The sequence below is a fragment of the Bradyrhizobium sp. genome, from assembly GCF_016213215.1.
In the GTDB taxonomy this organism is placed as follows: Bacteria; Pseudomonadota; Alphaproteobacteria; order Rhizobiales; family Xanthobacteraceae; genus Bradyrhizobium.
In genome coordinates, this window is record NZ_JACRAW010000129.1 from 1 (window position 1) to 43,348 (window position 43,348).

Consider the following 43,348-nt stretch of genomic DNA (forward strand, 5'->3'; position numbering starts at 1 on the left):
CCATCGCGCAGCCGGCGTACGGGGCGATGTACTGCAGGGGGGCGGGATCTTCGGCCGAGGCCGCGATGACGATGGTGTAGTCCATCGCGCCGTGCCGCTGCAGCGTCTCGACGACCGCGACGACGCTGGAGAGCTTCTGGCCGATCGCGACATTGACGCAATACAGCTTGATCTTCTCGTCAGGCTGCGCGTTGAGCGGCTTCTGGTTCAGGATGGTGTCGAGCGCGAGCGCGGTCTTGCCGGTCTGGCGGTCGCCGATGATCAATTCGCGCTGGCCGCGGCCGATCGGGATCAGGGCGTCGATCGCCTTCAGGCCCGTCGCCATCGGCTCGTGCACCGACTTGCGCGGAATGATGCCTGGCGCCTTGACGTCGACGCGGCGACGCTCGCTCGCCTGGATCGGCCCCTTGCCGTCGATCGGGTTGCCCAGCGCGTCAACCACGCGGCCGAGCAGTCCCTTGCCGACGGGGGTGTCGACGATGGCGCGGGTGCGCTTGACGGTCTGGCCTTCCTTGATCTCGCGGTCCGCGCCGAAGATGACGATGCCGACGTTGTCGGTTTCGAGGTTCAGCGCCATGCCGCGCGTACCGTTCTCGAACTCGACCATCTCGCCGGCCTGGACGTTGTCGAGGCCGTAGACGCGGGCGATACCGTCGCCGACGGACAGCACCTGTCCAACTTCGGAGACCTCAGCTTCCTGACCGAAATTCTTGATCTGTTCCTTGAGGATCGCGGAAATTTCCGCGGCGCGGATGTCCATCAGCCTGCCTCTTTCATCGCGTGCTTGATCGAATTGAGTTTGGTGCGAAGCGAACTATCCACCATCCGGCTGCCGAGCTTGACCACAAGGCCGCCGATGATCGAGGGATCGACTTTCACGTTGAGTGCGACGTCCTTGCCGGTCACCGACTGCAGTGCAGCCTTCAAGGAGTCGAGAGTCTTGTCGCTGAGCGGCTCCGCCACTGTCACGTCCGCGGATGCCTCGCCCTTGAACCTGGCGACCAGCGCGCGATAGGCGCGGATCACGTCGGTGACGGCAAACAGCCGGCGGTTGGCCGTCAGCACCATCAGCAGATTGGCAGAGGTGCCGGCAATGCCTGCCTTCTCGAGCACCGCCGCCAGGGCCTTCGCTTGAGCATCCGCGGAGAATACCGGGCTGCGCACCAGGCGCTTGAGATCGGCGCTCTCATTGAGCAGAGCATCGAATTTGTCGAGATCGGACTTGACCGCGTCGACCGCCTTCTGGTCGCGGGCCAGTTCAAACAAGGCCGTAGCATAACGGCCGGATACACCTGAGACAGAAGGATCTTCAGCAGCCACAGACGCGCTCTTTATAGCTGTCAAACTCGCAAGGGAAAAACCGTCGCCACAGAGCGGCGCCTAGCGATCCAAGCCCTTGGAATTCAAGCGGGACTTCGATTTTCGACCGGCAAGAGATTGCCGAGATCGTTAAAATCGCGGCTTTGCTAACATAGCAGGCGCGCAGGTGCAACATGACGGCAACGCTAAAGGCTGCGGCGTCTTGCGTTCACGGATGCGCACACACCGGCGGCCCCACCCAACCACATGCCGCAGTCTTGCCGGATTGGGAACCGGAGCCGATTGGCTCCGACGTGCCTTGTGGGAATTCATCCTGCGCCCAGCGCATAGGGCCCATGAACGCGGCTCGGCATTGCGGGAACCCGCGATGAAAGATTTTACCGATCGTTTACTTGCGCAAACCTCCCCGCCTACTGGCGACGACTTGTATTTACAGTATTGACAAGTATCGATTTGGTTAAAAATCCGTTAAATGGCAAGATTACGGAATATCAAGCGATTACCCGATGCGGTAACAAGATATTTCAGCCTGAGATAAACCAGATTTACTGCCCAATTCACGCCGCATTGCGACGTGAAACGGCACCTGGCTCGCAATGGATGGGAGCTCCACTGGCCACGAATGTGGCAATACTACCTAGAGGATGATTGAATGCTAATTTCGAAGACGCTGGGGAATATGACGCGGTCGCGTACGGCGCTCGCTGTGGCCGCCGCAACTCTCCTCATCGGCGGGACAACCACTGAGGTTTCGGCCAAGTCCAAACATCACCATCACCGGCATCACCACGCCTCCAAGAGCGCCGGCGCCACCGAAGGCTCGTGGCGGAACGCCAATGCGGCGGTCACCTCGTCGTTTGGAACCGGTGGGCGCACCTTCTCGGGCATGGCCTCCTACTATGGCAATGAGTCCGGGAGCCGGACCGCCTCCGGTCAGCGCTTCAACCAGAACGCCTTGACCGCAGCCCACCGCTCGCTGCCGTTTGGCACCCAGCTCCGGGTGACCCATGGCGGACGCAGCGTCATTGTCACGATCAACGACCGTGGCCCGTTCATCCGCGGCCGCGTCCTCGACCTCTCCACGGGCGCGGCGCGCGCCATCGGCCTGACCGGGGTCGGCGTGGGCCGCGTTACGGCCGAGGTCGTTTCCTAAGGCGTCGAAGACGCTTTTCAGCTCAGGAACAGCTCAGCACCTTTTCCGTCCAAGTTCAGGACGCGGGAACCTGCTGCATGCAAAACAGCCCGCCGTCGCCGATGACGGCGGGCTTTCTTGCGCGTGATCAAAAAAAGCTCTGCGGGTCGACATCGACCTCGAGCTTGAGATTGCCCTTGGGCCTGGGAGCAGCGGCGAGCCACTGCCGCAGATATTCCGAAAGGTCGAAGCCACGCGCCGATTTCACCAGCAGGCGGAAACGATACCGGCCCTTGATGACGGCGAGCGGCGCCTCGGCAGGCCCCAGCACCTGCACCCGCTCGTCGCGCGGCGCCAGGCCGACCAGCCTGCGGGCGAAACCTTCCGCGCTCGATCGATCCCCCGCAGAGACAATCAGGCTCGCGAGCCGGCCGAACGGCGGATATAGCGTGCGTTCGCGCGCCTCGATCTCGCTGGCATAGAAGGCCTCTCGGTCGCAGGCGACGAGCGCCTTCATGACAGGATGTTCGGGCTGGTGCGTCTGCAGGTAGCCGACGCCGCGGCCCTGGTCGCGCCCGGCGCGCCCGATCACCTGGTTGAGTAATTGCCAGGTTCGTTCGGCCGCCCGTGGATCACCGTTGCTCAAGCCGAGATCGGCATCCACAACGCCGACCAGGTTGAGGCGCGGGAAGTTGTGGCCTTTGGCCACGAGCTGCGTGCCGATGATGATGTCGACCCGGCCCTCGGCAATTTCGTTGAGCTCACTGCGCATGGTGTCGATCGAGGTGATGAGGTCGCTCGACAGCACCATGGTCCGCGCCTCGGGAAACAGGGCGGCGGCCTCTTCCTGCAGCCGCTCGACGCCCGGCCCGACCGCCACCAGCGATTCCTCCGCCGCGCAGTTCGGGCAGACGTGCGGCCGCGGCATCGAGAAGCCGCAGTGGTGGCAGACCAGCCGCTGGCGAAACCGGTGATCGACCAGCCAGGCGTCGCAGATGGTGCAGGCAAAGCGATGGCCACAGGCGCGGCACAGTGTGAGCGGCGCATAGCCACGGCGGTTGAGGAACAGCAACGCCTGTTCGCGCCGCTCGATCGCGCTTCTGATCTCGCCTGCAAGCCGCGGCGAGATGAAGCGGCCGCGCGGCGGCACCTCGCGGCGCAGGTCGATCGCCTCGATATGCGGCATGTGCTGGCCGCCGAAACGCGAGGACAGCTCGATACGCTGGTAGCGGCCCTTGCGGGCGTTGACCTCTGTCTCGATGGACGGCGTCGCAGAGGCCAGAACGATCGGAATCCTGGCGATGTGCGCCCGCACCACGGCCATGTCGCGGGCGTGATAGCGCACGCCGTCTTCCTGCTTGTAGGCCTGATCGTGCTCTTCATCGACCACGATCAGGCCGAGCTTCGCATAGGGCAGAAACAACGCCGAGCGCGCGCCGACCACCACGGGCGCTTCGCCGGCCGCAATCGCCGCCCAATTCCGTGCGCGCGTGCGCGGAGTCAGCTCCGAATGCCACTCGATCGGCCGCACGCCGAAACGCTGCGCGAAACGGTCGAGGAACTGGCCGGTGAGCGCGATCTCCGGCATCAGGATCAGGGACTGCTTGCCGCGGCGCATCGTCTCGGCGACCGCCTCGAAATAGACCTCGGTCTTGCCGGACCCGGTGACGCCGTCGAGGAGGGCAACATGAAAGGTGCCGTTGGCGGCGAGCGCGCGCATGCCATCGACCGCCGCACGCTGCTGGCGCGTGAACTCCGGCTGCGCATAGGCCGGATCCGGCGCGGGCGGCGGCGGTGCCGGCGGCATCGGTTCTGTCGCCAGCGTACCCTCATCGACAAGCCCGTCGATCACGCTGGTCGAGACGCCGGCCGCCTTCGCCGCTTCTGACTTGCCATGCAGCAGATGGTCCGAAAGCACATCGATCACACGGCGGCGCGCCGGTGTCAGCCGCCGCGGCGGATCGCCGACCAGCCGCACGCCGACCCGCACCCGCTCCGGGCCGAGATCTTCGCCCATGCGCAGGCACATGCGCAGGACCATGCCGCGGGGGCTGAGCGTATAGTTGGCGACCCAGTCGACCATCGCGCGCAATTCGGCTTTCAGCGGCGGAATGTCGAGCTTTTCGCCGACGTCCTTCAGGCGGTTGTGCAGACGCGGATCGGGATTGGGATTCTTCGCCCACACCACGCCAAGTACTTCGCGCGGACCGAGCGGCACGCCGATGAGATCGCCCGCCTCCAGTTCCATTCCGCGCGGCACGCGATAGGAATAGGTCTGGTCAAGCGCGACCGGCACCAGCACGTCGACGACGCGCGCTGATGCAGTTGCGGAAATACCGGTACGCGTGGAAGGGTCCATTGGCGGGAATCGGGTTGCGGTGCCGGCGAAGCTAGCCCCGCCGGGCGGAGTTAGCGAACGTTAAACGAAGAAGGTGCGATATAATCGCATAGATCACCGAGTCCCAAGGGTCCATGGCCAAAGCGGCTCCCGTGCAAGCGATCGCCCTCGAATGCGCCGATGAGAGTCTGGCGCTTCAGATGATGCGATGGCTGTCGCACCTGCGTGCGGAACGACGGCTGTCGCCGAAGACGCTGGAGGCCTACACCCGGGATCTCAGGCAATGTCTCGAATTCCTTTGCGAGCACTGGGGCGCACCCGTCACGCTGAAGCGCTTCGCCGCGCTCGAGGCTACCGACGTCAGGGCCTTCATGGCGATGCGACGGAGCGACGACATCTCAGGTCGTTCGCTGATGCGCGCCCTCGCCGGCCTGCGCTCATTCGGCCGCTTCCTGGAGCGCGAAGGCAAGGGCAGGGTCGGCGCGCTCTCGGCAATCCGCGCGCCCAAGATCGCAAAGAGTTTGCCGAAGCCGATCCAGATGGCGGCCGCAAAGAGGCTTGCCGACGCCGACGAGCGCGCCGGCGAATCGCGCGAGACCTGGATCCTGGCGCGCGATGCGGCGGTGATGGCGCTCCTGTACGGCTCGGGGCTGCGCATTTCCGAGGCCCTTGGCCTGAAGCGCCGCGACGTGCCCCTGCCCGGCCAGGGGGACGTGCTGATCGTCACCGGCAAAGGCAACAAGACCCGGATGGTGCCGGTGCTGCAGAACGTGCTGGCGCTGATCCAGGATTATGTCGCGATCTGCCCTTACCCACTGCCGGCGGAGGGGCCGATCTTCGTCGGCGCGCGCGGCGGGCCCCTGAGTCCCCGCATCATCCAGCTCGCGATGGAACGGCTACGCGGCGCGTTGGGGTTGCCGGAGAGCGCAACCCCACACGCCCTGCGCCATTCCTTCGCCACGCACCTTCTGTCCCGCGGCGGGGATTTGCGCGCCATACAGGAATTGCTCGGGCATTCCTCGCTCTCGACCACGCAGATCTATACCGGCATCGACACCGAGCGCCTCCTCGAAGTTTACGCGAGCGCTCATCCGCGCCGCTGATGCCACCCCGGCCTTGCCTAAGGGCTGACACGGGTTCGTCATAAACAGCTTGCCTCTTGCGCTCTCCTCGCGGTTCGGTCATTCGTGCAGCCGTCCGAGGCAGGAGGGAATCATGGGCGCACACGAGAGCATGGAGCATGCCGAACACGCCGAGCACGCTTCGAGCGAGAACAGGAAAATTGCACTTCTGATCGCGGTGCTCGCGCTCTTTCTGGCGATCTCGGAGACCCTGGGCAAGGGCGCACAGACCGAATCCATCAGCAAGAACGTCGAGGCCGCCAATCTGTGGGCGTTCTTCCAGGCCAAGAGCATCCGCCGTACCGTGGTGCAGACGGCGGCCGAACAATCAAAGCTGAGTCTCGCCGCACCGGCCGACGACGCCACCAAGGCCGCCGTGCAGAAGCAGATCGAAGACTGGCAGAAGAGCGCGGCACGCTACCGCTCCGAGCCGGAGACCGGCGAAGGATCGGAGCAGCTCGCCGCGCGAGCCAAGCACGCCGAGGAGGAGCGCAATCTTGCCACGGCTAAATACCATCACTTTGAGCTGGCCTCGGCCGCGTTCCAGATCGGGATCGTGCTGGCTTCGGCCACCATCATCACCGGCATGCTGGCGCTGTCCTGGATTTCCGGCGTGCTGACGCTTGCAGGCCTCTTCATGACCGCGCTCGGCCTGTGGTGGCCGCAGCTGTTGCATCTGCATTGAGACCCCACGCGAATTCTTTGAAGTCGCGTTGGGCAAGCCCGGCATGACGTCCAGAATGTGACTTGATCGGGCCGAGATCGTCATTGCGAGCGAAGCTTCGCCGCTTCGCTCCTCGCAATGACGCCAGGGTTCACGGCACTAGCGCGCTTCGTGCACGCTCTTGCGGAAGCGCTGGATCAAGCGCAGCGTACGCGAAGCCCAACCCTCGCCGTTTCCGCTGATGATGTCCCTGATACGCTGCTTGATCGGGTTGACCAGAGCCGCCGCCTTGGCGCGCAGCATCATCACGAATTCGTAGAGCTTTTCGAACCACGCCATCTCGAGAAGCTTCTCACGCGTCACGTCGAAGACGAACGCCGTCACGCCGAGGCCCAGGAATTTTGCGATCACGATCGTGAAGGCGGCGCTCATCCAGTATTCGTGGGCGAGCAGCCAGATGCCGACCAGCTTCAGCGGAAACAGCAGAATGATCGGCACGATGAACACAATGAGCGTCATCGCCGGCGACAGCGCGTCGACGCGTTCGGCGAGCCACTGCTTGCATTCCGCGAGCGGAATCGCCGCCACGACTCGCGCCACGACCGGTTCGAGATGGTCCCATAGCCAGGCTTCGATCAGGAAGATGATCGCCAGCAGGACCCAGAGAGGTTGAAGTAGGCGGCGCAGCATGGAAGGTTCTTAGCCGGAGCGTGGCCTACATATGGATGGCGCGTTTGCCGACTGCAAGCGCCGCTTCCTTGATCGCTTCCGAGCGGGTCGGATGAGCGTGACAGGTGCGCGCGAGATCTTCCGCACTGCCACCAAACTCCATCAAAACCGCCGCCTCGTGGATCATTTCACCGGCTTCGCGGCCGATGATGTGCACGCCGAGCACACGATCCGTCTTCGCATCTGCGAGAACCTTCACGAATCCGTCCGTGGTCTGGTTGACCTTGGAGCGGCCGTTGGCGGTAAAGGGAAACTTGCCGACGGTATAGGCGACGCCGGCCTGCTTCAGCTCGTCCTCGGTCTTGCCGACGGAAGCGACTTCCGGCGTCGTATACACTACACCGGGAATGACGTCGTAATTCACATGGCCCGCCTGGCCGGCGAGGATCTCCGCGATCGCGACGCCCTCATCCTCGGCCTTATGCGCGAGCATCGGGCCTGCGACCACGTCGCCGATCGCATAGATCCCTTTCACGGTGGTCGCAAAATGCGAATCGATCTGCACGCGGCCGCGGCTGTCGAGCGCCACGCCGGCTTCCTTCAAGCCGAGCCCTTCGGTGTAGGGAACGCGACCGATGCAGACCAGCACCACGTCCGGCTCCAGCGTCTCCGCCGGACCGCCGGCCGCCGGTTCGAGGGTGGCCTTCAGCGCCTTGCCTGACGTGTCGACGGCCGTGACCTTGGTGCCGAGCTTGAACGCGAAACCCTGCTTTTCCAGCATGCGCTGGAATTGCCGCGCGACCTCGCCATCCATGCCAGGCAGGATGCGATCGAGGAATTCAACGACCACCACTTCGGCTCCCAGCCGGCGCCACACCGAGCCGAGCTCCAGTCCGATCACGCCGGCGCCGACGACGAGCAGCTTGCCGGGCACTCTGTCCAGCGACAGCGCTCCGGTGGACGAAACGATTCGCTTTTCGTCGATCTCTATCCCTTTCAGCCGCGCGATATCGGAGCCGGTGGCGATCACGATGTTCATCGTCTCGACCGGCTGCGCCTTGCCGTCAGAGCCGGTGACCTCCACCTTGCCCGTGCCGAGAATCTTGCCGCGGCCATGGATCACGTCGATCTTGTTCTTCTTCATGAGGAACTCGACGCCCTTGACGTTGCCGTCGATGCCCTGCTGCTTGAAATTCATCATCGCCGGGAGATCGAGCTTCGGCGCAGAGACGCCGACGCCCATCTTGGCGAACGAATGCGCGGCTTCCTCGAACATCTCGGAGGCATGCAGCAGCGCCTTCGACGGCATGCAGCCGGTATTGAGACAGGTACCGCCGAGGCTGGCACTCTTCTCCACCACGGCGACTTTCATGCCGAGCTGCGCCGCGCGCACGGCGCAGACATATCCGCCTGGACCGGTGCCGATGACAACGAGATCGTAGGTAGCCATAAGAGGAAGTCCTGTAGGTAAGCGTTGCGCTAGAGCGGGATGGGCTCACCATCGCGCTCTAGTTTTTCGATTGAGCATGGCCCATTTTGGAAAACCGGTGCCCACTGTTCCGCACCATGCTCTAGCGTCCACCCGACACGTCAAGAATGGCGCTGGTGACGTAGGAAGCATCTTCCGACATAAGCCAGACGATGGCCTTGGCGATTTCTTCGGCGTTGCCGACGCGCTTCATCGGCACCATATGCGCGAGCCGATGGGCACGGTCCGGCTCGCCGCCTGAAGCGTGGATTTCGGTGTCGATCAGCCCCGGGCGGATGGCAGCGACACGAATGCCTTCGCCGGCGACCTCATAGCCGAGGCCGACGGTGAAAGAATCGATCGCGCCCTTCGAAGCGGCATAGTCAACATAAGTATTGGGCGAACCAAGCCTCGAGGCGACCGAAGACAGATTGACGATGACGCCGCCTCTGCCGCCGTGGCGCGTCGACATCCGCTTCACCGCCTCGCGCGCGCAAAGAATGCTGCCGGTGACGTTGACCGCCATGATGCGCCGGATGCGGTCGGCGGACATTTCATCGACGCGGGAGGTCGGACCGACGACGCCGGCGTTGTTCACCAGCGCGCCCAGAGTGCCGAACTTGTCCGCCGCCTTGAACAGCGCGAGGATGTCGCTCTCCTCGCCTACGTCGCATTTTACGGCGATCGCCTTGCCATTGGTGGCCTCGATCGTCGAGACCACTTTGTGGGCGGCGGCCTCGTTGCTGGCATAGCCGATGCATACGCGAAAGCCACGCTCCGCCGCCGCAATCGCGGTGGCGCGGCCGATGCCGCGACTGCCGCCCGTGATGATCGCAACCCTATCCGTCACGTCCACCTCCTTCATCCGCCGCGTACGACCACGCTTGTGCGCGCAAATGGCAGTTTAGCGCACCGATCCAGATCAGAGGTCCAACACCATCCGCGCCGGATCTTCCAGGCCTTCCTTGACTCGCACCAGGAAAGTGACCGCTTCCTTGCCGTCGATCACGCGGTGATCGTAGGACAGCGCCAGATACATCATCGGGCGGATCTCGACCTTGCCGCCGATCACCATCGGGCGTTCCTGGATCTTGTGCATGCCCAGAATACCGGACTGCGGTGCGTTGAGGATCGGCGTCGACATCAGCGAGCCGTAGATGCCGCCATTGGTGATGGTGAAGGTGCCGCCCTGCATCTCCTCGATCTTGAGCTGGCCGTCGCGGGCCCTGCGGCCGTAGTCGCCGATCGACTTCTCGATTTCGGCGATCGACCTGTAATCGCAGTCGCGCACCACGGGCACCACCAGGCCGCGGTCGGTGCCGACGGCGATACCGACGTGATAATAGTTCTTGTAGATGATATCGGTGCCGTCGATCTCGGCATTGACCGCCGGTATGTCTTTCAGGGCCTGCACGCAGGCCTTGGTGAAGAAGCCCATGAAGCCGAGCTTCACGCCGTGCTTCTTCTCGAACACGTCCTTGTACTGAGCACGCAGTGCCATGACGTTGGTCATGTCGACCTCGTTGAAGGTCGTGAGCATGGCGGCGTTGTTCTGCACATCCTTCAGGCGCCGCGCGATCGTCTGGCGCAGCCGTGTCATCTTCACGCGCTCTTCGCGCGCGGCATCGTCGGCCGGCGACGGCGCGCGCACCTGCACCGAGGCAGCGGGTTGATTGACCGGAGTCGGCGCCGATGCCGCCCGTTCGATTGCCGCGAGCATGTCACCCTTGGTGACGCGACCGTCCTTGCCGGAGCCGGGGACGGTGGACGCGTCGATCCCGCTTTCGGCGGAGAGCTTGCGGACGGACGGCGCGAGCGGCGATTCGGACGGTGCGGCCTTTGCGGCCGCAGCAGCCGGTGCGGGCGCGGCCGGTGCCGACGCAGCCGGCCTGGCAGGAGCGGCGGCGGGCTTTGCGGCTGCCGGCGCACCACCTTCATTGATCTGGCCGAGCAGCGCACCGACCGCGACGGTCTCGCCGTCCTTGGCGATGATCTCGCCCAGCGTGCCGGCCGACGGCGCCGGGACCTCGATGGTGACCTTGTCGGTCTCGAGCTCAACCAGCGGCTCATCCACCGCGACGGGATCGCCTGCTTTCTTGAACCAGCGGCCGATGGTGGCCTCGGTGACGGACTCGCCGAGCGTCGGCACACGAATTTCAGTCATGGTCTTTTCCTCAGATCGCCTATGCGGTCGCAAATTCAAGCTGCCATCGTCCGCCAAGACGGACGGCCCAGCACCCCGCGTCGTTTGTGATCACAACTGCCGGACGGCGTACTGGAGCCCCGCTTTCGCGTGGCATGACGCAATACGAAAGTTCAGTTCAATGCCTCGTCCAGCAGCGCCTTGAGCTGCGCCAAATGCTTCGACATCAGGCCGGTGGCCGTCGCCGCGGAAGCTGCGCGCCCGACGTAGCGCGGACGCCTGCTCACCCCGTTCACCTGATTGAGCACCCACTCGAGATAGGGCTCGATGAAATGCCACGCACCCATGTTCCGCGGCTCTTCCTGGCACCAGATCACCTCGGCCTTCTTGAACCGCAAGAGCTCATGCACCAGGGCCTTCAGCGGCACCGGATAGAGCTGCTCGATTCGCATCAGGTAGATGTCGTCGATGCCCCGCTTCTCACGCTCTTCGTACAGATCATAATAGACCTTGCCCGAGCACAGGATCACGCGGCGGATCTTGTCGTCCGGCGCCAGCTTGATACCCTCGTCCCGCTGCATCTGCGCGTCATCGTACAGGATGCGGTGAAAGCTCGTCCCGTGGCCGAGTTCCTCGAGCCGCGAAACACAGCGCTTGTGACGCAGCAGCGACTTCGGGGTCATCAAGATCAGCGGCTTGCGGATCTCGCGATGCAGCTGCCGCCGCAGGACATGGAAGTAGTTGGCCGGCGTCGTGGGATAGACCACCTGCATGTTGTCTTCGGCGCAGAGCTGCAGGAAGCGCTCGAGCCGGGCCGAGGAATGCTCCGGTCCCTGACCCTCATAGCCGTGCGGCAGCATGCAGACGAGACCCGACATTCGCAGCCATTTGCGTTCGCCCGAGGAGATGAACTGGTCGAACAGGACCTGCGCGCCGTTGGCGAAGTCGCCGAACTGCGCCTCCCAGACAGCCAGCGTGTTCGGCTCGGCGAGGGAATAGCCGTATTCGAAGCCCAGCACCGCTTCTTCCGACAGCAGCGAATTGATGACCTCGTAATGGCCCTGGCGACCGCCGAGATGGTTGTACGGCGTGTAGCGGCTCTCGTCCTCCTGGTCGATCAGGACCGAATGGCGCTGCGAGAAAGTGCCGCGTTCGCAGTCCTGGCCCGACAGGCGCACATGATGGTCCTCGTTCAGGAGCGTGCAGAACGCCAGCGCCTCGCCGGTCGCCCAGTCGATGCCGACGCCGTTCTCGATCGCCCTGGCGCGGTTCTCGAGGAAACGCTGGATGGTGCGATGAACGCGGAAGCCGTCCGGCACCTTGGTGATCTTGCGGCCGATGTCCTTCAGGATCGGCAGATCGACCCCCGTGACGCCGCGGCGCGCATCCTCGTCCTGGTCGGCGATCTTGAAGCCGGCCCACTTGCCGTCCAGCCAGTCGGCCTTGTTGGGCTTGTAGCTCGCGGCGGCCTCGAACTCGGCATCGAGACGCGCGCGCCAGTCGGCCTTGGCCTTTTCGACCTCGCCCTCGGTCACGACTCCTTCGGCGATCAGCCGCTTGGAGTAGATCTCCAGCGTCGACGGGTGCGAGGCGATCTTCTTGTACATCACCGGCTGGGTGAAGGCCGGCTCGTCGCCCTCGTTGTGGCCATGCCTGCGGTAGCAGAACATGTCGATGACGACGGGCTTGTGGAATTTCTGCCGGAACTCGGTCGCGACCTTGGCCGCGAACACCACCGCTTCCGGATCGTCGCCGTTCACATGGAATATCGGCGCGTCGATCATCTTCGCCACGTCCGACGGATAGGGTGAGGAACGCGAATAGCGCGGATAGGTGGTGAAGCCGATCTGATTGTTGACGATGAAATGCACCGAGCCCCCGGTGCGATAGCCCTTCAGGTCCGACAGCGCGAAGCACTCGGCGACGACGCCCTGGCCGGCGAACGCGGCGTCGCCATGCATCAGGAGCGGCAGCACCGAAATGCGCATGTCCGGCGGATCGCCATGCTGGTCCTGCTTCGCACGCACCTTGCCGAGCACGACGGGATCGACGATCTCCAGGTGCGAAGGATTGGCGGTGAGCGAAAGGTGAATGCGGTTGCCGTCGAACTCGCGATCGGAGGAGGCGCCGAGGTGATACTTCACGTCGCCCGAGCCTTCAACGGCGTCGGGATTGGCCGAGCCGCCCTTGAACTCGTGGAACAGCGCGCGCTGCGACTTGGCCATCACCTGTGTCAGCACGTTGAGGCGACCGCGATGCGGCATGCCGAGGACGATTTCCTTCAGGCCGAGATTGCCGCCCCGCTTGATGATCTGCTCGAGGGCCGGGATCAGCGCTTCGCCGCCGTCGAGCCCGAAACGCTTGGTGCCGGTGAACTTCAGGTCACAGAACTTCTCGAAACCTTCGGCCTCGACCAGCTTGATGAGAATTGCGCGGCGGCCTTCCCGGGTGAAGCTGATCTCCTTGTCCGGACCTTCGATGCGCTCCTGAATCCAGGCCTTCTGCGCAGGGTTGGTGATATGCATGAACTCGACGCCAAGCGTCTGGCAGTAGGTGCGCTCGCAGATGGCGACGATTTCGCGCAGCGTGCCGTATTCGAGGCCGAGCACGTGGTCGAGGAAGATCCTGCGGTCAAGATCCGCCTCGGTGAAACCGTAGGTACGCGGATCGAGCTCTTCGCGGTTGCGCGGCGCCTCGATGCCGAGCGGATCGAGCTTGGCGTGGAAGTGGCCGCGCATGCGATAGGCGCGGATCAGCATCAGAGCACGCACGGAGTCGCGCGTTGCCTGGTGCAGGTCGGCAGCGGTGAGCTCGGCACCTTTGGTTTGCGCCTTGGCGGCAAGCTTGGCGCCGACCGCCTTCTCCGTTTCGACCCAATTGCCGTCGAGCGCGGAGGTGAGTTCGTCGCGCGGTGTCAGCGGCCAATTGTTGCGGGCCCATGACGGCCCTTCGGCGTTCTTGCGAACATCGGCGGGCGGATCCTTCAGGCTTCTGAAGAACTCCTGCCACTCGACGTCCACGGAGGCCGGGTCGTTCTCGTAACGAGAATAGATATCATCAATGTAGGCAGCGTTGGTGCCCTGCAGAAAGGACGAGAGGGCGAAGGCGGCGTTCGCGTCTTGGCGAGACATAAATTAGCTTCCTGGCGATTTCGGAGCGCACAGATAGGCGGCGCGTAAACCGACCCCCGGCAAGGATCGGCGCGACCCGCACCGTTTACCCTATCTGGTGCGAAACTTCGCCCGGAAAACAACCAAGTGCTGAATTACGATTTCAATTTTTCGGCAAGCGTCTTCCCGAGCCGAGCAGGCGACGGAGAAACGGTGATTCCGGCCGATCGCATGGCGTCGGTCTTGGAACCCGCGTCGCCTTTGCCGCCGGAAATGATCGCGCCGGCGTGTCCCATGCGGCGACCCGGGGGTGCTGTAACACCAGCGATGAATCCCACCATCGGCTTTTTGCGACCGCGCTTCGCCTCGTCCTTGATGAACTGGGCGGCGTCTTCCTCGGCCGAGCCGCCGATCTCGCCGATCATGATGATGGATCCGGTCTTTGGATCGGCGAGGAGCATCTCCAGCACATCGATGAACTCGGTGCCCTTGACCGGATCGCCGCCGATGCCGACAGCGGTGGTCTGGCCAAGGCCTTCCTGGGTGGTCTGGAATACCGCCTCATAGGTGAGCGTGCCTGAGCGCGAGACGATGCCGACCGAGCCCGGCCGGAAGATGTTGGCCGGCATGATGCCGATCTTGCACTCGCCGGCGGTCATGACGCCCGGGCAGTTCGGCCCGATCAGGCGCGACTTGGAGCCGGACAGTGAGCGCTTGACCCGCACCATGTCGAGAACGGGAATACCTTCGGTGATGCACACGATCAGCGGGATCTCCGCATCGATCGCTTCGCAGATCGCGTCCGCCGCGCCCGGCGGCGGCACGTAGATCACCGACGCATCCGCGGCGGTGTTCTCGCGCGCTTCCCGCACGGTGTCGAAAACCGGCAGGCCGAGATGGGTGGAGCCGCCTTTGCCCGGCGAGATGCCGCCGACCATCTTGGTGCCGTAGGCTATGGCGGCCTCCGAATGGAAAGTGCCGTTCTTGCCGGTGAAGCCCTGGCAGATGACCTTGGTGTTCTTGTCGATCAGGATGGACATGAGACTGCTTTCGCGAAACAAACGGTATGAGGTCAGTGAATGCGCCGGTAGATGCCGGTGAGGACGTCGGCCCATCCTTCGGCGTCGGGCGAGAATTGGATCTTCATCGAGTAGGAATCATCGTCGATGATCTCGTAGAGGTGGCGCGCGTTGCCGCGCAGCGAGCCGCGCACCAGCGTCAGGGTGGCGCCGACCCAGCCGCCGGAAGCCGGCGACGGCGAGGTATAGCCAAGCGAGTCGTACCAGAACAACTTGTAGGTCCGATCGTCGCGGTCGTAGGTGAACAAGCCGTGGGTGGCAAATATCTGCTTGCCGTCACGCTCCTGGCGCGTGTCCTGGATGAGATAGAAGCCGTTGAGATCCATGCGCGCCACAACCCGGGAAGTGGCCGGTCCACCCGCGGTCCAGCGTGACGGATAGACCATTTCCTCGCCGGCCCATTCGCCCGCAAAAACCGCGAGCCGGCGGTGTTCTTCCAACGGTGTCGGTGCGGCGAGATGGTCAGCCATCGCTAGCCTCCCTTGACGGCTTTCACGATTTGCTGCGCGGCATCGTCGAGGTGATCGGCAGTCAACACGTTGAAACCGGAATCCTCGATGATCTTCTTGCCGGCCTCAACGTTGGTACCTTCCAGCCGCACCACCAGCGGCACCTTCAGGCCGACTTCCTTCACGGCAGCGACCACGCCTTCGGCGATGATGTCGCACTTCATGATGCCGCCGAAGATGTTAACGAGGATGCCCTTCACGTTGGGATCGGCAGTGATGATCTTGAATGCCGCCGTAACCTTGGTCCTGTCGGCGCCGCCGCCGACGTCGAGGAAGTTGGCTGGCGCCATGCCATAGAGCTTGATGATGTCCATCGTCGCCATCGCGAGGCCGGCGCCGTTGACCATGCAGCCGATGGTGCCATCGAGCGCGATATAATTGAGATCGAATCTCGACGCCTCGATTTCCTTGGCATCCTCCTCGGTTTCATCGCGCAGCGCGACCACGTCGGGATGGCGATAGACGGCGTTATCATCGAACGACACTTTGGCGTCGAGGACGCGCAGATCGCCCTGTTTGGTAACGACCAGCGGATTGATTTCCAGCATCGCCATGTCCTTGGCAACGAAGGCGGTGTAGAGCCGTGCCACCAATTTTTCCGCCTTCTTGGCGAGATCGCCAGTCAGCTTCAGGGCTTTCGCTACCGTGCGGCCGTGATGCCCCATGATTCCGGTCGCCGGATCGACGGAAAACGTGATGATCTTCTCTGGTGTCTTGTGCGCGACTTCTTCGATATTGACGCCGCCCTCGGTCGAAACCACGAACGATACTTTGGAGGTTTCGCGGTCGACCAGAATGGAGAGATAGAACTCCTTGTCGATGTCGGAGCCTTCCTCGATGTAGAGACGGTTCACCCGCTTGCCGGCGGGTCCGGTCTGCTCGGTAACGAGGGTCGCGCCGAACATCTGCTTGACGAACCCGTTAACCTCGGCAGCCGACTTCGCGACGCGAACGCCGCCCTTGTCGCCGGCGGAAGCTTCCTTGAACCTACCCTTGCCACGGCCGCCGGCATGGATCTGGCTCTTAACCACCCATACCGGGCCGCCGAGTTCGTCGACGGCGGTGTCTGCGTCGGATAGCTTGATGATCGCGACACCGCGCGACACCGGCACGCCGAACTCGCGCAGCAGAGCCTTGGCCTGGTATTCATGGATATTCATCTGGACGCTCCCCAAAACTCGTAGCGGCGAATTCTACAGTTCACCGGCATTGGTAGTTGGCATGCCATATACCAATAGCGCAACCCTGAAACCGCTCTCGCCCCGCGAAGGGGCGAAAGCCGAGCCAAATCAACGTCCGAGCAGGTCGGGCGCGATCTTCTTGCAGGCATCGACCAGACCCTGCACCGCGGCAACCGACTTCTCGAAGGCTTCCCGGTCCTTGCCGGAAAGCTCGATCTCGACGACGCGCTCGACGCCCTTCGCTCCGATGATCACGGGCACGCCGACATACATGTCCTTCACGCCATACTCGCCGTTCAGATAGGCCGCACACGGCAGGACGCGCTTCTTGTCCCTCAGGAAGCTCTCGGCCATGGCGATGGCGGAGGCGGCCGGCGCGTAAAAAGCCGAGCCGGTCTTGAGCAAGTTGACGATCTCGGCGCCGCCGTTGCGGGTGCGGTCGACGATCTCGTCGAGTCGCGCCTGTGAGGTCCAGCCCATCTTGATGAGATCCGGCAACGGAATACCGGCCACGGTGGAATAGCGAACCAGCGGGACCATCGTGTCGCCGTGGCCGCCAAGCACAAAGGCGGTGACGTCCTCCACCGAAACGTTGAACTCGTCGGCGAGGAAGTAGCGGAACCTGGCCGAGTCCAGGACGCCGGCCATGCCGACCACCTTTTTCTGCGACAGTCCGGAAGCCTTCTGCAGCGCCCACACCATCGCGTCGAGCGGGTTGGTGATGCAGATGACGAAAGCCTCGGGCGCGTATTTCTTGATGCCGGCGCCGACCTGCTCCATCACCTTCAGGTTGATGCTGAGAAGATCGTCGCGGCTCATCCCGGGCTTGCGCGGCACGCCGGCGGTGACGATGCACACCTTGGCGTTGTCCAGCGCCTCGTAGGAATTCGCGCCGGTGTAATGCGCATCAAAACCGTCAACCGGCGAGGATTGCGCGATATCCAGCGCCTTGCCCTGAGGCACGCCTTCCGCAATGTCGAACATCACGACATCGCCCAGCTCTTTCAGGCCGATGAGGTGAGCCAAGGTTCCACCGATCTGGCCGGAGCCAATCAAAGCAATCTTGTCGCGCGCCATGGGAAATCTGTCCTTTGAACCCGGAGAGAGAAACTGGATGGGTGGTTATCGCTTTCGACCGGCGCGTTCAAGTCGCCGAATGCCCAATTGTCGGGCGTGCCGAGATTTGGTGCGGCAGCCGCGCCAGCCCTCGCGTCTTTGTCACGCAGCGCCTGTCATGGGAGTGCGCCTTCCCTGACCCGCCGGCCCGCGATGACAGCGAATTGTCAGGTTTCCACCAATCCGTTGGTCGAGTCGCTGGCGGCGGAATCCTTGCGGCCATGGGGCAGAGCCAAATAGGATTCCGAGCTCATTTCGATCAGGCGCGAGGAAGTCCGTTTGAACTCGTTGGCTTCGGTGCCTTCTGTCGCGAGATAAAGCGACAGCGGATCGGCCTTCGCCGAAGCCATCAGCTTCACCGCGTTATCATAGAGCGTATCGATCAGGGTGATGAAGCGCTTGGCGGCGTTGCGGTCCTGATAGTCCATCACCGGAATATGGTCGACCAGGATCGTGTGGTACTCGTGCGCGAGCCGCAAATAGTCGGACGCGGCAAGCGGCTTCTCGCACAGGTCGGCAAAGGAGAACCGCGCCACGCCGTGCGCCGACCACGGCACGTGCAGGATGCGCCCTTTGATCGAGATGTCGCGCGGCATGCACCTGGCGTGCCCGGTCAAGCTGCCCCAGGCATGATCGAGTGCGGCGTCGGCGGCAGGGTCCGCAGGCACCAGCCACATGTTGACGCCCGCCAGCTTTTCAAGGCGGAAATCGGTGCGCGCCTCTAATCGCAGCACGTCCATGTGGTCCTTGATCTGGGCGATGAAGGGCAGGAACAGCGCACGATTCAGTCCTCCCTTGTAGAGATCCGCCGGCGCCACGTTGGAGGTCGCCACCACCACGGTGCCGAGCTCGAACAGTTTGGCGAACAGACGGCCCAGGATCATGGCATCCGCAATGTCGGTAACGTGGAATTCGTCGAAGCAGAGCAGCCAGCTCTCGTCGAAGATCGAAGACGCGGTCATGCCAATGACGTCGGTGTCCGCGATCTCGCCGCGCGCGATGTTCTGGCGGTAGCCATAGATGCGCTCATGCACCTCGGCCATGAATTCATGGAAATGCGCACGGCGCTTGAGCGGGACCGAACTGGACTCGAAGAACAGGTCCATCAGCATGGTCTTGCCACGGCCGACCTCGCCATGGATATAGAGGCCGCGCGGCGGCTGTTCCTTGTCGGCAAACAGCCGGCCGAACAAGCCCTGCTTGCGCAGCGGCTTGTGGTTCGAAAGCCGCCGTTCCAGGCTGGCAAACGCCTCTGCGGCCTCGGCCTGGGCCGGATCTGCTTCGATCTCCCCTGACGAGACGAGAGCCTGATACTGGGCGCGGAATGAGGATGGCGGGGTAGAGAGCATGGCCTCCTTTACCGCCAGAGGCGCACGAAAAATGCAAGCCGTGAATCAGTGCAGGGGGTATGCGCCGGGCTACGTACCGGTTCGCCTCACGGCATCATGGTTAAGCCAGGCGGAGACCGCGCCAGATCAAGGGGCGGATCGCACCGCGTTCCTACGGCTCAGCTCGTAACAATCCTCGACCACGTAGGGCCCCCCTCCGGTGGAGGCGCGGGACGAGAACAGCACGAACCGGTCGGCGGTGAACACCTTGCTTGGAAACCAGCCGCGCACCGAAAGATACTCGGCGACGTCCTGGCTGGACGCATCGTACAGGCGGGCCAGCGTCACATGGGGGATGAATTTGCGTCCCTCGGGACTTAGGCCCATGCGCTGCATCAGCCGCTCGAGTTCAGCCTGTAGTTCGATCAGTGGCCGGCTCGGAACAATCGTTGCGACAACGGCGCGCGGCTTGCGCCCGCCAAAGCTCGACAAGCCCTGCACGGTCACCTCAAACGGCCCGCGGTTGACGCGAAACAGCATCGAGGCAATCTCGTTGGCCGAAACGCCGTCGATATCGCCGATGAAGCGCAGAGTGACGTGGTAGTTTTCGGGATCGATCCAACGGGCGCCCGGGAGGCCGCCCCGCAAGTTGGAAAGCGTCTGGCCGACATCGGCCGGAATTTCCAGACCAGTAAACAAACGCGGCATCGTTAAACACTCCCGATGCTGGGACACGGATCCCGCAATCGAAAGGACCGTGTCCTGAATGGAGCCGGCAACGAATCACCGGTAATCTGATTACTATCGCAGTTATGTGACTCTGCGAAGCATGCCCCGCGAAAGCCCGGGGAAACTCTCGCGATCAGGAATTGTGCTGCCTGCTTTTCAACGGCGCTGCTCGTTCATGGTGCCAACAAATGCCTCCACGGTAGGCATGATGCGCGTGACGATCACATCGACGCCTTCCGCCGTCGGGTGAATGCCGTCGGCCTGGTTGAGCCTGGCATCGGCCGCAACCCCATCGAGAAAGAAGGGATAGAGCGGCACGTCGAATTTCCTGGCGAGCTCCGGATATATCGCGTTGAAGCGCTCCGCAAAGTCGGCGCCGTAATTCGGCGGCGCCAGCATCCCGCACAGAAGCACCCTGATGCCGCGCGCCTTCAGCCGCGTCAGGATGTCCGACAGCGCCGCGCGCGTGACAGCCGGATCGATGCCACGCAGCGCATCATTGGCGCCGAGCTCGACAATGACACCCTCGGTTCCTTCCGGGACCGACCAGTCGAGGCGGTCGCGTCCTCCGGATGCGGTATCCCCGGACACCCCGGCATTGCCGATGTCGACCGCTATACCTTTGTCCCGCAATGCTTTTTGCAACCTGGCCGGAAATGCCGCCTGTCCCGCAAGCCCTAGACCGGCGCTCAAGGAATCGCCGAGCACGACGAGCTTGACCGGCCTGTTCTCCGCCCGTACCGGGCCGCTGGCCAGGATCGTCATGAAAGCGAGAATCAACACGGCTATGTGCATGAACAATCCGTAAGGCCTCTCGACCAGGCTCTGCCAAGTGCCATATGACCGGATCATGGACAGTCGTATCGAACCCTCAGCTCTGAACGGCCTTGCGCCGGACACCATTTCCATCTCGGACGTCAATCTCTCGTTGGGCACGGGTGCGGCGCGCGTCCACATTCTGAAGGATATTAGCCTGCGCATCGCGGCGGGCGAAGCGGTAGGCCTGATTGGCCCCTCAGGCTCAGGCAAGTCCACTCTGCTGATGGTGATGGCGGGATTGGAGCGTCCTGACAGCGGAGAGGTGGTGGTGGGCGGCACGCCTTTCAATGCCCTCGACGAGGACGCGCTCGCGCGCTTCCGCGGCCGCCAGGTCGGCATCGTGTTTCAATCGTTCCATCTGATCCCCACCATGACGGCGCTGGAGAATGTTGCGGTGCCTCTGGAACTCGCGGGCAGTCCCGATGCCGCCAAACGCGCCGCGCAGGAGCTCGCCTCAGTCGGCCTCGGCGATCGCCTGCACCACTATCCGACGCAACTCTCGGGCGGCGAGCAGCAGCGAGTCGCACTGGCCCGCGCGCTGGCCCCAGACCCGGCCATCCTGGTTGCCGACGAACCTACCGGCAATCTCGACGAGGCAACGGGCAAGCAGATCGTCGATCTCATCTTCACCAAGCACGCCGAACGCGGCATGACGCTGGTGCTGGTGACCCACGACTCTTCGCTCGCGCATCGCTGCGACCGCGTGATCCGTCTGCGCTCGGGCCGTATCGAACAGAAAGTGCACCCATGAGCGTTGCCGCCGAACCGATCGGCCGCGGTCGGGCGGCGTCGCTGTCATTGCGCTACGCGCTGCGCGAACTGCGCGGCGGGCTGCGCGGCTTCTACGTCTTCATCGCCTGTATCGCGCTCGGCGTCATGGCGATTGCCGGCGTCGGCTCGGTTGCGGCCAGCCTCAGCGACGGGCTGGCGCGCGAGGGCCGCACGCTGCTTGGCGGAGACGTCGCCTTCTCGCTTTTCCAGCGCGAAGCGGGACCGGCGGAAGTCGAATTCCTGCGCGCGCGCGGAGCCGTATCCGTTGCGGCGACCTTGCGCGCCATGGCCCGTACGGATAACGGCAAACTGGCGCTGGTGGAGATGAAGGCGGTCGACAACGCCTATCCAATGATGGGCGAGTTGATCTTGGACCCGAAGCTGCCGCTCGACCAACTGCTCGGCCACCGCGATGGCGCCTTCGGCGCGGCCGCCGACCCGGCGCTGCTGGCGCGGCTCGGTTTGAAGGCCGGAGACAGTGTCACCATCGGTCATGCGAGTTTCCGGATCCGCAGCGCGCTCCAGGGCGAGCCGGACAAGCTTGCCGGCGGTATCGGCTTAGGCCCCAGGTTCCTGATCAGCGACACCGGATTGCGCGCCACGGGCCTGCTGCAACCCGGCAGTCTGGTGCGCTGGACGTATCGGGTGAAGCTGCCCGATGGAGCCAACCATAATCGCGCCACCGCCACGTTCATCGACGAGGTCCGGAGCACACTGCCGCGCGCGGGCTGGGAGATGCGCAGCCGGGCCAATGCCTCCCCGCAGCTCGAACGCAACATCAACCGATTCACGCAGTTCCTGACCCTCGTCGGACTTGCCGCGCTCCTGGTCGGCGGCGTCGGCGTCGCCAATGCGGTCAAGAGCCACATCGATCGCCGGATCGAGGTGATCGCGGCGTTCAAGGCGGTCGGCGCCACCGGGCGCGACGTGTTCGGCATTTATCTTGCGCAGGTCATCCTGCTGGCCGGGATCGGCTCCGTGGTCGGCCTTGCCGCGGGCGGCGCCCTGCCTTTCATCATCGTCGGGCTGTTTGGCAAGTTGTTGCCGCTCCCGGTGGTTCCGGCGGTGCATCCGGACGAGCTTGGCCTGTCCTTCGTCTACGGTCTCCTCACCGCACTGGCCTTCGGCCTGTGGCCGCTCGGACGGGTGCACGATGTGCCTGTGGCCGCCTTGTTTCGCGACGCCGTGAGTACCGAATGGCACCGGCCGCGCTGGCGCTATCTCGCGCTGATGGCCGCGGTGATCGCGTCCCTGGTTGCCGTCGTGGTCGGGCTTTCATACGACAAGCGCGTCGCGATCGTGTTCGTGCTCGCCTCCATCCTGGTGTTCGCGTTATTGCGCGGCATCGCCGCAGCGTTGATGGCGCTGGCGCGACAGTTGCCGCGCACGAACCTTCCGATGCTGCGGCTGGCAATCGCCAACATTCATCGGCCGGGCGCCCTGACGCCCTCGGTGGTCTTGTCGCTGGGTCTCGGCCTCGCGGTTCTCGTCACCATCACCCAGATCGACGGAAATCTGCGGCAGCAGTTTCTCGCCGCGCTGCCTGAGCGGGCTCCCTCGTTCTACTTCATCGACATTCCGAGCGCGGAAGCCGGCCGCTTCGATTCCTATCTTCAGCAGATCGCGCCAGGCTCGAAGGTCGAAGACGTGCCCATGCTGCGCGGCCGGATCGTCGCCGCGCGCGGCGTCAAGGCCGAGGAACTGCAGCCTTCGACCGATGCCGAATGGGTCCTGCAGAGCGACCGCGGCCTGACCTATACCGGCGAATTGCCGAAGGGATCCACAGTGGTCGAGGGCGAGTGGTGGGGCGCCGACTACAAGGGGCCTCCACTGGTCTCGATGGAGAAGAAGATCGCCGACGGCCTCAGGCTGAAGATCGGCGACGAGGTCGTCGTCAACGTCCTCGGCCGCGACATCCCGGCGCGCATCGGCAACCTGCGCAACATCGACTGGCAGGGGCTCGGCATCAATTTCGTCCTGGTGTTCTCCCCCAACGCTTTCAAAGGCGCCCCACACACCCATGTGGCGACGTTGACGGAGAACCATTCGGACGCGGCGGAGGATGCCCGGATCATCAAGCACGTCGCGGATGCCTATCCGATGGTGACGAGTGTCCGGGTCCGCGAGGTGATGGAAACCGTGGGATCGGTCGTCACTAATCTAGCGACGGCAATCCGCGGTGCCAGCGCAGTCACGCTGATCTCCGCCATCCTGGTGCTGGGGGGGGCGCTCGCCGCGGGCCACCGCCACCGGGTGTATGACGCCGTGATCCTCAAGACGCTGGGCGCTACCCGGCTGAGGCTGCTCGGCGCCTATGCGCTTGAATATCTCCTGATCGGGCTCGCCACCGCGGTCTTTGGCGTCATCGCCGGCAGTGTCGCGGCCTGGCTCATCGTGACGAAGCTGATGACCCTGACCTATGCCTGGCAGGCCGGAAGCTCGGCGGCCGTGGTGCTGGCGGCCCTTCTGGTCACCGTCGGGCTGGGCCTCGCCGGGACCCTGCTTGCGCTTAATCAGAAGCCCGCAACCGTGCTCCGCAATTTGTGACAAATTGAAGCGGGTGGCTGCGATGATCGGTACAACCCTCATTTCGCGGGCAAAAGGCGGCTGTTGGCCGGCCCCAGACCGCAGAGCGACATTCAGCCGCGCGTTTCCGCTTGCAGCAGCCGTGTTAATTTCCCACATACTCAGTGGGTTCGGATACCCGCCTGATGACGCAAAATTAATGCTCTGCAGGCTGACGTATCCGGGATTGAACTAGACGAGCCGGCGGTGCAGACCCTTGTACCGGACCGGGCAACCAACGGGAATTCGACCATGTCGGACCTAGACCGTAACTACGCCTCTCCCTTCGGCCGGGCCGCCGGGCGCATAGACGCCGCGACGGTCGATGCCGGTCTGCGCGCCTACATGCTGCGCATCTACAACTACATGAGCATTGGCCTGGCCATCACCGGCTTTGCCGCGCTCGGCATCTATATGGCGGCGGTAACGTCCGATCCGTCGGGTGCCGCCGCGAAGTTCGGCAGCGCCTTCCTGACGCCGTTCGGCTACGCGATGTACGTGAGCCCGCTGAAGTGGCTGTTCATCCTGGCGCCGCTTGTCATGGTGTTCGCGATCTCGGCCGGCATCAACCGCCTGGCACCCTCGACCGCCCAGCTGCTGTTCTGGGTGTTCTCGGCGCTGATGGGCGTGTCGCTGTCCTCGATCTTCCTGGTGTACACGCACACCTCGATCGTACGGGTGTTCTTCATCACCGCCGCCACCTTCGGCGCGCTGAGCCTGTACGGCTACACCACGCGGCGTGACCTGACCGGGATGGGCTCCTTCCTGTTCATGGGCCTCGTGGGCATCATCATCGCGAGCCTGGTGAACCTGTTCCTGGCCAGCTCGATGCTGCAGTTCATCGTGTCGGTCGTCGGTGTGCTGGTCTTCGCCGGCCTCACCGCCTGGGACACCCAGCGTCTGAAGAACGACTACATCTACGGCTATGCCTCGGCCGGCGGTGAAACGGCGGAACGTGCGTCGATCATGGGTGCACTGTCGCTGTACCTGAACTTCATCAACCTGTTCACGCTCCTGCTTCAGCTGCTCGGTCAGCGCGATAACTGACCGCCTCAGGGCGGCACCTAACCGAAGCCCCGGCCTCACCGCCGGGGCTTTTGTTTGTCTCGCGTCACGGCCAGCTTCGGCGCGCATGGGATTGCTGGCTTGCGCCGACGATGCCGAAACTTCGGCTTCCAGCCGGGGTGACAAGCCTCTAGTCTGGCGACATGTCCGTGCCCGAAATCAGGCCCAGCGCCGAGGCCGATCTTCCCGCCATCACCGGCATCTACGAACACGCGGTGCGTTACGGCACCGCGACCTTCGAATTGATCCCGCCCGATCTTGCCGAGATGACGCGGCGCTTCAACGCGCTGATGCAGGGCGCTTATCCCTATTTCGTTGCCGAGCTGAACGGGCGCGTGGTGGGGTATGCCTATGCCGGCCCCTATCGGCCGCGCCCCGCCTACCGGTTTACGGTGGAGAATTCAATCTATCTCGATCCGGCGATTCAACGCCGCGGCATCGGCCTGCGGCTGCTGCAGCGCCTCATCCTCGAATGCGAGGTGCGCGGCTTCCGACAGATGATCGCCGTGATCGGCGACTCCGCCAATACCGGATCAATAGCGGTTCATGCCAAAACCGGATTCAAGCTGATCGGCACGCATCCCAATGTCGGTCTGAAGTTTGGTCGCTGGCTCGACACCGTGATGATGCAGCGATCGCTCGGCGAAGGCTCCGCAACGGTGCCGACGACAGATTCCGGGTAGGACTAGTTGTCGCCAGGCTATTCGGAGCGATGCGCGGCCGCGCCCCGCGGCAGGGACGAATGGAGGCCGCTAGACCACCGCGAGCTTGCGGTCGATCACCAGGAGCACGCGCTCGAGCTCGTGGCCGCGGCGCAGGATCAGCCCGGTCGCCGAGATGACACTGTACATGCCCTGCTTGCGGGCAAGCCGTGGATCTTTCTCGATGCGATAGAGGGGGACTTCGGAGGAGCGGCGGAAGACCGAAAACACGGCGCGCTCTTTCAGGAAATCGATCGAGTAATCGCGCCATTCGCCGTCCGCGACCATGCGGCCGTAGAGATTGAGAATGCGGTTCAGCTCATAGCGGTCGAAAGTGACCCGGTTGGGTACGGAACCCGCAGCGGCGCCGCGTGCCACTGCGCGCTGCTCGCTTGGATCGGCATCCTCCGACGTCAAACTCATGGAGCGCCTCCTGTCGCGTCGAGCACGATACGTAGACGGAACCGCGTCCATCCTCGCATCATGACAACTGCATGATTGCGCCAACTCGGGGCGACCGCAAGGGGAGCTCCAGGTATGGCGCCGCCGAACTGGCGCGGGGCGCAAGGAGCCTTAAAGGTTAACCTGCGACATGCCGTCACGGGATCGTTAGCAGGAATCATAATACCGCCTCACTTCCGCCAACCGCCCGCCGCCCTGAATTGTGAAAAAGAACGTGTGCGTTGGCCCGGTCCTTTCGGTTCCGGATTCCTCAGCCCCCAGCCCCCCGGGGTCGTCAGGATCGGGCCTGTCGCACGGGAGCAAATCCCAAAGCGAGGGCCAACGAGAGTTGGTCCTTTTTTTGTGTGAGCTGTTTGCGCTGGAGCTCTCTCCTCTGACCTTGAGGATTGAGAGCGGGTGCGGGTCCGAACCGGCGGGATAGTACTCGTAGGATCAGTGCAACGACGTATAGGCGGCGCCCAGCATCGGCCCCGGCTTGTCGCGGCTGCCGTCCTGGACATAGACGACCGCACCGTCGACACCTTCACGAATCAGGTTTTCGAGCGGCACGCTCCAGCTCGCCTGCGTGCCGTCCCAGTCGCCCACCTTCAGCAGGTTGCGGACCACGTTGTGGTAGATGATCTGCTGGCCGCGATTCTCGCCGCGGCTGATCGAGATCGGCACCGCCTTCGATACCGAGCAGATCCACACTTCGCCATGCGAAGCGGCCGGGACCTTGCTCTGTGCGACCGAGACGTTGATCTGCTTGCCGGAGAGCGACATCGAGACCGGCACCGACATGACGCCCTCGTGCTTGGCGGTGTTGCCGATCGCAGTTTCGATGCCTGCGCGATCGCTGCCGATCACATGCACGGAGCCGTTGACGACGGCCTGCGGGGTGTAGACGTCACGATCGCCCCGCATCCGGGAATAGGCACGCTGCCGCGCCGTGAAACGCGAATCCGCCAGCGTGTCCTTCCAGCCGAGATAATCCCAATAATCGATCGGCATGCTCATGGCGATGATGGTGGGATCGTTGGCAAGCTCGCCGATGATCTTGTCGGCGGGCGGGCAGGACGAGCAGCCTTGCGAGGTGAACAGCTCCACCACGGCGCGCGGATCGGCATGGGCCGGACGAATGATGGCGATGATCGCGCAGATGCCGAGCGCACCTGAAAACCGCGAAACCAGACTATAGGCCGTCATCCTTGTCATGGTCATGTTGAATGCCGCACACTGCCACTCTTGTCGTAGCAACCTTTGCCGTTGGTCCAGTCATCCGATCGATGGTCCGTATTCCTACGGACGCGACGCAGCATTACGTGCACTCGCACTGTAGATCTCCGCCGGACCGCGTGCTGCAAATCATGCCCGTAAAGGCGAAGGCGGCCTTTGATAGGCCGCCTTCGCTGTACCTGCCACTCACTTCGCAGTGAGGGATCGATCACAAATGCGCGGTCAGGCCGCGAGCTTGCGCAGGACGTAGTGCAGGATGCCGCCGTTGCGGTAGTAGTCGAGCTCGTCGAGCGTATCGATACGGCAGAGCAGCGGCACGCGCTGCAGCGAGCCGTCGGAGGAGACGATCTCGGCCGTCAGCTTCTGGCGCGGCTTCAGATCGCCCTGCAAGCCGCGGATCGTCACCGTCTCGTTGCCCGTCAGCCCGAGCGACTGCCACGATGTGCCCTCTTCGAAGGTCAACGGCAGCACTCCCATGCCGACCAGATTGGAGCGATGGATGCGTTCGAAGCTCTGGCAGACCACCGCGCGCACGCCAAGAAGGCGGGTGCCCTTGGCCGCCCAGTCGCGCGAGGACCCGTTGCCGTATTCAGCGCCGGCGAACACCACCAGCGGCACGCCTTCGGCCTGGTACTTCATGGCGGCATCGTAGATCGACATCTGCTCGCCGTCCGGCCAGTGCTTGGTATAGCCGCCTTCCGGAATGTTGCCGTCGGCGCCCTTGAGCATGAAGTTCTTGATGCGGATGTTGGCGAAGGTGCCACGCATCATCACCTCATGATTGCCGCGCCGCGTGCCGTACTGGTTGAAGTCGGCGGGTCGCACCTGGTGCTCGCTGAGATACTTGCCCGCGGGCGAGGTCAGCTTGATCGAGCCGGCCGGCGAGATGTGGTCGGTGGTTATCTTGTCGCCGAACAGGGCCAGCACCCGTGCATCGACGATGTCGGTGACCGGCTCCGGCTCCTTCTTCATGCCGTCGAAATAGGGCGGGTTCTGCACGTAGGTCGAGCTCATGTTCCAGCGGTATGTCTCGCTCTCGACTGTCTTGATCTTGCGCCAGTTGGTGTCGCCCTTGAACACGTCGGCGTACCGCTTCTTGAAGATCGAGGCCGTCACGAACTTCTTCATGAAGGCGTTGACCTCCTTCGTCGTCGGCCAGATGTCCTTCAGGTAGACCGGCTTGCCGTCCTTGCCTTCGCCGATCGGATCGGTGGCGAGATTCTTCGTCACCTAGCCCGCGAGCGCGTAGGCGACGACGAGCGGCGGCGAGGCGAGATAGTTCGCCTGGACGTCCGGGCTTACGCGGCCCTCGAAATTGCGATTGCCGGACAGCACGGCGGCGGCAACGATGCCGTTGTCGTTGATGGTTTTCGAGATCTCTTCCGGCAGCGGACCGGAATTGCCGATGCAGGTGGTGCAGCCAAAGCCGACCAGGTTGAAGCCGATCTTGTCGAGATCCTTCTGCAGGCCGGAATTGGCAAGATATTCCGCGACCACCTGGCTTCCCGGCGCCAGCGAGGTCTTCACCCACGGCTTGGCCCTAAGCCCCTTGGCGACGGCATTGCGTGCCAGCAGGCCGGCCCCGATCAACACGCTCGGATTGGAGGTGTTGGTGCAGGAGGTGATCGCTGCGATCACGACGTCGCCCTGACCGAGATCGAAGTTCTTGCCGTCAACCGGATAGCGCGTGGCCGCGTCGTCGCCCTTCTTGTATTCGCTGGCGAGGGCGGTGGAAAAGCCTTCGGACACCGCCGGCAACGCGATGCGACCTTCGGGACGCTTCGGTCCGGCCATCGACGGCACCACGTCGCCGAGATCGAGCGCGAGGGTCTCGGTGAAAACCGGGTCCGGCGACTTCGCGGTGCGGAACAGGCCCTGTGCCTTGGCATAGGCGGCAACCAGTGCCACGCGCGCCGATGCACGACCCGAGGTCTTCAGATAGTCGATGGTGGCGGCGTCGACCGGGAAGAAGCCGCACGTCGCGCCGTATTCAGGAGCCATGTTGGCAATCGTCGCCTTGTCGGCCACCGAGAGGTGGTCAAGGCCGGGCCCGAAGAACTCGACGAACTTGCCGACGACGCCGAGCTTGCGCAGCATCTGCGTCACCGTCAGCACGAGGTCGGTGGCGGTGACGCCTTCCTTGAGCGCGCCCTTGAGCTTGAAGCCGACCACGTTCGGCAGCAGCATCGACAGCGGCTGGCCAAGCATGCAGGCTTCCGCCTCGATGCCGCCGACGCCCCAACCGAGCACGGCGAGACCGTTGACCATGGTGGTGTGGGAGTCGGTACCGACGAGCGAATCCGGGTACGCAACCTCGAAGGTGCCGGTCTTCTTGCCGACCGTCATCTTCTGCTTCCTGGTCCAGACCGTCTGGGCGAGATATTCCAGATTGACCTGGTGGCAGATGCCGGTGCCGGGCGGCACCACCGAGAAGTTCGAGAACGCCTTCTGGCCCCACTTCAGGAACTCGTAGCGTTCCTGATTCTGCTTGTATTCCTCGGCCACGTTCTTGGCGAAAGCCTTGTTGTCGCCGAAGAAGTTCACGATCACCGAGTGGTCGATGACGAGATCGACAGGCACCAGCGGATTGATCTTCTCCGCATTCCCGCCGAGCTTCTGCATGGCGTTGCGCATCGCGGCGAGATCGACCACCGCCGGCACGCCGGTGAAGTCCTGCATCAGGACGCGCGCCGGGCGAAACGCGATTTCGTGCTCGAGCGAGCGCTTGCGCAGCCACTTCGAAACCGCAACGATGTCTTCCTTGGTCACCGAGCGGCCGTCTTCATTCCGCAGCAGGTTCTCCAGCAGGACCTTCATCGAATAGGGAAGCTTGGAAATCCCTTTCAGACCGTTCTTCTCGGCGGCGGGCAGGCTGTAATAGACATAGTTCTTGCCACCCACCTTGAGGGTCTTGCGGCATTTGAAGCTGTCGAGCGAGGTCATGTGAGGAAATCCCAATTGTCAGTGATACCCGGGGGCGGGTATTTTAACACCTTCAGCGAATCCAGCTTGATCGCTTGCAGCGGAGGAGCGAGTGCTGCATCAAGTTCCGGGCTTATAGAAGTTTTCTAACGGCACCGCCACACCGACCATCGTGCTGCAGCAACGTGCAACCCACAAATTCTGATGCGCTACCCCCAGCTTTCTTGAGGGCTTTCGAACGAGGCGAGATGCGGCTCTCAGGACGTGGAATCAACTGTGTTCGGGGCGGCCGCGCGGTCTTTGCCGGGCTCAATTTCGAGGCTGTTTCCGGCGAAGCCCTTGCCGTGACCGGCCGCAACGGGTCGGGCAAGACCTCGCTGCTTCGGCTGATCGCGGGGCTTCTTGTGCCGGCCGGCGGCTCCATCGAGCTCGAGGGCGGCGAGGCGGAGATGACCCTTGCGGAACAATGCCATTATCTCGGCCATCGCGACGCCCTGAAACCGGCGCTGAGCGTTGGGGAGAACCTGTCATTCTGGGCCGGCTTTCTGGGCGGCGAGCGGTTCGACGCCTCGGAGGGTCTTTCCGCGGTAGGGCTCGACCACGCCACCCACCTGCCCGCGGCATTCCTGTCCGCCGGGCAGCGACGCCGCTTGTCGGTCGCGCGATTGCTGACGGTGCGACGGCCGGTCTGGCTCCTGGACGAGCCGACCACCGCACTTGATACCGCCGGCCAGGACATGTTCGCCCGCTTGATGCGGGATCACCTCGCCAGCGGCGGCCTGATCATCGCCGCCACCCACGCCCCACTCGGCATCGAATCGCGGGAGCTGCGGATCGGGGGGATCGCGTGAGCGCGCTTGCCGCACTGATTCGCCGGGATATCCGCATCGCGCTGCGGGTAGGAGGCGGAGCGCTGATCGGCGTCCTGTTCTTCCTCACCGTCGTGGTCCTGATGCCGTTCGCGGTCGGCCCCGACCTTGCACTTTTGACCCGGCTCGGGCCGGCCATCCTGTGGCTGGGCGCACTGCTGGCCAGCCTGCTCACGCTGGACCGGCTGTTCATGGCCGACCAGGAAGACGGCTCGCTGGACCTGATCACCATGAGCCGGACTCCGCTGGAACTGGCCTGCGCCGCCAAGGCGCTGGCGCACTGGCTTGCCGCCGGGGTGCCCTTGATCGTGGCAACCCCCGTGCTCGGCCTCTTGCTCAATCTCGACATGCTCGCGACCGCGGCCGTGGCCTTGACCCTGTTGGCCGGTACCCCGGCGCTGACCTTCACCGGCATGATCGGCGCCGCGCTCGCCGTGACGCTGCACCGTGGCGGACTCCTGATGGCGGTTTTGGTGCTGCCGTTGTCGATACCGGTGCTGATCTTCGGAGTTGCGGCCTCGCAGGCCGCGATTACCGGACCGCTTTCCTTCGGCGCACCGTTCTCGATCCTGTGCGCACTATCGCTGGTCAGTTTCGTGATCGGACCCTTGGCAGCCGCAGCGAGCCTTCGGCATGGCCTCGATTAGCCCATCGCGCCCCAGCCTTGATTCGGATCAACTTTTGGCGCCTCCTTGTGTGCTGATTGCCTACGGCGGCCACCAATGCTTAATCAGGGCACCATGACGCTGATCGACCTCGCCAACCCGACGCGATTCCTCGCGCTGACCGCGCGCGTCCTGCCATGGCTGGCGGGTGCCACCGTCATCCTGCTCGCGATCGGGCTTTATCAGGCTGCGCTTGCGCCCGACGATTACCAGCAGGGCGCCACCGTGAAGATCATGTTCATCCACGTTCCGAATGCCTGGCTGTCGATGTTCGTCTGGGGGGTAATGAGCCTTGCGTCCCTCGGCACGCTGGTATGGCGTCATCCGCTCGCCGACGTCGCCGCAAAGGCCGCCGCCCCGATCGGCGCCGCGTTCACGTTCCTTGCCCTTGTCACGGGCTCGCTCTGGGGCCGGCCGATGTGGGGCACCTATTGGGAGTGGGATGCACGCCTGACCTCGGTGCTGATCCTGTTCCTGATGTATCTCGGCCTGATCGCGCTGTGGCGCGCCGTCGAAGATCCTTCCCGCGCCGCGCGGGCCGCGGCCGTGCTGACGCTGGTCGGGGCGATCAACCTGCCGATCATCAAATTCTCCGTGGACTGGTGGAACACGCTGCACCAGCCGGCCTCGGTTGTGCGAATGGGCGGCTCGACGCTCGACCGCTCCTTCCTGATCCCGCTGCTCGTCATGGCAATCGGCTTCACATTGTTGTTCCTGACCCTGCATCTGGCGGCGATGCGCAACGAAATCCTGCGTCGTCGCGTACGCTCCCTGCAGATGATGCAGGCAAGCCGGCAGGCGGCGTAATCACATGTCACTCGGTCCCTACGCATCCTTCATCGTCACGTCGTACCTTTCGGCGGCCGTGGTCATTGCAGTCCTGATCGCATGGGTCGCGATCGACTACGGCAGCCAGAAACGTCGGCTGCGCCAACTGGAAGAAGGCGGGGTCGCCCGCCGCTCGGGACGCAGCGCAACGGATTTCAAATGAGCGAGCAGTCGCCCTCTTCCACCGCGCCGGCACCGCGCCGCACCTTTCTGGTGGCCCTGCCGCTGTTCGCGTTCCTCGCCGTCGCGGTGCTGTTCTGGGTTCGACTCGGCAGCGGCGACCCCTCGCGAATTCCCTCCGCCCTGATCGGCCGCCCGGCGCCGCAAACCGCGCTGCCGCCACTGGAAGGGCTGATCGAGAAAGGGGCGCAGGTGCCGGGCCTCGATCCGGTTGCCTTCAAGGGCAAGGTCAGCCTGGTCAATGTCTGGGCGTCCTGGTGCATACCCTGCCACGACGAGGCGCCTCTGCTCACCGAACTCGCCAAAGACACGCGGCTGCAGATCATCGGCATCAACTACAAGGACGCGCCCGACAATGCGCGGCGCTTCCTCGGCCGCTACGGCAACCCGTTCAGTCGCGTCGGCGTCGACGGCAACGGCCGCGCTTCGATCGAGTGGGGCGTCTACGGCGTTCCCGAGACCTTCGTTGTCGGGCGCGAGGGCACGATCGTCTACAAGCTGGTCGGCCCGGTCACGCGGGAGAATATCCCGGGCGTGCTCATGCCCGAGATCGAGAAGGCACTGAAGGCGGGAAGCTGACCGGGCAGCTTTAGCCCTTACGCACGTCTCCTGCTTCGGCCTCGCTGGCTTCGAGCGACACCGGCTCGAGATGATAGCGCCTGGTCAGCGGCATCTGGGCGATGGCAAAGCCCATGGTCAGCGGGATCACCCCGAACGCCTTGAAGGCGACCCAGAAATCGGTGCTCTGCGTGCGCCAGATGATCTCGTTCAGGATCGCCATGCCGAGGAAGAACAGTGCCCAGCGGAAGGTCAGGATGCGCCAGCCCTTCGGCGTCAGGTTGAACACCTGGTCGAACAGGATGGCGATGAAGGAACGGCCGAACAGCAGGCCGCCGCCGAGCACCGCCGCGAACAGGCCGTAGATGATAGTCGGCTTGACCTTGATGAAGGTCTCGTCGTGCAGTACCAGGGTCAGCGTGCCGAACACCAAAACGATAGCGGCGGTGACCAGCGCCATGATCGGCACATGGCGCGTCACCACGTAGGATGCGATGATCGCCACGACGATCGCGACCATGAAGGCACCTGTCGCAACGAAGAGCTGAAACTTCGCGTTCGCGGCGAAGAACACGATGAGCGGCCCGAGCTCGGTTGCCAGCTTGAACAGGGGATGCGGCTGGGTCTTGTCCATCTAGCCCTCGATTCCGGCAATCGCCCGCGCGAAATCGCGCGCCGTGAAGGGTGCGAGATCGTCGATAGTTTCGCCAACCCCGATGAAATGTACCGGCAGTTTGTGCTTCTCGGCGAGCGCCACCAGAATGCCGCCGCGCGCCGTGCCGTCGAGCTTGGTCATGACAAGCCCTGTAACGCCGGCGATACGGTGAAAGGCCTCGACCTGCGACAGAGCATTTTGTCCCACCGTGGCGTCGAGCACGAGCAACACCGAATGCGGGGCCGAGACGTCGACCTTGCGGATCACGCGGACGACCTTTTCAAGTTCGTTCATCAGCTCGGCCTTGTTCTGCAGCCGGCCCGCGGTGTCGATCAGAAGCACGTCCGTGCCCTGCTCCCTGGCCGCGGTCAGCGCATTAAAGGCAAGGCTCGCCGAGTCGGAGCCCTGCGCGCCGGCTATCACCGGCACCCTGGTGCGCTCGCCCCAGACCTTGAGCTGCTCGATCGCGGCCGCGCGGAAGGTATCGCCCGCGGCCAGCATGACCTTGCGGCCCTCCGCGGTAAATCTCGCCGCCAGCTTGCCGATGGTCGTGGTCTTGCCGGAGCCGTTGACGCCGACCACCAGAATTACGAACGGTTTTCTCGCCGCGTCGATCTCGAGCGGCTTTGCCACCGGACCAAGCACCATCTCGACTTCGCTGGCGACGACGTTCTTCACCTCGTCAGCCGAAATCGCCTTGTCATAGCGGCCGGCTCCGACAGCTTCTGCGATCCGCGCGGCAACCTCGGTTCCGAGGTCGGCCCTCAGCAGCACATCCTCGATATCCTCGAGCATGGCGCTGTCGAGCTTGCGCTTGGTCACCAGATCGGCAACAGCCGCACCCAGCGAGGTAGACGTACGCTTCAGCCCGCTGGAAAGGCGGCGCCACCAGCTCATTTTGGGGGCTTCGGAAGTGGTGTCGTTCATGATGAGGGTGTGTTAGCCGTTCCCGCCTGCAAACGAAAGTCTTGGCAATAGAGTCCCCTAGAGTGGTCGATGTTCCCGAACTGACAGCGGAAGAAATTCAGGCCCGCGTCCTTCACCGCGACGGACTGATGCTGGTGATCGACAAGCCGGCTGGCCTGCCGGTGCATCGGGGGCCAAAAGGCGGCACCAACCTGGAAGCGTCCTTCGACGCCTTGCGATTTGGCCTGCCGCGCCCGCCGGTGCTCGCACACCGGCTGGACAGGGACACCTCGGGCTGCCTCGTGCTTGGCCGTCATCGCAAGGCAACGGCTTCGCTCGGCCTTTTGTTCAAGCATGGCAGGATCGGCAAGACCTACTGGGCCGTGGTCGAGGGTGGCCCCACCGAAGACGAAGGCACGATCGATTTGCCGCTCGGCCGCCGCAATGCCGAGCGCGGCTGGTGGCAAAAACCGGATCCGGAGGGGCAACCTGCCGTCACCCATTGGAAGGTGCTGGGACGGGGCGAGGATCTCACCTGGCTCGCCATGGAACCGGTCACCGGGCGCACGCATCAATTGCGGGTGCATGCGGCGGCAATGGGCTGGCCGATTGTCGGTGACAATATTTATGGCAGCGGGCCGCGTTTCGGCGAGCCACGGCTGCACCTGCATTCGCGCGAGATCGTGATTCCGATGTCAAGGAACAAGGAGCCGGTGCGCGTAGTGGCGCCGGCGCCCTCCCATATGCACCAGCGGCTCCGCGCCTGCGGATGGCGTGACGAATAGCCGCCCTTTTTTGCGCCATCGAGCATATCCGGCAATTTAGCCGAATTTTACGGAACGTTCAGGCTTGGTCGGTACAGATGCGAATGCTTAGGACAAGCCCCCCGAATTGGAAGCTCAGGACGAGCAATGCTTCATGCCGAAGGCTGAGCAAACGATTATCGATGAGGTCGAAGCCGCGATAAGGCTTGGCTCGGACGAGAAGCGGCTGGAAACGGCCAAACGTATCACCGACCTGTTCCTTGCATCCGCCGGCGGTTTCAACAACACCCAGATCGAGCTGTTCGACGATGTGCTCGAGCGGCTGATCAAGACGATCGAGCTGCGGTCGATCGCCGACGTGAGCGCGCGCATTGCGCTTGCCGAGATCAGCGTGCAGCTCGCGCCCATCCCCCAGGCGCCGCCTTCCGTCATTCGCCGGCTTGCCAACAACAACGAGATCCGCATTGCCGGCCCTGTCTTGCAGGAATCCGCTCGCCTCACCGAGGAGGACCTGATCAAGATCGCGACAACGAAAAGCGAGCAGCATCTACTGGCGATCTCGGGCCGCTGGTGGCTGCAGGAGGTCGTCACCGATGCACTGTTGGCGCGTCGCTATCCCAGCGTCGCCCGTCGGATCGTGGCCAATCCCGGTGCACGGGTTTCCGCGAGCGGATTTGCGATTCTGGTCGGGCAGGCGGAAGCTGATCCCGAACTGGCCGTCGAAACCGGCATCCGGGTCGATCTGCCCTCCGAACTCCGGCGTCAGTTATTGCGCCATGCGACCGAGGCCGTGCGAACTCGCCTCCTGTCCCGCGCTCCGCCTCACTTGTTCGAGGAAATCCAGAACGCCATCGCCGCGGTCGCGGCGGGCGTCGGCCGGGAAATGTCGGTCGTGCGCGACTTCACGGCGGCCAAGCGCGCCATTGCAGAACTGAGGGAAGCCGGCCGGCTCGACGAAACCGCGCTGTTCGAGTTCGCGATGCAACGGAAATATCAGGAAACCGTCGTCGCCCTGGCGCTGCTGTCGGATTCCGCGGTCGAGGTCATTCGTCCGCTGATGCAGAGCCTCCGCGATGATGGCCTGCTCGTCGCCTGCCGGGCGGCGCAACTCAGCTGGGAAACGACGAGCGCCGTGCTGGAGAGCCGGTATGCGACCGGATCGATGAAACCGGCCGACTTCGCGAAGGCAAAGAGCCAGTTTGCAAAACTGGCGATCGAGAACGCGCAGCGCACCCTCAGATTCTGGCAGGTTCGCTCGAACTCCCTGACGATGCATTGAAGTGCCGATTGAGCAGCGGCGATGCAGGACGACGCCGGCTCTAGGCCAGCAGGCGCGCGCCATCATCGCCCTTGATCTCAAGTGGCTGGATCGTGCCTGGCCTTCCGCCACAGACGACAACAGGCAGGAAGTGCTCGGTGCGCCCGGCGCTCGCATTTTCGATCAGCACCGCGCGCGTTGCACCCATTTCAGCCCGAAGCCTACGCCGTAGCGCCGCTTCACCCGCCTCGCGCAGGCGCCTGGCGCGCTCCTTGACGACGGAGGTCCGGACCTGCGGCATTCGTGCCGCCGGTGTGCCGGGACGCGGGGAATAGGGGAACACGTGCAGGAAGGTGAGATCGCATTCGTCGACCAGATCCAGCGAACGCGAAAACATCTCCTCGGTCTCGGTCGGAAAGCCTGCGATGATGTCAGCGCCTAACGCGATGTCCGGCCGCAGGCGCTTGAGGTGAGCGCAGAACGCGATCGCTTGGTTGCGGGAATGCCGCCGCTTCATGCGCTTGAGGATCAAATCGTCGCCGGACTGCAGCGACAGATGCAGGTGCGGCATCAGCCGCTCGTCCTGCGCGATCACATCGAGCAGATCGCCATCTGCTTCGATCGAATCGATCGAAGAGATCCGGAGCCGCTTTAGCTCGGGCACATGACGCAGGATCTGCCTGGTCAGCATGCCGAGCTTCGGCGCGCCGGGCAGGTCGGCGCCATAGCTGGTGAGGTCCACGCCCGTCAGCACGATTTCGGCATGTCCCCGCTCGACCAGCGAACGGATCTGTTCGACTACCGCGGCCATCGGTACCGAACGCGAATTGCCGCGCCCGAAAGGAATGATGCAGAAGGTGCAGCGATGGTCGCAGCCGTTCTGCACCTGCACGAAGACCCGCGGCAGGCCGGCTGCGAAGCCGTCGACAAGATGCGGCGCCATCCCCTTTACAGCCATGATGTCGCCGACCGCGATCTTCTCCTGCGAGCCGGCGTCTAATGCGGTGCGTGCCTCGTGCCAAGCCTGTCCGCGCATCTTGTCGTCATTGCCGACGACGCGATCGACCTCGACCATGTCGGCAAACATCTCCGCCTGCGTCTGCGCCGCGCAGCCGGTGACGACGATGCGCGCCGAAGGTCGCTCGCGCTTGAGCTTGCGGATCGACTGGCGCACTTGGGCGACCGCCTCGTTGGTAACGGCGCAGCTGTTGACGACGATGGTGTCGGCAAGCCCGGCGCTTTCCGCTTCGCGCCGGATGACCTCGGCTTCGAAGGCATTGAGGCGGCAGCCGAAGGTGACGACCTCGACGCTCATCACGCCACGGACGCGAACAGCGCCGGATCGAAGCGGCCCTCGAACTCGAACGTAGCCGTCCCGGTCATCAGCACGTGGTCGTCGCTGGCGCGCCACTCGATCGTGAGATCGCCGCCGGGCAGCGTGATCTGTACCGTGCGATTGGCGCGCTTGAGCCGGGCCGCCGAAACCGCGGTCGCACAGGCCGCCGAACCGCAGGCCCTGGTCAACCCGGCGCCGCGTTCCCAGGTGCGGATCGTGATGTGGTCGCGATCGACGATATGGGCGAGCGTGATATTGGCGCGCTCCGGAAAGATCGGATGGTTCTCGAGCAGCGGCCCGAAGCGACCGAGATCATAGGCATTGACGTCATCGTCGACCCAGAAGATCGCGTGCGGGTTTCCCATGCTGACGACCGACGGCGAATGCAGGATCGGATTGTCGATCGGCCCGATCTGCAGCTCGATGTAGCGCGTGTCGCGAAACTCTTCGGCGAGCGGAATGTCCTGCCAGGCGAATTTCGGCACGCCCATGTCGACGGTGAAGAGATCGGGCGCCGGCCCTTGCCAGCAATTCAGAAGCCCGGCCCTGGTCTCGAAGGTAGCCGCTCGCTGGCCGGTCGTCTCGAACAGGCGGCGCACCACGCAGCGCATGCCGTTGCCGCAGGCGCCCGCCTCCGAGCCGTCATTGTTGTAGATCCGGATGAACGCTTCGGTACCTTCCAGGCGCGGCTTGTGCAGCACCATCAGCTGGTCATAGGGTACGCCCTTGGCCGAGGCCACCGCACGCGCATCCTCCGGCGTGACGATGCCTGCGGAATCGCGCATGTCGACGACGACGATCTCGTTGCCGATGCCGTTCATCTTGGCGAATGCGTGGTTGGCGAGCGCGCTCATGAAATGTCCCGATTTCGCCTGCCTTATATGGCGAATGTTGGCGGATTGGCCAGTCAATTGGGCCTGGTCCCATGACGCATCTGTCATGGGACGACAGCGGGGCCGGCGTGTTAGATACGGACCGCCTTCGCCGGCGCAGCCGGGGTGCGCGACACGGCGTTGGCCACGGCCCTGGAGAAAGCAAGATGAACCGCCTTTTCTTCCGTCTCGCCTCCGCCGCCCTGCTCCCGGCAGCGGCGCTGTGGCTCAATCTGGCTCCGTCGCTGGCTCAATCGCCGGCACCGAACCCAGCGGCCTCGGCCAGTCCGACCCCGGCTCCAGCCGCCTCCAGCCCATCGCCCGCTCCCGCGGCTTCCGCCAGCCCCGGGCCGGCGCCAGCGGCAACACCCGCCCCGGCAGCTTCGGCCAGCCCATCGCCCGCGCCGTCAGCAACGCCCACCCCTACGACAAGCGCCTCACCCGCGCCCGCGACCCCACCGGCTAGCGCGCAGACCCCGCCCACGACGCCCGCACCGGTACAAACCGCCGATCCTTTCGGCCAGGAGGTTACGCTCGAGGCGAAGAAGGTACTGATCGCCAAGGGAAACGCCAACTGGGATTCGGCGTTCGATGCCCTGATCGATTCCTTCAAGGCGCTCAGCACGCTGCTCGACAAGCAGGGCATCAAGCCGAGCGGCAATCCAATGATCGTCTATACCTCGACCGACGATACCGGCTTTACCTATCTTGCAGAGATCCCGATCGAGCAGGACCCGAAGAACCTCGCCAAGGACATGAGCATCGGCAAATCGCCCGAAGGCAAGGCGCTCAAGTTCGTTCACCGCGGCTCCTACGACAACATGGACAACACCTACGAGGCGATCACCAACCACCTCGACGAGAAGAAGCTTGAGGCCAAGGATACGTTCATCGAGGAATACCTGACCGATCCGCTCAAGACCGCCGAAGACAAGCTCGTGATCAACGTTTTTGTGCCGCTGAAATGACAAGGATCAAGAAGTACGCCACCTTCCGGGTCGTCGCTGCTGTGCTGCTGACGACTTCGCCCGCGCTCGCCGATAATGATTTTCCACCCGCGATTACGGTTGCCGGCGAAGCGACCGTCTCGGTGCCGCCGGATCGCGCGCAAGTGGATGCCGGGGTCGTCTCCGACTCCAAGACTGCGCGCGAAGCTTCCGAAGCCAACAATGCGGCGATGGGCAAAGTGCTGCTGGCCCTGAAAGGCGCGGGAATCGACGAGAAGGACTATCAGACCTCGCGCCTGTCGCTGCAGCCGCAGTATGGTGTGAGCCGAATGAGCCCTTCTGGAACGGGCGCCTCTCCCATTGTGGGCTTTCGCGCCAGCAACCGTGTCACCGTCAAGATCCGTGACGTGACCAAGGTAGCAACCGTGATCGACACCCTGGTCGGCGCCGGTGCCAACGACATCGGCAACATCATTTTCATGGTGACAGAGGCTTCCAAGGTGCTGGACGAGGCACGCCAGAAAGCGCTGGCGGATGCGCGCCGCAAGGCCGAGATCTACGCCGGGGCCGCCGGCGTGACCCTCGGCGCCCCGTTGAGCATTTCGGAGGGCGGCGGAGCGGTTCCGCTGTTCCGCGCCGGCAAGGCGATGGGCGCAGCGTCCATGGCCGCAAGCGTGCCGGTCGCAAGCGGCGAAGAGACGCTGTCCGTCACGGTGCATGTGTCCTGGGCGATCAAGGCCGCGCAATCTTCGCAGTGAAGGCGCGCCTAAATCTCCACCACCTGCCCGGGCATCAAGGCGACAAAGCGCTCGCGCGGGATACCCGCTTCATCCAGCGCCTCGCCCAGCGCAATCAGCGGCGCGTCGATGGCTTCGTCCGTAAGCTGGAAAGTGCCGTGATGATGGGCAATGGCGGTCTCCGCGCCGCAATCGAGCAGCGCCTTCACCGCCTCCGACGGGTCCATGTGCTGGTCCTGCATGAACCAGCGCGGCTCGTAGGCCCCGATGGGCAGGATCGCCAGCCGCAGCGGGCCGTGGGCTTCGCCAATACTCCGGAAATGCTTGCCTTCGCCATAGCCGGAATCGCAGACGATGTAGATCTTACCCGCTTCCGTCTCCAGGACGAAGCTCGCCCACAGTGCCGCATTGCGGTCGAACAGGCCGCGCGCCGACCAGTGCCGCGTCGGAACCAGATGCACCGCAACTCCGTTGCCGAGCTCGACGCGGTCGTGCCAGTCGAAGGTCTCGGCCTTGATGGCCCGATCGGCCCGGCGCATCGCAACGTCATTGCCGAGCGGGGTAATCACGCGCGGCGCGAAGCGGGCGGCGAGTCTGGACAGCGTCGCGGCATCGAGATGATCGTAATGGCCGTGCGAGACCAGCACGATGTCGATGTCGGGCAACGCCTCAAAGGGGATGCCGGGATCGTTGCAGCGTTTCGGGCCGAACCACGACACCGGAGAGGCCCGCATCGACCAGACGGGATCGACCAGGATGTTGAGCCCGGCGGTTTGGATGAGCCAGCTGACATGGCCCACGAACGACAGCCGTACCCTACCACCGTCAACCCGCGGCGGCGGCTGGTCTAGATGTGGACTGGGCGCCCAGGTGGGCCAGACCGCCCGCCTTCGGTTCCCGTCGAACTGCCAGCGCAGTACCTCGCGGAACGATTTCGGCGGCATCCCGTCGAGATGATCGAAGAACCTGCGCCCGTCGAAATGATCGGACGGCGGGCCTGAATAGCGCTTGTGGTGGCGGCGGGTCATTTCAACGCCCGATTGGCCTGAAAATGCCCGTTTCGGCAAGTCCCGCCCGCCGGTCAAATCTCGGCGCGAGAGACCCGTACTCCGGCGGATTTCCTTGACTTTTCGGCCTTGCAAGGGTTTAAGGCCGGACACTTCTCGGAAAGGCTTTCTTTTCGATCCGCCGACCGGTCCATGAGGCCGGAGGTCAACGCCCGACAGCGCTGTGCGCCCTCGGGCGCGAAAGTGTTTGGAATAGCCTTTTCCTTACTCGAAGGCAGAGGCAGTAACAGGACAACGGCATTGTTCGACAATCTGTCGGAAAAGCTTGGTGGCATCCTCGATCGGCTGACGGGCCGCGGTGCGCTCACCGAAAAGGACGTCGACGCCGCGATGCGCGAGGTGCGTCGCGCGCTGCTCGAGGCCGACGTTTCGCTCGACGTCGTGCGCAGCTTCATCGAACGGGTGCGCGAGCAGGCGATCGGCGCCACCGTCGTCAAGTCGGTCACCCCCGGCCAGATGGTGGTCAAGATTGTCCACGACGAGCTGGTCAACACGCTGGGTGCGGACGGCCAGACCATCGACCTCAATGCCGTGCCGCCGGTGCCGATCATGATGGTCGGCCTTCAAGGTTCCGGCAAGACCACCACCACGGCCAAGCTCGCCCGGCGTCTCACCCAGCGCGACAAGCGCAAGGTGCTGATGGCCTCGCTCGACGTCTACCGCCCGGCGGCGATGGAGCAATTGGCCGTGCTCGGGCGCGATCTCGACATCTCGACGTTGCCGATCGTGGCCGGCCAGCAGCCGACGCAGATCGCCAAGCGCGCGATGGAGGCTGGCAAGCTCGGCGGCTATGACGTCGTGCTGCTCGACACCGCCGGCCGCACCACCCTCGACGAAGAGATGATGGCGGAGGCAGCCGCGATCAAAGCCGCCGCCAATCCACACGAGGTGCTGCTGGTCGCCGACGCGTTGACCGGCCAGGATGCCGTCAACCTCGCCCGCTCCTTCGACCAGCGGGTTGGACTGACCGGCATCGTCTTGACCCGCGTCGACGGCGACGGCCGCGGCGGCGCGGCACTGTCGATGCGCGCAGTGACCGGCAAGCCGATCAAGTTGATCGGCACCGGCGAAAAGACCGATTAGCTGGAAGATTTTCACCCAAGCCGCATTGCCGTCCGCATCCTTGGCATGGGCGACTTGGTGTCGCTGGTCGAGAAGGCCGCCGCCAACATCGACGCCGAAAAGGCCGCACGCACGGCCGAGCGGATGCGCAAGGGTCAGTTCGACCTCAACGACATGCGCGAGCAGCTGTCGCAGATGGCGAGCATGGGCGGCATCA

General features: G+C 63.9%; 37 protein-coding genes and 3 pseudogenes. 17 read left to right on the forward strand and 23 right to left on the reverse strand.

The window, feature by feature from the left end; all coding sequences use genetic code 11:
• Positions 1–760 (reverse strand): annotated as a pseudogene (locus HY852_RS21190) (F0F1 ATP synthase subunit alpha); the annotation flags it as partial.
• On the reverse strand, positions 760–1,320 hold the full coding sequence (locus HY852_RS21195; RefSeq protein WP_291606843.1) for a F0F1 ATP synthase subunit delta: 561 nt from the start codon (positions 1,318–1,320) through the stop codon (positions 760–762). The gene HY852_RS21195 and the pseudogene HY852_RS21190, both read right to left, overlap by 1 nt.
• A gap of 652 nt (positions 1,321–1,972) precedes the next feature.
• On the opposite strand from HY852_RS21195, the gene HY852_RS21200 reads away from it, so the two are divergent.
• Positions 1,973–2,473 carry a septal ring lytic transglycosylase RlpA family protein gene (locus tag HY852_RS21200; RefSeq protein ID WP_291606844.1) on the forward strand — a complete coding sequence of 167 codons (501 nt, stop codon included), beginning with the start codon at positions 1,973–1,975 and terminating at the stop codon, positions 2,471–2,473.
• 127 nt (positions 2,474–2,600) lie between these two features.
• On the opposite strand, the gene HY852_RS21205 is transcribed toward HY852_RS21200, so the two are convergent.
• Positions 2,601–4,811: a primosomal protein N' gene (locus tag HY852_RS21205; protein ID WP_291606845.1), complete on the reverse strand. Its 2,211-nt coding sequence runs from the start codon at positions 4,809–4,811 to the stop codon at positions 2,601–2,603.
• Between the two features lie 113 nt (positions 4,812–4,924).
• Here HY852_RS21205 and HY852_RS21210 point away from each other — a divergent pair, with 113 nt between their 5' ends.
• A complete protein-coding gene (locus tag HY852_RS21210; protein WP_291606846.1) occupies positions 4,925–5,893 on the forward strand; it encodes a tyrosine recombinase XerC in 969 nt (322 codons plus the stop codon).
• Between the two features lie 112 nt (positions 5,894–6,005).
• Positions 6,006–6,596, forward strand: coding sequence for a DUF4337 domain-containing protein (locus HY852_RS21215; RefSeq protein ID WP_291606847.1), 591 nt, complete (start codon positions 6,006–6,008; stop codon positions 6,594–6,596).
• Between the two features lie 138 nt (positions 6,597–6,734).
• On the opposite strand, the gene HY852_RS21220 is transcribed toward HY852_RS21215, so the two are convergent.
• From HY852_RS21220 to HY852_RS21275, 12 genes are all read right to left on the reverse strand, one after another.
• Complete coding sequence (locus HY852_RS21220; RefSeq protein ID WP_291606848.1) at positions 6,735–7,265, reverse strand: hypothetical protein; 531 nt, start codon at positions 7,263–7,265, stop codon at positions 6,735–6,737.
• A 25-nt stretch (positions 7,266–7,290) separates the two neighbouring features.
• Entirely contained in the window at positions 7,291–8,694 is a 1,404-nt protein-coding gene (gene lpdA / locus HY852_RS21225) for a dihydrolipoyl dehydrogenase (protein ID WP_291606849.1), read from the reverse strand.
• Between the two features lie 121 nt (positions 8,695–8,815).
• Entirely contained in the window at positions 8,816–9,562 is a 747-nt protein-coding gene (locus HY852_RS21230) for an SDR family oxidoreductase (RefSeq protein ID WP_291606851.1), read from the reverse strand.
• 72 nt (positions 9,563–9,634) lie between these two features.
• Complete coding sequence (gene odhB, locus HY852_RS21235) at positions 9,635–10,876, reverse strand: 2-oxoglutarate dehydrogenase complex dihydrolipoyllysine-residue succinyltransferase (protein WP_291606852.1); 1,242 nt, start codon at positions 10,874–10,876, stop codon at positions 9,635–9,637.
• A gap of 152 nt (positions 10,877–11,028) precedes the next feature.
• The gene (locus HY852_RS21240; protein ID WP_291606853.1) at positions 11,029–13,986 is read right to left on the reverse strand and encodes a 2-oxoglutarate dehydrogenase E1 component; all 2,958 of its coding nucleotides are present in this window, start codon (positions 13,984–13,986) and stop codon (positions 11,029–11,031) included.
• 134 nt (positions 13,987–14,120) lie between these two features.
• Entirely contained in the window at positions 14,121–15,005 is an 885-nt protein-coding gene (sucD, locus tag HY852_RS21245; protein WP_291606854.1) for a succinate--CoA ligase subunit alpha, read from the reverse strand.
• Positions 15,006–15,037: 32 nt separating this feature from the next.
• Positions 15,038–15,514, reverse strand: a complete 477-nt coding sequence (locus tag HY852_RS21250; RefSeq protein ID WP_291606855.1) for a DUF1579 family protein — start codon at positions 15,512–15,514, stop codon at positions 15,038–15,040.
• 2 nt (positions 15,515–15,516) lie between these two features.
• Positions 15,517–16,713 (reverse strand): ADP-forming succinate--CoA ligase subunit beta, encoded by a 1,197-nt coding sequence (gene sucC / locus HY852_RS21255; protein WP_291606856.1) that lies wholly within the window; start codon positions 16,711–16,713, stop codon positions 15,517–15,519.
• A 129-nt stretch (positions 16,714–16,842) separates the two neighbouring features.
• A complete protein-coding gene (gene mdh, locus HY852_RS21260; protein WP_291606857.1) occupies positions 16,843–17,811 on the reverse strand; it encodes a malate dehydrogenase in 969 nt (322 codons plus the stop codon).
• A gap of 206 nt (positions 17,812–18,017) precedes the next feature.
• Positions 18,018–19,199, reverse strand: coding sequence for a cell division protein ZapE (zapE, locus tag HY852_RS21265; protein WP_291606858.1), 1,182 nt, complete (start codon positions 19,197–19,199; stop codon positions 18,018–18,020).
• 126 nt (positions 19,200–19,325) lie between these two features.
• Complete coding sequence (gene thpR, locus HY852_RS21270) at positions 19,326–19,886, reverse strand: RNA 2',3'-cyclic phosphodiesterase (protein WP_291606859.1); 561 nt, start codon at positions 19,884–19,886, stop codon at positions 19,326–19,328.
• Between the two features lie 177 nt (positions 19,887–20,063).
• Positions 20,064–20,702 (reverse strand): arylesterase, encoded by a 639-nt coding sequence (locus HY852_RS21275; RefSeq protein ID WP_291606879.1) that lies wholly within the window; start codon positions 20,700–20,702, stop codon positions 20,064–20,066.
• Positions 20,703–20,757: 55 nt separating this feature from the next.
• On the opposite strand from HY852_RS21275, the gene HY852_RS21280 reads away from it, so the two are divergent.
• The 4 genes from HY852_RS21280 to HY852_RS21295 all read left to right on the forward strand — a co-directional run bounded on the left by HY852_RS21280 (position 20,758) and on the right by HY852_RS21295 (position 25,810).
• Complete coding sequence (locus tag HY852_RS21280; RefSeq protein ID WP_291606860.1) at positions 20,758–21,477, forward strand: ABC transporter ATP-binding protein; 720 nt, start codon at positions 20,758–20,760, stop codon at positions 21,475–21,477.
• Positions 21,474–24,044, forward strand: coding sequence for an FtsX-like permease family protein (locus HY852_RS21285; RefSeq protein ID WP_291606861.1), 2,571 nt, complete (start codon positions 21,474–21,476; stop codon positions 24,042–24,044). The genes HY852_RS21280 and HY852_RS21285 overlap by 4 nt, the downstream gene beginning before the upstream one ends.
• Positions 24,045–24,314: 270 nt before the next feature.
• A complete protein-coding gene (locus HY852_RS21290) occupies positions 24,315–25,109 on the forward strand; it encodes a Bax inhibitor-1/YccA family protein (protein WP_291606862.1) in 795 nt (264 codons plus the stop codon).
• Between the two features lie 161 nt (positions 25,110–25,270).
• Positions 25,271–25,810, forward strand: a complete 540-nt coding sequence (locus tag HY852_RS21295) for a GNAT family N-acetyltransferase (protein ID WP_291606863.1) — start codon at positions 25,271–25,273, stop codon at positions 25,808–25,810.
• Positions 25,811–25,879: 69 nt separating this feature from the next.
• Here HY852_RS21295 and HY852_RS21300 read toward each other — a convergent pair whose 3' ends face one another.
• The 3 genes and pseudogenes from HY852_RS21300 to acnA form a co-directional block, all read right to left on the reverse strand.
• Positions 25,880–26,251, reverse strand: a complete 372-nt coding sequence (locus HY852_RS21300; RefSeq protein WP_291606864.1) for a DUF2794 domain-containing protein — start codon at positions 26,249–26,251, stop codon at positions 25,880–25,882.
• 471 nt (positions 26,252–26,722) lie between these two features.
• Positions 26,723–27,484 carry a thioredoxin family protein gene (locus tag HY852_RS21305; protein ID WP_291606880.1) on the reverse strand — a complete coding sequence of 254 codons (762 nt, stop codon included), beginning with the start codon at positions 27,482–27,484 and terminating at the stop codon, positions 26,723–26,725.
• A gap of 243 nt (positions 27,485–27,727) precedes the next feature.
• A pseudogene (gene acnA, locus HY852_RS21310) lies at positions 27,728–30,448 on the reverse strand (aconitate hydratase AcnA).
• A gap of 227 nt (positions 30,449–30,675) precedes the next feature.
• Between acnA and ccmA the strand changes: the two are divergent.
• The 5 genes from ccmA to HY852_RS21335 all read left to right on the forward strand — a co-directional run bounded on the left by ccmA (position 30,676) and on the right by HY852_RS21335 (position 33,548).
• Positions 30,676–31,278 (forward strand): heme ABC exporter ATP-binding protein CcmA, encoded by a 603-nt coding sequence (gene ccmA / locus HY852_RS21315; RefSeq protein ID WP_291606865.1) that lies wholly within the window; start codon positions 30,676–30,678, stop codon positions 31,276–31,278.
• Complete coding sequence (gene ccmB, locus HY852_RS21320) at positions 31,275–31,943, forward strand: heme exporter protein CcmB (RefSeq protein ID WP_291606866.1); 669 nt, start codon at positions 31,275–31,277, stop codon at positions 31,941–31,943. The genes ccmA and ccmB overlap by 4 nt, the downstream gene beginning before the upstream one ends.
• Before the next feature lie 93 nt (positions 31,944–32,036).
• Positions 32,037–32,768 carry a heme ABC transporter permease gene (locus tag HY852_RS21325; protein WP_291606881.1) on the forward strand — a complete coding sequence of 244 codons (732 nt, stop codon included), beginning with the start codon at positions 32,037–32,039 and terminating at the stop codon, positions 32,766–32,768.
• Between the two features lie 4 nt (positions 32,769–32,772).
• Entirely contained in the window at positions 32,773–32,952 is a 180-nt protein-coding gene (gene ccmD, locus HY852_RS21330; protein WP_291606868.1) for a heme exporter protein CcmD, read from the forward strand.
• Positions 32,949–33,548 carry a DsbE family thiol:disulfide interchange protein gene (locus tag HY852_RS21335; protein WP_291606869.1) on the forward strand — a complete coding sequence of 200 codons (600 nt, stop codon included), beginning with the start codon at positions 32,949–32,951 and terminating at the stop codon, positions 33,546–33,548. Before ccmD ends, HY852_RS21335 begins: the two co-directional genes overlap by 4 nt.
• Positions 33,549–33,558: 10 nt before the next feature.
• Here HY852_RS21335 and HY852_RS21340 read toward each other — a convergent pair whose 3' ends face one another.
• Both HY852_RS21340 and ftsY read right to left on the reverse strand, forming a co-directional pair.
• The gene (locus HY852_RS21340; protein ID WP_291606870.1) at positions 33,559–34,161 is read right to left on the reverse strand and encodes a septation protein A; all 603 of its coding nucleotides are present in this window, start codon (positions 34,159–34,161) and stop codon (positions 33,559–33,561) included.
• The gene (gene ftsY / locus HY852_RS21345; protein WP_291606871.1) at positions 34,162–35,109 is read right to left on the reverse strand and encodes a signal recognition particle-docking protein FtsY; all 948 of its coding nucleotides are present in this window, start codon (positions 35,107–35,109) and stop codon (positions 34,162–34,164) included.
• 62 nt (positions 35,110–35,171) lie between these two features.
• Between ftsY and HY852_RS21350 the strand changes: the two genes are divergently transcribed.
• On the forward strand, positions 35,172–35,873 hold the full coding sequence (locus tag HY852_RS21350) for an RluA family pseudouridine synthase (protein WP_291606872.1): 702 nt from the start codon (positions 35,172–35,174) through the stop codon (positions 35,871–35,873).
• A gap of 133 nt (positions 35,874–36,006) precedes the next feature.
• A complete protein-coding gene (locus HY852_RS21355) occupies positions 36,007–37,131 on the forward strand; it encodes a DUF2336 domain-containing protein (protein ID WP_291606873.1) in 1,125 nt (374 codons plus the stop codon).
• A 40-nt stretch (positions 37,132–37,171) separates the two neighbouring features.
• On the opposite strand, the gene mtaB is transcribed toward HY852_RS21355, so the two are convergent.
• Both mtaB and dapF read right to left on the reverse strand, forming a co-directional pair.
• Positions 37,172–38,425, reverse strand: a complete 1,254-nt coding sequence (gene mtaB / locus HY852_RS21360) for a tRNA (N(6)-L-threonylcarbamoyladenosine(37)-C(2))-methylthiotransferase MtaB (RefSeq protein WP_291606874.1) — start codon at positions 38,423–38,425, stop codon at positions 37,172–37,174.
• Complete coding sequence (gene dapF / locus HY852_RS21365) at positions 38,425–39,300, reverse strand: diaminopimelate epimerase (RefSeq protein WP_291606875.1); 876 nt, start codon at positions 39,298–39,300, stop codon at positions 38,425–38,427. Before dapF ends, mtaB begins: the two co-directional genes overlap by 1 nt.
• A 185-nt stretch (positions 39,301–39,485) precedes the next feature.
• On the opposite strand from dapF, the gene HY852_RS21370 reads away from it, so the two are divergent.
• Positions 39,486–40,286 carry a GyrI-like domain-containing protein gene (locus tag HY852_RS21370; RefSeq protein WP_291606876.1) on the forward strand — a complete coding sequence of 267 codons (801 nt, stop codon included), beginning with the start codon at positions 39,486–39,488 and terminating at the stop codon, positions 40,284–40,286.
• Positions 40,283–41,023, forward strand: a complete 741-nt coding sequence (locus tag HY852_RS21375) for an SIMPL domain-containing protein (protein WP_291606877.1) — start codon at positions 40,283–40,285, stop codon at positions 41,021–41,023. The genes HY852_RS21370 and HY852_RS21375 overlap by 4 nt, the downstream gene beginning before the upstream one ends.
• An 8-nt stretch (positions 41,024–41,031) precedes the next feature.
• Here the strand turns inward: HY852_RS21375 and HY852_RS21380 are convergent, their stop codons facing one another.
• A complete protein-coding gene (locus HY852_RS21380; protein ID WP_291606878.1) occupies positions 41,032–42,030 on the reverse strand; it encodes an MBL fold metallo-hydrolase in 999 nt (332 codons plus the stop codon).
• A 279-nt stretch (positions 42,031–42,309) separates the two neighbouring features.
• On the opposite strand from HY852_RS21380, the pseudogene HY852_RS21385 reads away from it, so the two are divergent.
• Positions 42,310–43,348 (forward strand): annotated as a pseudogene (locus HY852_RS21385) (signal recognition particle protein); the annotation flags it as partial.

What these genes read in the sequence shown, in the direction of transcription:
- HY852_RS21280 (WP_291606860.1), top strand. Translation starts at nt 20,758, where the DNA reads ATGGACAGTCGTATCGAACCCTCAGCTCTGAACGGCCTTGCGCCGGAC.
- HY852_RS21335 (WP_291606869.1), top strand. Translation starts at nt 32,949, where the DNA reads ATGAGCGAGCAGTCGCCCTCTTCCACCGCGCCGGCACCGCGCCGCACC.
- HY852_RS21220 (WP_291606848.1), bottom strand. Translation starts at nt 7,265, where the DNA reads ATGCTGCGCCGCCTACTTCAACCTCTCTGGGTCCTGCTGGCGATCATC.
- sucC (WP_291606856.1), bottom strand. Translation starts at nt 16,713, where the DNA reads ATGAATATCCATGAATACCAGGCCAAGGCTCTGCTGCGCGAGTTCGGC.
- mtaB (WP_291606874.1), bottom strand. Translation starts at nt 38,425, where the DNA reads ATGAGCGTCGAGGTCGTCACCTTCGGCTGCCGCCTCAATGCCTTCGAA.
- odhB (WP_291606852.1), bottom strand. Translation starts at nt 10,876, where the DNA reads ATGACTGAAATTCGTGTGCCGACGCTCGGCGAGTCCGTCACCGAGGCC.
- HY852_RS21250 (WP_291606855.1), bottom strand. Translation starts at nt 15,514, where the DNA reads ATGGCTGACCATCTCGCCGCACCGACACCGTTGGAAGAACACCGCCGG.
- HY852_RS21340 (WP_291606870.1), bottom strand. Translation starts at nt 34,161, where the DNA reads ATGGACAAGACCCAGCCGCATCCCCTGTTCAAGCTGGCAACCGAGCTC.
- HY852_RS21240 (WP_291606853.1), bottom strand. Translation starts at nt 13,986, where the DNA reads ATGTCTCGCCAAGACGCGAACGCCGCCTTCGCCCTCTCGTCCTTTCTG.
- HY852_RS21210 (WP_291606846.1), top strand. Translation starts at nt 4,925, where the DNA reads ATGGCCAAAGCGGCTCCCGTGCAAGCGATCGCCCTCGAATGCGCCGAT.
- sucD (WP_291606854.1), bottom strand. Translation starts at nt 15,005, where the DNA reads ATGTCCATCCTGATCGACAAGAACACCAAGGTCATCTGCCAGGGCTTC.
- HY852_RS21300 (WP_291606864.1), bottom strand. Translation starts at nt 26,251, where the DNA reads ATGAGTTTGACGTCGGAGGATGCCGATCCAAGCGAGCAGCGCGCAGTG.
- HY852_RS21305 (WP_291606880.1), bottom strand. Translation starts at nt 27,484, where the DNA reads ATGACAAGGATGACGGCCTATAGTCTGGTTTCGCGGTTTTCAGGTGCG.
- HY852_RS21200 (WP_291606844.1), top strand. Translation starts at nt 1,973, where the DNA reads ATGCTAATTTCGAAGACGCTGGGGAATATGACGCGGTCGCGTACGGCG.
- HY852_RS21380 (WP_291606878.1), bottom strand. Translation starts at nt 42,030, where the DNA reads ATGACCCGCCGCCACCACAAGCGCTATTCAGGCCCGCCGTCCGATCAT.
- ccmD (WP_291606868.1), top strand. Translation starts at nt 32,773, where the DNA reads ATGTCACTCGGTCCCTACGCATCCTTCATCGTCACGTCGTACCTTTCG.
- HY852_RS21325 (WP_291606881.1), top strand. Translation starts at nt 32,037, where the DNA reads ATGACGCTGATCGACCTCGCCAACCCGACGCGATTCCTCGCGCTGACC.
- thpR (WP_291606859.1), bottom strand. Translation starts at nt 19,886, where the DNA reads ATGCCGCGTTTGTTTACTGGTCTGGAAATTCCGGCCGATGTCGGCCAG.
- ftsY (WP_291606871.1), bottom strand. Translation starts at nt 35,109, where the DNA reads ATGAACGACACCACTTCCGAAGCCCCCAAAATGAGCTGGTGGCGCCGC.
- ccmA (WP_291606865.1), top strand. Translation starts at nt 30,676, where the DNA reads ATGCGGCTCTCAGGACGTGGAATCAACTGTGTTCGGGGCGGCCGCGCG.
- HY852_RS21375 (WP_291606877.1), top strand. Translation starts at nt 40,283, where the DNA reads ATGACAAGGATCAAGAAGTACGCCACCTTCCGGGTCGTCGCTGCTGTG.
- mdh (WP_291606857.1), bottom strand. Translation starts at nt 17,811, where the DNA reads ATGGCGCGCGACAAGATTGCTTTGATTGGCTCCGGCCAGATCGGTGGA.
- HY852_RS21215 (WP_291606847.1), top strand. Translation starts at nt 6,006, where the DNA reads ATGGGCGCACACGAGAGCATGGAGCATGCCGAACACGCCGAGCACGCT.
- zapE (WP_291606858.1), bottom strand. Translation starts at nt 19,199, where the DNA reads ATGCTCTCTACCCCGCCATCCTCATTCCGCGCCCAGTATCAGGCTCTC.
- HY852_RS21290 (WP_291606862.1), top strand. Translation starts at nt 24,315, where the DNA reads ATGTCGGACCTAGACCGTAACTACGCCTCTCCCTTCGGCCGGGCCGCC.
- HY852_RS21285 (WP_291606861.1), top strand. Translation starts at nt 21,474, where the DNA reads ATGAGCGTTGCCGCCGAACCGATCGGCCGCGGTCGGGCGGCGTCGCTG.
- HY852_RS21295 (WP_291606863.1), top strand. Translation starts at nt 25,271, where the DNA reads ATGTCCGTGCCCGAAATCAGGCCCAGCGCCGAGGCCGATCTTCCCGCC.
- HY852_RS21275 (WP_291606879.1), bottom strand. Translation starts at nt 20,702, where the DNA reads ATGCACATAGCCGTGTTGATTCTCGCTTTCATGACGATCCTGGCCAGC.
- lpdA (WP_291606849.1), bottom strand. Translation starts at nt 8,694, where the DNA reads ATGGCTACCTACGATCTCGTTGTCATCGGCACCGGTCCAGGCGGATAT.
- HY852_RS21355 (WP_291606873.1), top strand. Translation starts at nt 36,007, where the DNA reads ATGCCGAAGGCTGAGCAAACGATTATCGATGAGGTCGAAGCCGCGATA.
- HY852_RS21370 (WP_291606876.1), top strand. Translation starts at nt 39,486, where the DNA reads ATGAACCGCCTTTTCTTCCGTCTCGCCTCCGCCGCCCTGCTCCCGGCA.
- HY852_RS21205 (WP_291606845.1), bottom strand. Translation starts at nt 4,811, where the DNA reads ATGGACCCTTCCACGCGTACCGGTATTTCCGCAACTGCATCAGCGCGC.
- dapF (WP_291606875.1), bottom strand. Translation starts at nt 39,300, where the DNA reads ATGAGCGCGCTCGCCAACCACGCATTCGCCAAGATGAACGGCATCGGC.